This window comes from Ferrovibrio sp. (assembly GCF_041906005.1).
Classification (GTDB): Bacteria; Pseudomonadota; Alphaproteobacteria; order Ferrovibrionales; family Ferrovibrionaceae; genus Ferrovibrio.
Window position 1 is genome coordinate 897,517 of sequence record NZ_JAYRJY010000001.1, and the last position, 55,749, is coordinate 953,265.

The 55,749-nt window shown below is 65.3% G+C and carries 52 protein-coding genes, 2 tRNA genes and 1 riboswitch (2 of these 55 cut by a window edge); of the genes, 29 read left to right on the plus strand and 25 right to left on the minus strand.

What is annotated here, in order from left to right; all coding sequences use genetic code 11:
* Nucleotides 1-697 carry the 3' portion of an inositol monophosphatase gene (locus tag ACE3OO_RS04405; protein WP_374300128.1) on the plus strand. 140 nt of this gene lie to the left of the window's left edge, so the window shows 697 of its 837 coding nt (coding positions 141-837); its start codon lies beyond the left edge, outside the window; its stop codon occupies nt 695-697.
* Here ACE3OO_RS04405 and ACE3OO_RS04410 read toward each other — a convergent pair.
* From ACE3OO_RS04410 to ACE3OO_RS04420, 3 genes are read right to left on the minus strand one after another with little or no spacing between them, the layout of a single operon-like run.
* Nucleotides 667-1,509: a carbon-nitrogen hydrolase family protein gene (locus ACE3OO_RS04410; RefSeq protein ID WP_374300130.1), complete on the minus strand. Its 843-nt coding sequence runs from the start codon at nt 1,507-1,509 to the stop codon at nt 667-669. The genes ACE3OO_RS04405 and ACE3OO_RS04410 overlap by 31 nt on opposite strands.
* Nucleotides 1,510-1,520: 11 nt before the next feature.
* The gene (grxC, locus tag ACE3OO_RS04415) at nt 1,521-1,781 is read right to left on the minus strand and encodes a glutaredoxin 3 (RefSeq protein ID WP_374300132.1); all 261 of its coding nucleotides are present in this window, start codon (nt 1,779-1,781) and stop codon (nt 1,521-1,523) included.
* Nucleotides 1,782-1,820: 39 nt separating this feature from the next.
* Nucleotides 1,821-2,606 (minus strand): double zinc ribbon domain-containing protein, encoded by a 786-nt coding sequence (locus ACE3OO_RS04420; protein ID WP_374300134.1) that lies wholly within the window; start codon nt 2,604-2,606, stop codon nt 1,821-1,823.
* A gap of 108 nt (nt 2,607-2,714) precedes the next feature.
* Here ACE3OO_RS04420 and ACE3OO_RS04425 point away from each other — a divergent pair, with 108 nt between their 5' ends.
* The 5 genes from ACE3OO_RS04425 to ACE3OO_RS04445 all read left to right on the plus strand — a co-directional run bounded on the left by ACE3OO_RS04425 (nt 2,715) and on the right by ACE3OO_RS04445 (nt 8,124).
* Entirely contained in the window at nt 2,715-4,514 is a 1,800-nt protein-coding gene (locus tag ACE3OO_RS04425; RefSeq protein ID WP_374300137.1) for an acyclic terpene utilization AtuA family protein, read from the plus strand.
* Between the two features lie 52 nt (nt 4,515-4,566).
* The gene (gene ada / locus ACE3OO_RS04430; protein WP_374300139.1) at nt 4,567-5,673 is read left to right on the plus strand and encodes a bifunctional DNA-binding transcriptional regulator/O6-methylguanine-DNA methyltransferase Ada; all 1,107 of its coding nucleotides are present in this window, start codon (nt 4,567-4,569) and stop codon (nt 5,671-5,673) included.
* Nucleotides 5,674-5,878: 205 nt separating this feature from the next.
* Nucleotides 5,879-6,352, plus strand: coding sequence for a Dps family protein (locus tag ACE3OO_RS04435; protein WP_374304658.1), 474 nt, complete (start codon nt 5,879-5,881; stop codon nt 6,350-6,352).
* Between the two features lie 143 nt (nt 6,353-6,495).
* Nucleotides 6,496-7,452, plus strand: a complete 957-nt coding sequence (gene msrP, locus ACE3OO_RS04440) for a protein-methionine-sulfoxide reductase catalytic subunit MsrP (RefSeq protein ID WP_374300141.1) — start codon at nt 6,496-6,498, stop codon at nt 7,450-7,452.
* Between the two features lie 24 nt (nt 7,453-7,476).
* Complete coding sequence (locus ACE3OO_RS04445) at nt 7,477-8,124, plus strand: HAD family hydrolase (protein WP_374300143.1); 648 nt, start codon at nt 7,477-7,479, stop codon at nt 8,122-8,124.
* Nucleotides 8,125-8,388: 264 nt separating this feature from the next.
* Here the strand turns inward: ACE3OO_RS04445 and ACE3OO_RS04450 are convergent, their stop codons facing one another.
* The 4 genes from ACE3OO_RS04450 to ACE3OO_RS04465 form a co-directional block, all read right to left on the minus strand.
* Nucleotides 8,389-10,608 (minus strand): PAS domain-containing sensor histidine kinase, encoded by a 2,220-nt coding sequence (locus ACE3OO_RS04450; RefSeq protein ID WP_374300145.1) that lies wholly within the window; start codon nt 10,606-10,608, stop codon nt 8,389-8,391.
* Complete coding sequence (locus ACE3OO_RS04455) at nt 10,608-11,504, minus strand: LysR family transcriptional regulator (protein WP_374300147.1); 897 nt, start codon at nt 11,502-11,504, stop codon at nt 10,608-10,610. The genes ACE3OO_RS04450 and ACE3OO_RS04455 overlap by 1 nt, the downstream gene beginning before the upstream one ends.
* A 24-nt stretch (nt 11,505-11,528) precedes the next feature.
* Nucleotides 11,529-12,494 carry a thioredoxin-disulfide reductase gene (gene trxB, locus ACE3OO_RS04460; RefSeq protein WP_374300149.1) on the minus strand — a complete coding sequence of 322 codons (966 nt, stop codon included), beginning with the start codon at nt 12,492-12,494 and terminating at the stop codon, nt 11,529-11,531.
* 198 nt (nt 12,495-12,692) lie between these two features.
* Nucleotides 12,693-14,678 (minus strand): hypothetical protein, encoded by a 1,986-nt coding sequence (locus ACE3OO_RS04465; protein WP_374300151.1) that lies wholly within the window; start codon nt 14,676-14,678, stop codon nt 12,693-12,695.
* A 309-nt stretch (nt 14,679-14,987) separates the two neighbouring features.
* Here ACE3OO_RS04465 and ACE3OO_RS04470 point away from each other — a divergent pair, with 309 nt between their 5' ends.
* Entirely contained in the window at nt 14,988-15,485 is a 498-nt protein-coding gene (locus tag ACE3OO_RS04470) for an Lrp/AsnC family transcriptional regulator (RefSeq protein WP_374300153.1), read from the plus strand.
* 330 nt (nt 15,486-15,815) lie between these two features.
* Here ACE3OO_RS04470 and ACE3OO_RS04475 read toward each other — a convergent pair whose 3' ends face one another.
* Nucleotides 15,816-17,195 (minus strand): reverse transcriptase domain-containing protein, encoded by a 1,380-nt coding sequence (locus ACE3OO_RS04475; RefSeq protein ID WP_374300156.1) that lies wholly within the window; start codon nt 17,193-17,195, stop codon nt 15,816-15,818.
* 277 nt (nt 17,196-17,472) lie between these two features.
* A tRNA-Glu gene (locus ACE3OO_RS04480) sits at nt 17,473-17,548 on the minus strand.
* Between the two features lie 325 nt (nt 17,549-17,873).
* Here ACE3OO_RS04480 and ACE3OO_RS04485 point away from each other — a divergent pair.
* From ACE3OO_RS04485 to ACE3OO_RS04510, 6 genes are all read left to right on the plus strand, one after another.
* Nucleotides 17,874-17,948 (plus strand) — tRNA-Gly (locus ACE3OO_RS04485).
* 42 nt (nt 17,949-17,990) lie between these two features.
* Complete coding sequence (locus ACE3OO_RS04490) at nt 17,991-18,629, plus strand: VOC family protein (protein WP_374300158.1); 639 nt, start codon at nt 17,991-17,993, stop codon at nt 18,627-18,629.
* Between the two features lie 138 nt (nt 18,630-18,767).
* Nucleotides 18,768-19,286: a TspO/MBR family protein gene (locus ACE3OO_RS04495; protein ID WP_374300161.1), complete on the plus strand. Its 519-nt coding sequence runs from the start codon at nt 18,768-18,770 to the stop codon at nt 19,284-19,286.
* Nucleotides 19,287-19,374: 88 nt separating this feature from the next.
* A complete protein-coding gene (hrcA, locus tag ACE3OO_RS04500; RefSeq protein WP_374300163.1) occupies nt 19,375-20,409 on the plus strand; it encodes a heat-inducible transcriptional repressor HrcA in 1,035 nt (344 codons plus the stop codon).
* A gap of 121 nt (nt 20,410-20,530) precedes the next feature.
* Nucleotides 20,531-21,106, plus strand: a complete 576-nt coding sequence (grpE, locus tag ACE3OO_RS04505; protein ID WP_374300165.1) for a nucleotide exchange factor GrpE — start codon at nt 20,531-20,533, stop codon at nt 21,104-21,106.
* 147 nt (nt 21,107-21,253) lie between these two features.
* Entirely contained in the window at nt 21,254-22,474 is a 1,221-nt protein-coding gene (locus ACE3OO_RS04510; RefSeq protein WP_374304659.1) for a sensor histidine kinase, read from the plus strand.
* On the opposite strand, the gene ACE3OO_RS04515 is transcribed toward ACE3OO_RS04510, so the two are convergent.
* The gene (locus ACE3OO_RS04515) at nt 22,440-23,060 is read right to left on the minus strand and encodes an alpha-ketoglutarate-dependent dioxygenase AlkB (RefSeq protein WP_374300167.1); all 621 of its coding nucleotides are present in this window, start codon (nt 23,058-23,060) and stop codon (nt 22,440-22,442) included. The genes ACE3OO_RS04510 and ACE3OO_RS04515 overlap by 35 nt on opposite strands.
* Nucleotides 23,061-23,158: 98 nt before the next feature.
* The gene (gene pncA / locus ACE3OO_RS04520; protein ID WP_374300169.1) at nt 23,159-23,881 is read right to left on the minus strand and encodes a bifunctional nicotinamidase/pyrazinamidase; all 723 of its coding nucleotides are present in this window, start codon (nt 23,879-23,881) and stop codon (nt 23,159-23,161) included.
* Nucleotides 23,882-24,286: 405 nt separating this feature from the next.
* Between pncA and dnaK the strand changes: the two genes are divergently transcribed.
* From dnaK to ACE3OO_RS04540, 4 genes are all read left to right on the plus strand, one after another.
* On the plus strand, nt 24,287-26,224 hold the full coding sequence (gene dnaK, locus ACE3OO_RS04525) for a molecular chaperone DnaK (protein WP_374300172.1): 1,938 nt from the start codon (nt 24,287-24,289) through the stop codon (nt 26,222-26,224).
* Nucleotides 26,225-26,319: 95 nt separating this feature from the next.
* Entirely contained in the window at nt 26,320-27,477 is a 1,158-nt protein-coding gene (gene dnaJ, locus ACE3OO_RS04530; RefSeq protein ID WP_374300174.1) for a molecular chaperone DnaJ, read from the plus strand.
* 99 nt (nt 27,478-27,576) lie between these two features.
* On the plus strand, nt 27,577-28,380 hold the full coding sequence (dapB, locus tag ACE3OO_RS04535) for a 4-hydroxy-tetrahydrodipicolinate reductase (RefSeq protein ID WP_374304660.1): 804 nt from the start codon (nt 27,577-27,579) through the stop codon (nt 28,378-28,380).
* A 108-nt stretch (nt 28,381-28,488) separates the two neighbouring features.
* The gene (locus ACE3OO_RS04540) at nt 28,489-28,833 is read left to right on the plus strand and encodes an antibiotic biosynthesis monooxygenase (protein WP_374300177.1); all 345 of its coding nucleotides are present in this window, start codon (nt 28,489-28,491) and stop codon (nt 28,831-28,833) included.
* Nucleotides 28,834-28,840: 7 nt separating this feature from the next.
* On the opposite strand, the gene ACE3OO_RS04545 is transcribed toward ACE3OO_RS04540, so the two are convergent.
* Complete coding sequence (locus ACE3OO_RS04545; protein ID WP_374300179.1) at nt 28,841-29,350, minus strand: DUF2244 domain-containing protein; 510 nt, start codon at nt 29,348-29,350, stop codon at nt 28,841-28,843.
* A gap of 117 nt (nt 29,351-29,467) precedes the next feature.
* Here ACE3OO_RS04545 and ACE3OO_RS04550 point away from each other — a divergent pair, with 117 nt between their 5' ends.
* The 4 genes from ACE3OO_RS04550 to ACE3OO_RS04565 all read left to right on the plus strand — a co-directional run bounded on the left by ACE3OO_RS04550 (nt 29,468) and on the right by ACE3OO_RS04565 (nt 33,166).
* Nucleotides 29,468-30,694 carry a threonine ammonia-lyase gene (locus ACE3OO_RS04550; RefSeq protein ID WP_374300181.1) on the plus strand — a complete coding sequence of 409 codons (1,227 nt, stop codon included), beginning with the start codon at nt 29,468-29,470 and terminating at the stop codon, nt 30,692-30,694.
* 79 nt (nt 30,695-30,773) lie between these two features.
* Nucleotides 30,774-31,535 carry an SDR family oxidoreductase gene (locus ACE3OO_RS04555; protein ID WP_374300184.1) on the plus strand — a complete coding sequence of 254 codons (762 nt, stop codon included), beginning with the start codon at nt 30,774-30,776 and terminating at the stop codon, nt 31,533-31,535.
* Between the two features lie 22 nt (nt 31,536-31,557).
* A complete protein-coding gene (locus ACE3OO_RS04560) occupies nt 31,558-32,379 on the plus strand; it encodes an alpha/beta fold hydrolase (protein ID WP_374300186.1) in 822 nt (273 codons plus the stop codon).
* A gap of 58 nt (nt 32,380-32,437) precedes the next feature.
* Nucleotides 32,438-33,166: a GMP synthase gene (locus tag ACE3OO_RS04565; RefSeq protein ID WP_374300188.1), complete on the plus strand. Its 729-nt coding sequence runs from the start codon at nt 32,438-32,440 to the stop codon at nt 33,164-33,166.
* Here the strand turns inward: ACE3OO_RS04565 and ACE3OO_RS04570 are convergent.
* Nucleotides 33,098-34,363, minus strand: coding sequence for an RsmB/NOP family class I SAM-dependent RNA methyltransferase (locus tag ACE3OO_RS04570; protein WP_374300190.1), 1,266 nt, complete (start codon nt 34,361-34,363; stop codon nt 33,098-33,100). The two genes, ACE3OO_RS04565 and ACE3OO_RS04570, sit on opposite strands and share 69 nt — an antisense overlap.
* A gap of 543 nt (nt 34,364-34,906) precedes the next feature.
* Here ACE3OO_RS04570 and ACE3OO_RS04575 point away from each other — a divergent pair.
* Nucleotides 34,907-35,662: a creatininase family protein gene (locus ACE3OO_RS04575; protein ID WP_374300193.1), complete on the plus strand. Its 756-nt coding sequence runs from the start codon at nt 34,907-34,909 to the stop codon at nt 35,660-35,662.
* A 7-nt stretch (nt 35,663-35,669) separates the two neighbouring features.
* Here ACE3OO_RS04575 and ACE3OO_RS04580 read toward each other — a convergent pair whose 3' ends face one another.
* The 3 genes from ACE3OO_RS04580 to ACE3OO_RS04590 form a co-directional block, all read right to left on the minus strand.
* The gene (locus ACE3OO_RS04580) at nt 35,670-36,014 is read right to left on the minus strand and encodes a hypothetical protein (protein ID WP_374300195.1); all 345 of its coding nucleotides are present in this window, start codon (nt 36,012-36,014) and stop codon (nt 35,670-35,672) included.
* A 101-nt stretch (nt 36,015-36,115) separates the two neighbouring features.
* Nucleotides 36,116-37,366 carry an imidazolonepropionase gene (gene hutI / locus ACE3OO_RS04585; RefSeq protein ID WP_374300198.1) on the minus strand — a complete coding sequence of 417 codons (1,251 nt, stop codon included), beginning with the start codon at nt 37,364-37,366 and terminating at the stop codon, nt 36,116-36,118.
* Between the two features lies 1 nt (nt 37,367).
* Nucleotides 37,368-38,651, minus strand: coding sequence for an NAD(P)/FAD-dependent oxidoreductase (locus tag ACE3OO_RS04590; protein WP_374300200.1), 1,284 nt, complete (start codon nt 38,649-38,651; stop codon nt 37,368-37,370).
* Nucleotides 38,652-38,767: 116 nt separating this feature from the next.
* Between ACE3OO_RS04590 and ACE3OO_RS04595 the strand changes: the two genes are divergently transcribed.
* Complete coding sequence (locus tag ACE3OO_RS04595) at nt 38,768-40,147, plus strand: formimidoylglutamate deiminase (RefSeq protein WP_374300202.1); 1,380 nt, start codon at nt 38,768-38,770, stop codon at nt 40,145-40,147.
* Here ACE3OO_RS04595 and argE read toward each other — a convergent pair.
* The 7 genes from argE to ACE3OO_RS04630 all read right to left on the minus strand — a co-directional run bounded on the left by argE (nt 40,124) and on the right by ACE3OO_RS04630 (nt 47,998).
* On the minus strand, nt 40,124-41,350 hold the full coding sequence (argE, locus tag ACE3OO_RS04600; RefSeq protein WP_374300204.1) for an acetylornithine deacetylase: 1,227 nt from the start codon (nt 41,348-41,350) through the stop codon (nt 40,124-40,126). The genes ACE3OO_RS04595 and argE overlap by 24 nt on opposite strands.
* A gap of 43 nt (nt 41,351-41,393) precedes the next feature.
* Nucleotides 41,394-42,047, minus strand: a complete 654-nt coding sequence (gene folE, locus ACE3OO_RS04605; protein ID WP_374304661.1) for a GTP cyclohydrolase I FolE — start codon at nt 42,045-42,047, stop codon at nt 41,394-41,396.
* 91 nt (nt 42,048-42,138) lie between these two features.
* Nucleotides 42,139-42,531, minus strand: a complete 393-nt coding sequence (gene apaG / locus ACE3OO_RS04610; RefSeq protein ID WP_374300206.1) for a Co2+/Mg2+ efflux protein ApaG — start codon at nt 42,529-42,531, stop codon at nt 42,139-42,141.
* Nucleotides 42,532-42,785: 254 nt separating this feature from the next.
* Entirely contained in the window at nt 42,786-43,844 is a 1,059-nt protein-coding gene (locus tag ACE3OO_RS04615; RefSeq protein ID WP_374300208.1) for an OmpA family protein, read from the minus strand.
* A 150-nt stretch (nt 43,845-43,994) separates the two neighbouring features.
* Nucleotides 43,995-45,212 (minus strand): O-succinylhomoserine sulfhydrylase, encoded by a 1,218-nt coding sequence (gene metZ / locus ACE3OO_RS04620; RefSeq protein ID WP_374300210.1) that lies wholly within the window; start codon nt 45,210-45,212, stop codon nt 43,995-43,997.
* Between the two features lie 81 nt (nt 45,213-45,293).
* Nucleotides 45,294-45,373: riboswitch (SAM riboswitch) on the minus strand.
* Between the two features lie 62 nt (nt 45,374-45,435).
* The gene (locus ACE3OO_RS04625; RefSeq protein ID WP_374300212.1) at nt 45,436-46,836 is read right to left on the minus strand and encodes a flavin monoamine oxidase family protein; all 1,401 of its coding nucleotides are present in this window, start codon (nt 46,834-46,836) and stop codon (nt 45,436-45,438) included.
* Between the two features lie 115 nt (nt 46,837-46,951).
* Nucleotides 46,952-47,998, minus strand: coding sequence for an alpha/beta hydrolase fold domain-containing protein (locus ACE3OO_RS04630; protein ID WP_374300215.1), 1,047 nt, complete (start codon nt 47,996-47,998; stop codon nt 46,952-46,954).
* Nucleotides 47,999-48,187: 189 nt separating this feature from the next.
* Between ACE3OO_RS04630 and ACE3OO_RS04635 the strand changes: the two genes are divergently transcribed.
* Nucleotides 48,188-48,652 carry a MarR family winged helix-turn-helix transcriptional regulator gene (locus tag ACE3OO_RS04635; RefSeq protein WP_374300217.1) on the plus strand — a complete coding sequence of 155 codons (465 nt, stop codon included), beginning with the start codon at nt 48,188-48,190 and terminating at the stop codon, nt 48,650-48,652.
* A gap of 24 nt (nt 48,653-48,676) precedes the next feature.
* Here ACE3OO_RS04635 and ACE3OO_RS04640 read toward each other — a convergent pair whose 3' ends face one another.
* Both ACE3OO_RS04640 and ACE3OO_RS04645 read right to left on the minus strand, forming a co-directional pair.
* Entirely contained in the window at nt 48,677-49,546 is an 870-nt protein-coding gene (locus tag ACE3OO_RS04640) for a prephenate dehydratase (protein ID WP_374300219.1), read from the minus strand.
* A 51-nt stretch (nt 49,547-49,597) separates the two neighbouring features.
* On the minus strand, nt 49,598-50,374 hold the full coding sequence (locus ACE3OO_RS04645) for a 3-deoxy-manno-octulosonate cytidylyltransferase (protein WP_374300222.1): 777 nt from the start codon (nt 50,372-50,374) through the stop codon (nt 49,598-49,600).
* A 214-nt stretch (nt 50,375-50,588) separates the two neighbouring features.
* Here ACE3OO_RS04645 and ACE3OO_RS04650 point away from each other — a divergent pair, with 214 nt between their 5' ends.
* The 5 genes in view from ACE3OO_RS04650 to ACE3OO_RS04670 are tightly spaced (at most 40 nt apart) and all read left to right on the plus strand, a layout consistent with a single transcriptional unit that may run on beyond the window.
* Complete coding sequence (locus ACE3OO_RS04650) at nt 50,589-51,134, plus strand: cytochrome c family protein (RefSeq protein ID WP_374300224.1); 546 nt, start codon at nt 50,589-50,591, stop codon at nt 51,132-51,134.
* Nucleotides 51,135-51,174: 40 nt separating this feature from the next.
* Nucleotides 51,175-51,972, plus strand: coding sequence for a histidinol-phosphatase (gene hisN, locus ACE3OO_RS04655; protein ID WP_374300226.1), 798 nt, complete (start codon nt 51,175-51,177; stop codon nt 51,970-51,972).
* Between the two features lie 20 nt (nt 51,973-51,992).
* Nucleotides 51,993-53,825, plus strand: coding sequence for an extracellular solute-binding protein (locus tag ACE3OO_RS04660; RefSeq protein ID WP_374300229.1), 1,833 nt, complete (start codon nt 51,993-51,995; stop codon nt 53,823-53,825).
* Nucleotide 53,826: 1 nt separating this feature from the next.
* Nucleotides 53,827-54,435: a GNAT family N-acetyltransferase gene (locus ACE3OO_RS04665; protein WP_374300231.1), complete on the plus strand. Its 609-nt coding sequence runs from the start codon at nt 53,827-53,829 to the stop codon at nt 54,433-54,435.
* Nucleotides 54,432-55,749 carry the 5' portion of an extracellular solute-binding protein gene (locus ACE3OO_RS04670; protein WP_374300233.1) on the plus strand. Its footprint extends 500 nt past the window's final position, so the window shows 1,318 of its 1,818 coding nt (coding positions 1-1,318); the start codon lies at nt 54,432-54,434; its stop codon lies off the right edge, out of view. Before ACE3OO_RS04665 ends, ACE3OO_RS04670 begins: the two co-directional genes overlap by 4 nt.

Genomic DNA, 55,749 nt, shown 5'->3' on the forward strand with positions numbered 1-55,749 from the left:
TTCCGAAACCGAGGACCTGATCGCCTCGCGCCTTCTATCCGCTTTCCCGCATGACGGCATCCTGGGCGAGGAACGCGGCCGACGCGGCGGTGAGACCGATGCCCTGTGGGTGATCGACCCCATCGACGGCACGGCCAATTTCGTGCGCGGCCTGCCCTACTGGTGCACAGCCATCGCATTGGTGGTGAAAGACACATTGGAACTGGGCCTGATCTACGATGCGATGGCCGACCGGCTCTATACCGCGCGGCGGGGCCATGGCGCCTTTTGCAATGGCAAGCCGATCGGCGTCAGCGACACGCGGCAATTCGACCGCGCCTGCATCGGCATCGGCTATGGCCACGGCGAAGCGGCCGGACCGCATGCCGCGCTGGTCGAACAGCTCCTGTCGGCCCATTGCCAGTATCGCCGGCTGGGCAGCGGTCTGCTGCTGCTGGCCCTGGCCGCCGAAGGGGCCACGGACGGATTCTATGAACACCGCATGAAGGCCTGGGATGCCCTGGCCGGCCTACTGCTGGTGCGCGAGGCCGGCGGCGTCACCTGCGACTATGAAGGTCTGGGCGGATTGCTGCGGGCCGAGCCGGTGCTGGCATTGACGCCGGCGCTGTGGCCGGCCTTCACCAGGGCGACCGGGATCGCCCTGCCGCAATTCAGCGACACGAACGGCTATTCGGCGGCGCGCGCCGGCAGGGTATAAGCCGGATCGTGGCGCCAGGCGGGAATCTGCGCCCGCGCCTTGGCCACCTGCGCCAGATCGATCTCGGCGGTCACCACGCCCACGCCGTCGCCGGCATCGGCCAGCACCCGGCCCCAGGGATCGATCACCAGTGAATGGCCATAGGTCTGCCGGTTGCCCGGATGGTCACCCCACATGGCCGGCGCGATCACGAAGGCGCCGGTCTCAATCGCCCGGGCGCGCAGCAGCACATGCCAGTGCGCCTGCCCCGTGGTGCGGGTGAAAGCGGCCGGGATCGAGATGATGTCGGCACCGGCCTGGGCCAGCCCGCGATACAGGCCCGGGAACCGCAGGTCGTAGCAGATTGACATGCCCAGCGTGGCATAGGGCAGCTGCGCCAGCAAGCCCTCGGCACCTGGCGCGATGGAGTTGGACTCGCGATAGGTTTCGCCGGAGGGCAGGTCGACGTCGAAGAGATGGATCTTGTCGTAACGCGCGGCGATGCCGCCATCGGGCGCCAGCAGATACGAGCGGTTGAAGTTGCGGTTGGCGCCTTCGGGCTTGATCGCCAGCGAGCCGACCAGCAGCCAGGTATTCAGCTCTTTCGACAGCGCGCGGAAGGCCTGCAAAGCCGGATGGCTTTCCTCGGGCCGGCCGGCCGCCACGCTGGCGGCTGCATTGGCACCCATGAAGCCGGAATTCTCCGGCGTGGCGATCAGGTCGGCACCGGCCTCTTTGGCCTTGCGCACCAATGCGGAGACATGGGCGATATTGGCATCCATGTCATCCCAGATATTGGGCTGGACCAGGCCGACCTTGAAGCGCTGCGCCATGCGATTGCCCCTTACGCCGCGGCCAGCAGCGGATCGAGTTTACCCTCGCGATCCAGCGCGTAGAGATCGTCGCAGCCGCCAACATGGGTGCCGTTGATCCAGATCTGCGGCACGGTGCGGCGACCGCCGGCTTTCTGGGTCATCTCCTCGCGTTTGGCGGCGTCGTAAGAGACATCGATCTCGTTATAGCTCTGGCCCTTCTTTTCCAGCAGCGCCTTGGCGCGCGCGCAGTAAGGGCACATGAAAGTGGTATAGATTTCGATCTGGGCCATGAGGTCCTCGGGAGAAAAGCCCCTCGCTTTTCGAAACCATTATATGGCGCCCTGCTCGGCCCGAACAACCCGGGCCAGCGTGAGCACCGTCACCGCCGCCGCGCCATTCCGCCGCAGGACCCGGCTGCAGGCCCCCACCGTGGCGCCGGTGGTGAGCACATCATCCACCAGCAGCAGGCGTTTGCCCGCCACGTCCTCTTGCCACCGTTCCGAGATCCGGATCGCACCGGCCAGCACGCGGCGGCGTTCGACCCGGCCGAGCCGGCCCAGGCTGCGGGTCGGCTTGGGCCGCTCCAGCAGGTCGAGCCAGACCGGCTTGCCGCTCAGCCGCCCCAGTTCGCGGGCCAGCAGGGCCGACTGGTTGAAGCGGCGGCGCCACAACCGCCAGCGATGCAGCGGCACCGGCACGATGGCATCGCAGTCCCGCACCAGCTCGGCCCCGGCCGTCAGCAGCATCGCGGCCAGGCCCGGCGCCAGATCGGTGCGGTCGGCACGTTTGAATCGCAAGACCAGGTCGCGGCCGCCGCCGGCATATGTGAAGACGGCCCGGGCCCGATCAAACGGCGGCGTTTCCTTCAGGCAGGCACCGCAGACCAGACCCGTCGGTACCGGCACGGCGTAAGGCGTGCCGCAGGTCGGGCAGCAGGGTTCGGCGATGAACCCCACCTCCGGCCAGCATGCGGGGCAGAGCCGGCCGGGTTCGTCCACCGTCGCCGTGCAGAGCATGCATTGCGGCGGCAGCAGCGAGTCGACCACGCCACGCCAGGCCCGCCGGGCGGCACGCAGCGGAAACAGCGACCAGTCGTGCGATGAGGCATTCAGCATGCGTGATTAAGCGACAATTGACGCGACGGCAGGCGCATACCGGGACATGACGCGCTGCCCGCCGGCCGGTATGGTGGCATAAAAACACGCCGGAGAGGAAACGGAACCATGAGCGGCAGCAGCGATAAAATCATCCGCATCGGCGGCGCCTCGGCCTTCTGGGGCGATTCCATGGTGGCCGCGCCGCAGCTTCTGATGCAGGGCGAGGTCGATTACCTGATCTTCGACTACCTGGCCGAGATCACCATGTCGATCATGGCCCGCATGCGCGCGAAAGATCCGGCCCAGGGTTACGCCACCGACTTCGTCGCGGTGACGATGAAACGCCTGCTGCCCGAACTGGCGCGGCGCAAGGTGAAAGTGGTGGCCAATGCCGGCGGCGTGAACCCGGCGGCCTGCGCGGCTGCGATCCGCGCGTTGATCAGCGAAGCCGGCCTGTCACTGAAAGTGGGCGTGGTGCTGGGCGATGACCTGCTGCCGCAGATCGACGCGCTGAAACCGAAGCTGGAGCCAATGCAGCATGGCGCCGCCGTCCCGGAGCGTTTCATGTCGGCCAACGCCTATCTGGGCGCGGCGCCGATTGCCGCCGCATTGAAGGCCGGCGCCGATATCGTGGTGACCGGACGCTGCGTGGATTCCGCGCTGTGTCTGGGGCCCCTGCTGCATGAATTCGGCTGGAGCCTGCAGGACTTCGACCGCCTCGCCGCCGGCAGTCTGGCCGGCCACATCATCGAATGCGGCGCCCAGGCATCGGGCGGCCTGTTCACCGATTGGCGCGAGGTACCGGACTGGGACAATATCGGCTATCCCATCGCCGAGGTCAGCGCCGATGGCAGCTTTGTCGTCACCAAGCCGAAAGGCACCGGTGGCCTGGTCAGCGTCGGCACCGTTTCCGAACAGCTGGTCTACGAGATCGGCGATCCGGCCAGCTATCACCTGCCCGATGTGACCTGTGATTTTACCGCCGTGACAATCGAACAGACCGGCGAGAACCGCGTGCGTGTATCGGGTGCGAAGGGTCGGCCGCCGACCGATCGCTACAAGGTTTCGGCCACCTATCTGGATGGCTTCCGCGCGGTGGCGCATCTGACCATCGGCGGCATCGAGGCGCGCGCCAAGGCCGAACGTACGGCGGAAGCAATCCTCAAGCGCACGCGTCGGCTGTTCACCATGCTCAATCTCGGCGATTATCGCGCCACCTCGATAGAGGTGCTGGGCACGGAAGCGATGTACGGCCCGCATGCGCAGCCCGGCGCGCTGGCAAGCCGCGAGGTGGTGCTGAAACTGAGCGTCAGCCACGCGGAAAAAACCGCCCTCGACATTTTCGCCCGCGAGATCGCGCCGGCCGGCACGTCCTTCTCCGCCGGCACCACCGGTTTCTTCGGCGGGCGGCCGACCCCGCAGCCGGTGGTGAAGCTGTTTTCCTGCTTCATCCCGAAGGCTGCCATTCCCGTTAGTTTGGACATCGCCGGCAATCCGGAGCCCTTCGATCTGCCCCTGATCAGCGGCGACACCAGCGGCGAGCCGGCGGGGCAACCCGATCTGCGGCCGATGCCTGATGGCCCGCGCCGCGCCGTGCCCCTGGTGCGACTGGCCTGGGCGCGTTCGGGCGACAAGGGCGACGACAGCAACATCGGCGTCATCGCGCGCAAGCCGGAATACCTGCCGGCAATCCGCGCCGCCCTGACCGAAGACGCCGTGCAGCGCTATTTCAGCCATCTGGTCGAAGGCCCTGTCGAGCGCTTCGAATGGCCCGGCATCCTCGGCCTGAACTTCCTGCTGCGCCATGCCCTGGGCGGCGGCGGCATCGCCAGCCTGCGCAACGATCCGCAGGGCAAGGCCTATGCCCAGATGCTGCTGGATTACCCTGTTCCGGTGCCGGTGGCCTGGGGACTTTCGGATCAATAGCACCGCAAAAGCCGGATAGCGGGCTGGCGCGGGCGGGATTACCTTCAGTCCCATGAAACACACACCCCGCTCTTCCATTGGCCGCTTTTCCATTGGCCGCCAGCCAACCGACGCCGAATTCGCCGCCATCAAGGGCAACGATCCGGAAGCCGACGGCCGGTTCCTGTATGGCGTCGCCACCACGAAAATCTTCTGCCGGCCCTCCTGCGTCAGCCGCGCGCCGAAGCGGGAGAATGTGCGCATTTTCGCCGATGCCGATGCCGCGCAGGCCGCCGGCTTCCGCCCCTGCAAACGCTGTCGCCCCGATCAGATGCCGGCCGCCGATGCGCGACTGGAGCGCGCCCGCAAACTGATCGATCAACGACTGGCCGCCGGCGAGAATGCCCCGACGCTGGCCCAGCTCGCCCGCGTCGCCCATATGGGCGCAACCCATCTGCAGCGCCGGTTCGCGGCCACCTACGGTCTGAGCCCGCGCGCCTATGCCGAGGCGCAGCGTATCGCTGCCCTGAAACAACACCTGAAGAAAGGAAACGGCGTGTCGGATGCGATCTATGGCGCCGGGTTCGGCGCAGCCAGCCGGGTTTATGAAAAAGCCGACCGCTGGCTTGGCATGACGCCCGCCGCCTATCGCCGCGGCGGCGAGGGCCTGACATTGACGGTGGCGATCCGCCGCACTGCGATGGGGCTGACACTGGTGGCCGAAAGCCCGCGCGGCATCGCCGCCCTGCTGTTCGGCAACAACGAAAACACCATGCTGGCCGAACTGCGCGATGAATTCCCCGCGGCCCGCATCGACCGTGACGACAAGGCCGGTTCATCTGCCTTTGCCGCGCTGGACGCGATGCTGGCGGGCAAGACGCCGCCGAAAGGCCTGCGGCTGGACCTGCGCGGCACGCCATTCCAGATCCGGGTCTGGACCGCGCTGCAGGCCATCCCGGCCGGCGAGACGCGCAGCTATAGCGAAATCGCCACCAGCCTTGGCCACCCCAAAGCCTCGCGCGCGGTCGGTTCGGCCTGCGCCAACAACATCATCGGCGTATTGGTGCCCTGCCATCGCGCCTTGCGCAGCGATGGCGGCCTGGGCGGCTATCGCTGGGGGCTGGAGCGCAAGGAAAAGCTGCTGACCGGCGAAGGCGTGGAACTGGAACCCGCCGAATAGATTTTGCCGAATAGATTTTTTACAGGGCCGATTTGCGGCAGATCATTGCCGCATCCCTGCCATATTGGGTTTTTATTGCCTTGAACATATCGCTGCAGGATTGGCGCGAACGGCATGCTAGCGTGACACCGCTCTGCCCTTGCAGTTTTTTATAATAGTTCTAAATTTATCGACAGAACCAAGGAAAAGGAGTGGTCCCATGGCTGTGGCTATCGATATCGGCATCCCCGACAAGGAACGCAAGAAAATCGCCGATGGGTTGTCGCGCCTTCTGGCCGATACCTACACGCTTTATCTCAAGACCCACAATTACCACTGGAATGTCGAAGGCCCGATGTTCCAGACCCTGCACACCATGTTCGAGCTGCAATACAACGAACTGGCGCTGGCCGTTGACCTGATCGCCGAACGCATCCGCGCCCTGGGCCATTATGCGCCGGGCTCCTATGCGCAGTATGCCAAGCTGTCCTCGATCAGCGAGGAAACCGGCGTGCCGGCTGCGCAGGACATGATCAAGAACTTGGTGAAGGGTAACGAAGCGGTGAGCAAGACCGCCCGCGCCTTGTTCCCCGTGGTGGAGAAGTCTGCCGATGAACCGACGGCCGACCTGCTGACCCAGCGCATGCAGATCCATGAGAAGACCGCCTGGATGCTGCGCAGCCTGCTGGAAAAGAAGTAACGGCAGAAATCGTCCCGACCGGCCGTAACGTTTCCCCCCGTTTCACCGAAGCTTGATTAGAACCCGGCCCATGACCCGCTAGGTTAATCCCTGACGGATTGCGGGCCGGATTCTCGGGCCCTGTTCTGAACGGAGTGGATATCATGCTGATCAAGCGACGGCGCGGCTGGGAATTGCCGGAGAGTCAGGCAACCCCTGAAGCCATATTCCTGAATCGACGCCAGATCATTGCCGGGCTGGGCATGACAGGCCTGATGGTCGCAGCCGCCCCGCAGGTCCGCGCGCAGGTCAGCGGCATAGCCGCCGAGATTTATCCCGCCAAGCGCAACCCGGCCCATATGCTGGACCGCGAGCTGACCGAGGAAAAGGTCGCCACCAGCTACAACAATTTCTACGAATTCGGCACCAGCAAAAACATCGTGCGGCCGGCCCAGGCCCTGACCATCAAGCCGTGGCAAGTGAAGATCGATGGCATGGTGGAAAAGGAAATCACCGTCGATGCCGAAGACCTGATCCGCAAAATGCCCGTGGACGAACGCCTGTATCGCCATCGCTGCGTCGAAGCCTGGTCGATGGCCGTGCCCTGGACCGGTTTTCCGCTCAAGGCCCTGGTCGATTTCGCCAAGCCGCTGTCAGGCGCGAAATACCTGCGCATGGAAACGTTCAAGCGGCCCGAGGAAGCCAGCGGCCAGAAGCAGTTCTGGTATCCCTGGCCCTATGTGGAAGGCCTGAGCATGGCCGAGGCGCAGAACGACCTGGCCTATATCGTCACCGGTGTCTACGGCAAACCGCTGCCCAAGCAGATGGGAGCGCCGCTGCGTCTGGCCGTGCCGTGGAAATACGGCTTCAAGTCGATCAAGTCGATCACGCGCTTTACGTTCACCGACCAGAAGCCCAAAAGTTTCTGGGAAGCCATGGCGGCCGATGAATACGGTTTCTGGGCCAACGTGAACCCGGCCGTGGCGCATCCGCGCTGGAGCCAGGCCACCGAAGAGGTGATCGGCACCGGCAAACGCGTGCCGACGCTGATCTACAATGGTTATGGCGAACAGGTGGCCGATCTTTACAAGGACATGACAGGCCAGAAGCTGTTCATGTGAACCGCCTTGGGCTATCCATTCCGGATGGCCCATGACCTGATCATCTTCGACCTCGACGGTACGCTGGTTGATTCCGAAACCCTGGCGAACCGCGTCTTCTATGAAAAGCTGGTGACGCTTGGTCTCGATCCGGCTTTTGACTTGATGCGGGTGACGCGCGACTTCACCGGCCTGACGGTGGCCAAATGCCTGACGCTGGCCAGGGATGCCTATGGCCTGTCCGACATACCCAATGGATTTGAGGCAGAGCTGAAGGAAGCTACCTATGCCAGCTATCGTGCGGCGCTGGCACCGATCCCGGGCGTACCGGCCATGTTGGAACAGTTGCGGCAGCTAAAATGCGTCGCCTCGTCCTCGGCACCGGAGAAGATTGCCTTCAGCCTGGAGCTGACCGGTCTGTCCGTGCATTTCGGAGACAACCTGTTCAGCGTGCACCACGTGGCCGAAGCAAAGCCGGCGCCCGATGTCTTCCTTTATGCCGCCGAGAAGATGGGTGGCTTTCCGCCGGCCGCCTGCGCCGTGGTGGAAGACAGCCTGCCCGGCGCCACCGCAGGCATCCGCGCCGGCATGACGGTCTTCGCCTATCGCCCTGACGGCGACGGCGACGCCTTCGCGGCCATGGGTTGCCATGTGTTCCACGACATGGGCGACCTGCCCGCTCTGCTGGGGTGACGGCAAAAAAAAGCCGGCCTGAGATCAGGCCGGCTAAGTCTTAACAGGGAGGCTCCGCGCGAGACGCGCGGAAGGCCGAAACAGCGGGGGAGCTGTCGCGGCCGAGTTTCTGGCCGGAGCCAAAAACCGAGAAGATGCTGCGACGCAACATCTGACAGGCACAGATGTAAGGTGTATCGCCAGGTTTGAGTATCCATCGAATTGTCAAGCCAGCTATGCGAGCAGCGCATGACTCTGGATTCCGGAGAATCCCCGGAATTCCAATCAGCTAGGAAGCTTCGCCAGGCTGGGCGGCGGGGGGAAATACAGCCGGACTGTCGTGCCCTGACCGGGTTCGCTGCGGATTTCCAGACGGCCGCCATGCAGTTCGATCAGAGCCTTCACCAGCGGCAGGCCCAGGCCTGTGCCCCGCATCTGCGAAACCAGGGCAGAATCGATCCGGCCGAACGGCTCCAGCGCCTTCTCGATATCGGCCGGCGCCATGCCCACCCCGGTATCCGATACTTCCACCACCGAGCCGCCATCAGGGGCCTGCAGCAGGCGGAATTCGGCGCGCCCCCCTGAGGGCGTGTATTTCACGGCATTGGAGAGCAGGTTGACCAGAATCTGCTTGGCCAGCCGTTCGTCGGCATAAAGCGTGGCGCCTTCGGGAGCGGACTCCGCCTGCAGAATCACCATGCGATCCGCCGCCAGCGGCCGCAGCAGCGTCAGGCAGTCCTGCGCCAGCTTGGCCCAGGGCACATGCTCGGCCACCAGTTTCATCTTGCCCGCCTCGACCTTGGACAGGTCGAGGATATCGTCGATCACCGCCAGCAGATGGCGGCCGGCCGACAGAATATCCTGCGCATAGCGATCGTATTGCGGCACGCCGGAGGCGCCGAGCAGTTGCAGCGACATGATCTCGGAAAAACCGATGATGGCATTCAGCGGCGTGCGCAACTCGTGGCTCATATGGGCGAGGAACTGCGACTTGGCCCGGTTGGCGTATTCCGCGTCCTGGTGCGCCTTCAGTGCGGTCTGGCGGGCGGCTTCCAGGGTTTCCGTGCGGGCGGCCAGCATTTCCGCCTGGCTGGCCAGGCTTTCGTTGGCCTCGCGCAATTCGCGTTCGCTGCGCTTGAGCTGGGTGATATCGGTGATCATCGACGCCGTGCCACCCGAGGTGATGCGGAAATCACGGATCTGCAGCCAGCGCTGGTCGCGGGTATCGTAGAAGATATGCGCCTCGCCGCGACCGTCGTTGAATATGCGCTGCCGGGTGGCGACCCATTCGTTGTAATCCGTGCGCACGCCGGCAAGCGCCGGCTCGGGACGGCTGCGTACCGACGCCCGGCAAATCTCGTCATGCATCATGCCGACAATACGCGACATGGGAACACCCACAATATTGGCATAAGACTGATTGCAGATCACCAGCCGCGCCTCGGGATCGAACAGGGCAATCCCATCGGGCGCCACCGCCAGCGCGTCACTCAGATGCTGCTCGGCCGCCCGCAACTTTTCCTCCGAGGCCTTGCGGTCGGTGATGTCGTTCACCACCACCAGGGCGGCATCCTGATCGGCATATTGCATCGGCACGGCGGCAACCGTGGCCCAGATCGCCCGGCCCTGTGCCGTGGCGATCTGCAGCTCCTCGTCCGGCCGCATCGGCTGTATGCCGAAAATGCGTTCGCGATGGGCCGGATCGAGCACATAACGCGGCGCCTTGGCACTGAAACCGCCATCCTCGATGCCGAACAATTCCGCCGCGCGGCGATTGCTGTAGAGGAATGCGCCGTCGCTGCGGCGGCTCACCACGATGGGAAACGGCGCCGCATCCAGGATCGAACGCAGGCGGTTCTGCGCCGCTTCGGCATCCGCGCTGACGCGAGTGCGGTCCTGCAGCATGCCGCGCAGGCGTTCGACCATCTCGCTGCTGCGCCGGTAATAGCGGTTCAGCCGATACGCGAAGCTGAGCAGCAGCAGAATGACGACTGCGCCAGCCGCACCCAGCAGGCGGCCGGTGGGTTCCTGGTCCAACAAGAGCAGGATCATCGTCGGCACGATCGCCAGCAGAACGACAGCGGCCGAGGCGGTGAATTGCACCGCCACCGTCAGGCTGACCGACGCGATCATGCCGGCGATGCACATCAGCGCCAGCAGCGGCGCGGGCTCGCGCGGCAACATCGTTATCGCCGCCGCCATGACCCCGAACAAGGCGCCGTTCAGGGCATAACCAACGATCAGGCGCCAGCGCCAGGCCAGGACATGGTGCCGCCGCTCGCGGCTGGCCAGGAAGGCGCGGTGCGTGAAATACTGCAGCCCCACGACCAGCAGCGTTCCGGCCACATAGGCCGCGCGCCAGGCCAGATCGACATAGCCATCCAGCAGGAAAGCGACGAACACGGCCACGACGGCCTGCGCCGCCATGTCATACGGACGGCGAACCCTGACGAGCAACTCGTTGCGACGCGCAATGCCGCTCAGACTATCGGGCTGCCACTTCATCAGTATTGCCAGTCGGCCACCTTCCGCAGCAGGAAATCGCGGAATACGGCAAGCCGCTTGGTGTTGCGCAGCTCTTCCGGATAGACCAGATAGGTGTCGAAACTGGGACCATCCACATTGGGCAACACGCGCACGATGCGCGGATTGCTTTCCACCATGTAATCAGGCAGCGCGGCGATCCCCAGGCCGCTGGCCATCGACTGCTTCACGCCATACACATTGTTGATCGTCAGGATCGGCTCGCGCGGCGCGAGCGGATCGCCTGCCTTGAGCAGCCAGTTGATGTTGTTGAAATGCGCCGGTGCCTCTTCGCCGTAAACGATCAGGTGATGCCGATCCAGCTCTTCGATCGTCTGCGGCGCGCCATAGCGGGCGACATAATCGACCGAGGCATAGACGTGGTTATGCACGGTGAGCAGTTTGCGATAGACCAGATCGGCCTGGGTCGGCTTCCACATGCGGACCGCCACATCGGCTTCGCGCATCGAAAGATCCAGTTCGCGGTCGTCGACCACCATCTCGATGCGGATATCGGGATAGAGGTCCATGAATTCCTTCAGCCGCGGCGCCAGCCAGATCGTGCCGAAGGCGACCGTGGTGGTGACGCGCAATTCGCCCGACGGTTTGTCCTTGGCGTCGGCGATCATCGCCTCGGTCACGGCCAGACGGGCGAAAATCTCGCGCGCCGTGCGATACAGCAGTTCGCCCTGCTCGGTCAGGATCAGGCCGCGGGCATGGCGGTGGAACAGCGTGGCATTGAGCTGGGTTTCCAGCGCGCCGATCTGGCGGCTGACCGCCGACTGGCTCAGGCCCAGCGACTCGCCGGCATGGGTGAGGCTGCCGGCCTCGGCCACGGCGTGAAAAATGCGCAGCTTGTCCCAGTCAAGCGCAGACATAGACCCCCCAGAATGTCGCGCGCGTCAGTCAGCGGCTTCAGCCGATGGCTGCGCGTGATGCGCAATGAACTTTTCCGCTTCCAGCGCCGCCATGCAGCCGGTGCCGGCCGCCGTGACGGCCTGGCGGTAAATCTTGTCCTGCACGTCGCCGGCGGCGAACACGCCGGCCACGGTTGTCTGGGTCGTGCCCGGCTTGGTGACCAGGTAGCCTTCCCCATCCAGCGGCAACTGCCCCTTGAACAGCTCGGTATTCGGCGTGTGGCCGATGGCGATGAACACGCCGTCGGTTGTGACCTCCTGGGTCGCGCCGGTCTGCGCGTGCTTCAGCCGCACGCCCGTCACGCCCTGGCCCTCGGCGCCGAGGATTTCATCCACCACATGGTCCCAGATCACGGTGATCTTGGGATGGGCGAACAGGCGGTCCTGCAGGATCTTTTCGGCGCGCAGGCTGTTGCGGCGATGCACCAGCACCACCTCGCTGGCGTGATTGGTCAGATACAGCGCCTCTTCCACCGCCGTGTTGCCGCCACCGACCACCACCACCTTCTTGCCGCGATAGAAGAAGCCGTCGCAGGTGGCGCAGGCCGAAACGCCGAAACCCTGGAAGCTCTGCTCGCTGGGCAGGCCGAGCCAGCGCGCCTGGGCGCCGGTGGCGATGATCAGCGTGTCGCCGATATAGGTGTCGCCGGAATCGCCCTTGGCCACGAAGGGACGTTTCGAGAGATCGACCGACACGATGTAGTCGTTGATGATGGTGGTGCCGACATGCTTGGCCTGCGCCTCCATCTGCTCCATCAGCCAGGGGCCCTGGATGACGGAGGCGAAGCCCGGGTAATTCTCCACATCGGTGGTGATGGTGAGCTGGCCGCCCGGCTGCAGGCCATGCACCATGATCGGCTGCAGCGAGGCGCGGGCGGCATAGATCGCCGCCGTGCAGCCGGCCGGGCCGGAGCCGAGGATGAGAACCTTGGTGCGATGGGTGGTGGCCATGATGCGGACTCCGGACGCGGGCGTAAGACGCTGAAATTCGGCAGTTTGGGATTATGACAGCGCCCGCCCGCCCCGCCAAGGGAAAGGCCACGGAGACGCGGCAGATATGGCTTTTCCGGGCGGCGGATATGACGCCCGGATGACAGCCGGCCAGCGACTCGCGACGGATATAAGGCGGCGGCAGCCGCGCGGCAGCCCTCAGAAGCCGAACATGTGATCGATGCAGAAGCTGCTCTGGCCGTTTTGCAGGCCGTGGAAGCCGAACAGGCGGCAGCTGGTGTCGCGCACCTGCACCCAGGCATCCGCGCCGGCCCGGTCCAGATCGGCGGCGGCAAAGACTTCCGACACCCGGAAGAAGCGCGAGCCGCCATAGGGGATCGGCAACGGCGTTTCCGCCACCTTCTCGGCCCGCGCGTTGAACAGGACCAGCATGGTCTGCGAGGCATCCTGGCCGTAAGCCTCTTTCGGCAGCGAGGCGGGATAGACCAGATGGCAGATGGTATCGACGGGCCGCGCCCCCATGCGCAGGAACAGCCGCGTGGTGAGCCCCGGCGGCCGGTGCGTGTAGCTTTGCGGCTCGTCGCGATAGGTGATCGGCATGTTGTAGATATGCGCGCCGAAAATCGTTTCGGCGGCATGGCCGGATGCGCGCTGCTCATACAGGCCCAGCGCATGCAGCCAGCCATCGGCGTCGCCGCCATCGCGGAAGTCGTAGAGATACTCGACATGGCCGTAGCCGGATTTCAGCGCCGCTTTGGCGTCATTCAGCCAGGCATCGATATCGGCGGGGCGGGATTCGCGGCGCGACAGGCGGCCGAGATACTGTTCCAGCACAACCGAGCCATCGGCATCGACCAGCACGGCGCGGATCGGCAGTTCCTGCTGCGCCGTCGACATCGGCGTGGGCAGCGTGACGGATTTCCACTCTTTCAGCGGCAGCACCGGCAGCGGCATGATGTAGCCCTTGCCGATCAGCGCCGCGAGTTCCGGCAGCCTTGGATCAGGCTTGAGATCGGTGCGCTCGACATTGGCATGGGCGATGCGGCGTTTGGCATTGTCGGCGCGCACGATCTCGTAGCGCGGCCGCACGAAATAGCGCCCGGCCTGGATCTCGATCTGGTCGGGGAAGCGCGCCTGGGGCAGCAATTTGCCCAGATCGACCGGCGTGGTGCCGAAGGGCGGCACTTCACCGTCCCACCAGGCGATATCCTGCGCGCCCATGATGTTGATGCCGATGGCGCCCGCGGGAATCGCCACCGGATGGCTGTTCTGCACCCACAGCAGCAGGCTTTCGCCCTGCTTGGGCGCCGGCACGCCGGCATAGAGATCGGCGGGCCAGGCATTGGCATCGTGGGTGCAGCTCAGTTGCCGCCCGGATTCCGAGAAGCTGTCGAGCGCGTATTTCACCACGTCATGGCCCTTGATGCGGATGGCGTGGATGAACAGCGAGCCGGCGAAGTCGCCAAGCCCGAAACGGCTTCGCACCGCGCGGCTGTCGATCGACACGGCCTGGAAGGCGCCGGGCAGGGTTTCGGTCCATTCCGCCAGCACGCTTCCGTCGGCGCCGAACAGGCAGAGCCACAGCGCGGGATCCTTGGCGCCGTAGCCCGACCAGTAATCGGCCGTCACCACCTTGGTATGCAGGCCCTCGCCCGTACCGGCATCAGCCGTATCGCGCAGGAAGGCGAAGTTGGTGGCGAAGTTGATCGGGTCGAGATAACGCCCCGGATTCGACAGCCACTCCTGCGGCAGGCGCATGGCATCCAGCGTGAAGACCGCACAGCCCTTGGGCAGCAGGCGGGCGATCTGCGCCTTGTGGATCTCGGCATCGAAGGCCGTGATCAGCACGGCATCGGGTTGCAGCGCGGCGATCGCGGTGACCGGCTGGGTGGGCAGGCCGAGCCGCGTCTGGCCCAGGTCTTCCACGCGCTGCACGAACAGGCCGGCCAGATGCTGGCGCGGGATCGGATAGAAGGCATCCAGCGGCTCGGCGGCCGCCAGCGGATCGGGGTCGTAGACGGCGAGGCGCTTGAAGCCGGCCAGCCCCTGCACGAGCGCGCGCGCCTGGGCGGCGATACGCGGATGGCCCAGCGCCTTGAACAGGCAATGGCCGCCGAAATTGTTGCCCGGCCGCCAGCCGTTGCGGCTGTCGGGATTGGAAAAGGTGTCGATCTTCAGCGCCATGAAACCGCGGGCCTGCCGCCCGTTAATCTTGCCGGGTCGCCCCGGAAATCCCCCACCGCACACCCCCTGGCGCCGGCTTGTGGCCGCAGATGTAGCACCAAGCCGGGCGGGGGGAAATTGATTCGCCGCAAAGCTTTTTACCGGCAGCGTCTTACACGGGACTTACCCCCGCGTTGCGCGCGCCGGGCGCGCACCCCCCTCCGGCCCGCTCCGTATACGCGCAATTTTCTTAGCCGCTAAGGCTTGGATTCTTGCCCGTATTTATAATATTGTTGCGCAACCTCCAGTTCAGACAATGAGATTATTTCCATGCAGCGCGTGAAGCTCGACCTCATCGACCGCAAGATCCTGGCCGACCTGCAGGCCGACGGCCGGATGACCAACGTGGAGCTGGCGCAGCGCGTGGGCATCTCGGCGCCGCCCTGCCTGCGGCGGGTGCGCGCCCTGGAAGAGGCCGGCTTCATCAAGGGCTATCACGCCGACCTCAACCCGCAGCAGCTGGGCTATGGCGTGACGGTGTTTGCCATGGTGGGCCTGAACAGCCAGGCCGAGCATGACCTTGTGGCCTTCGAGCAGACCGTGGCCGGCTGGGCCCAGGTGCGCGAATGCTACATGCTGGCCGGCGAGAACGACTTCATCCTGAAGATCGTCGCCCGCGACTGGGACGCCTACCAGACCTTCCTGACGCGGGAACTGACCGCGTTGCAGAACGTGGCCCATGTGAAAACCGCGCTGACCATCCGCTGCTCCAAGAGCGAGCCGGGCGTGCCGGTGGACATGCCGGCCGAAGACGAGGCGGCGGAGTAAGCTGGGCGGCGGAGTAAGGCCCCGCCAACCACGCGGCCCGGGCCTTCCGCCCGAAAGGTTAAAAACTGATATCAGTGATATCACTGGTATAAATCCGGCGTTTTGAATCGGTTTTGCGCCTGTTTGCGACACGGGCGACGGGTTCCGACGGTTTGCGGCGCCGGGCCGCGGTTTTTCATCGTTTTGCGCTCCTTTTCAGACAGTTTGGACGATTTTGCAGCCCGGCGGCCTGGGGCGGAAAACCCGCGTCTGACCATGGCCCGGACAAACAGAACAATATGGGAACGAATAAGAAGAGATCAAGGCCGAGGGCGATGCGCCAGCAAGGGCCTAACTGCCGCTCTTTTTTGATCTCGACGTTCTCCGTTGTCGTTGCGGCAGAACCTTCTTCTTTCTTGCTCTGCTGCGCGCTTCTTCGGGAGAAGGCAGGACTTTGCGCTCAATGTCCGTGAGCAGCGTGATACCAGCGGCGCGCCTGACTGCCGCGTCGTCATGATTACGCATCATATCTCGCACGCGACCATCGAAACCCTTCATCAACTCGGTGATCTGTCGATCAAGTTCCATTATGGGCCTGCGATCATTACAAAACGCGAAGGATTCTCCCCACCCCTTCACTATTCGGTCAACGCGGCCGTGCGACTGCGCTAAACGCTGCGTGGGCCTACCACGATCTTCGCCGGCCAGTGCTTTCGCTACAGCTTTGATACCATCGTCGTATGCCTCAGCGACCTTCTTTAATAGTGCCGTACGCGCTTTCTTTCCTGGAACAATATGGAAGCCCTTTATCGAGCATCCGAGAAAATCGAAGCCGGCGTCACAGGGGCCAAGGTGCGCCTTATCGGAGCGCTGCTGCGGATCGTAGGCTTCCAGGTTATGCTGCGCGAGCAGGCGCGTGGCAGCGTTGAAAGCACGCACAACCTTTTCTTTTGATGACCCTATTAATAGGAAATCGTCGATATAGCGGATGCAGGTAATTCCATCGCCATTAAGTTCCTTATCAAAATCGCGCAATAGAATGTTGCCGATCAGCGGACTTAGCGCCGAGCCTTGCGCCACCCCAATGAGGCCTGTGGGGAAATAGTCATACAGGTCTTGCTTCTTGAGAATGGCTTCATTCTCCAACTCCACAGCCATTGCTTGATCGAATAAATCGACGAACTTAGCTTCGCCTGTAGCCGTGAGCAGGAATTCCAGAATTGCGGGTTTGGGAATTTGAGTGAAGAAGTCCGGAATGTCGGATCGTACGTACCATGCACCCTGCTTTGTTGAGTGTTGCAGGGCTAAAGCGATTGCAGCGTCCGCGCCAGTGATACCGCCGAAACTGGTCGGGATATTCAAAACATCTGAGATGAGCGGTACTGTTTCGCTCACCATCAGAATGGCTCGCTGAACGATCCTGTTCGGTATCGGCGATATAACTATGGGTCTGACCTTTTTGCCGACCCGTTTCTTGCCTACGCCTTTTTGCCGCTGGAACACAAATGTCCCGTGCCGCAACTGCTCATGCATAAGTCGCAAGCTACTAATGGCATTCTCGTCGAAGGATTCAGTTTCTTTGCGGATATCATCGTTGGTGGAAGCTCTGCCACTTGAGCGGACGTGTCGCCACGCCGCTTCTAGAGTTCCTACCTTTCGGACCTTGAGGCAAAGGTCCACTTTCTTTTCGCTTTCGGGGCCCACCGGTTCACCATTCCCGACTGCTGACAACGGCCCTGCTCCGTGGGTGTGCTGTACGGCATGATCGCCGTATCAACGATGACCCGCGCAGCGCCTGATACTCCGGCACTGCGACCGCCTCTCACATCCCCGGCACCATCATCTGGCCCAGTCAGGAAAGGCTGCGGAACAATTGACGAATAATACCCGCTGCTCTCCGAGTCGCTCAAGACGATTGTTTAGGTGGCCGCAGCATACTCTTAAGAACGACGCATACTTTCGCGTCAGCCAACACGGCCTTAAAGTATCAAATTGTCCGAAAAGAAGTTGGCGTCCCCACGGGGATTCGAACCCCGGTTTGCGCCGTGAGAGGGCGCCGTCCTGGGCCTCTAGACGATGGGGACCCATAAGCCACGGCGAACCGAGCGCCGCGCGAGGCGCACCAGATACAGGAGCCCGCCTTCCGGTGCAAGGGCCTTGGCCCCGGCGCGGCCGAAGCCGGCCATCCGGCCCGGCCATCCGGCGCCCGGAATTTGCCCTGCCGGCACAGGGATTTGGCCCCGTCGGGAGCGCCGGCGGAAGCCGGGCTTTTTGTTTTACGAGACGCTTGCATCGGATTCATGGCTGGGTATAGTGCGCGCCTGCAACCGGCACCCCGCCGGTTGATCGACGGGCTTCCCGCCCGCCGATGCCGGGTTTCCCCGGCCTTTCCGGTCTCACCGGCGCCGAGCGGGCGTAGCTCAGGGGTAGAGCACAACCTTGCCAAGGTTGGGGTCGAGGGTTCGAATCCCTTCGCCCGCTCCATCTTTCCTCCTCCTTCCCGGCCTTATAGTCGCGGCTCTGTATATGCTCAGGCTCGACCATCTCACCGTCATCGCCCCCACGCTGGCCGAAGGCATGGCGCATCTGCGCGCCTGCCTCGACCTCGATCTGCCCTTCGGCCAGCGCCACGAATACATGGGCACGCATAACCACCTGCTGCGGTTGGGCGGCAGCATGTATCTGGAGGTGGTGGCGATTGATCCCGATGGCGCAAAGCCGCCTTGCCCGCGCTGGTTCGGCCTGGACGACCAGGCATCCGTGCGCGCCGCGTGGGACTCCGGCCGCCGCCTGCGCGGCTGGGTGGCGCGCAGCGACGACATTCATGCCGCGCTGGCCGGCCGCGCGCATATCTTCGGCCGGGCCGTTTCGCTGCCCTGGGCCGAACCGGCGTTTGAGTTCAGCCTGCGCGAAGACGGCGGACTGCCGCTGGATGGTGCGGCGCCCAGCCTGATCGACCGGCGCGGCAAGCCGCGCAACATGGCGACGATTCCCGATCTGGGGGCGCGGCTGGACTCGTTCGCGCTTGAACATCCCGATCCCGCCGCCATCGCCGCATTGTATGAAAGCCTGCAGATCGACCGGCCACCCACCATCATGCAGGGCGACATCGTGCGCTATCGCGCGCGCATCGCAACGCCGGGTGGGGTGAAGGAGCTGTTCTGAGGCGGGGCTCTGACGGCCTTAAAAAAACGTGGATGCCCGGGTCAAGCCCGGGCATGACGAGGGGTGGTGGGTCTTTGGTCGGCAGTTCCATGACGGAAAAACGGTGAACCGATGCCCCGGCCGGATCGTATATACGGCATGACCCGCCCTTCCTCGCCGCCGCCCGTTTTCTCCATGCCCAGCCTGTTTGTGCTGCTGCTGTCGTTCGCGTTGTGCTTCGGCGTTTCGGGCCTGGGCAGCGCGGTGACGGTCGGCCCGGTGAAAAGCTGGTATCCCACGCTGGCCAAGCCGGCGCTGACGCCGCCCGATATCGCCTTTCCCATCGTGTGGACGATCCTGTTCGCGCTGATGGCGGTATCGGTCTGGCTGGTCTGGCGGCAGGCGATCCGCAGCCCGGCCGGCTGGCGCGCCGCCCTGCCGGCCTTCGTGCTGTTCGGCCTGCAGCTGGCGCTGAATTTCGGCTGGTCGCTGCTGTTCTTCGGGCTGCGGATGATCGGCCCGGCCCTGATCGAGATGATCGCGCTGCTGGCCGTGCTGGCGGCCACGATCCTGGCCTTCGCGCGCCATTCGCGGCTGGCCGCCCTGCTGCTGGTGCCCTACTGGGCCTGGGGCGCCTTCGCCACCTGGCTGACGTTTGAAATCTGGCGGCTGAATTAGCCGCCGGGTGAGATCTGGCGGCTGAACTGAGCCGAATGCGGGATTGACGGGAACCGCGCCGGTTCTTAATTCTGGAGCCATGGGCGCGATGATCCAGGAGATGAGCCAGCGCAGCCGCGAAATCCTGCGGCTGGTGGTGGAGACGTATATGACCACCGGCGAGCCGGTGGGCTCGCGCTTCATCTCCAAGAAGCTGGAACACCGGCTGTCGCCCGCCAGCATCCGCAACACCATGGCCGACCTGGAAGAGGCCGGCCTGCTCTATGCCCCGCACACCTCGGCCGGCCGCCTGCCGACCGAAAGCGGCCTGCGGCTGTTCGTCGACGGCCTGTTGCAGGTGGGCGACCTGACCCAGGACGAGCGCAGCTCGATCGAGGGCCGCTGCGCCGGTTCGGGCCGCGGCTTCCAGGAAATGCTGACCGAGGCGACCAGCGTGCTGTCGGGCCTGTCGGGCCATGCCGGCCTGGTGGTGGCGCCGAAGGTGGACGCGCCGCTGCGCCATGTGGAATTCGTGCCGCTGGGGCCGGGCAAGGCCCTGGTGGTGATGGTGTCCGAGTCCGGCCAGGTGGAAAACCGCATGCTGGACATGCCGCTCGGTCTGACGCCGGCGGCCCTGGCCGAGGCGGGCGAGTTCCTGTCGCGCCGGCTGAAGGGCCGCACCATGGGCGAGGCGCGCAGCGAGATCCTGGGCGAGCTGGCCGTGCGCCGCGCCGAGCTGGACCAGCTGGCCGCCCGCGTGGTGGAAGCGGGCCTTGCGGTGTGGAGCGGCGAGGCCGAACGCGGCACGCTGATCGTGCGCGGCAGCGCCAACCTGCTGGACGACGTGGCCGCCATCGCGGATCTGGAGCGCATCCGCAATCTGATGGAAGAGCTGGAGAATACCGAGGAGATGCTGCGCCTGATCGAACTGGCGCAGGGCGGCGAAGGCGTGCGCATCTTCATCGGCTCGGAAAACACCCTGTTCCGCCGCGCCGGCTGTTCGCTGATCGTGGCGCCGCTGCAGAACCAGCAGCAGCGCATCGTCGGCGCCATCGGCGTGATCGGCCCGACCCGGATGAACTACGCCCGCGTGGTGCCGATGGTGGATTTCACCGCCCAGGTGGTGGGCCGCCTGCTCGGCTGACCCGGCCCGGAAACCGGCCCCCGGCCCCGATCCGGCTGCGGCGAAAAGCCCCGTTTTCCGCCTCCCCCCTTTCAATTCCAGCCTTTGATCCGTATATGCAGGGCCTCGACGAGGATTATCGATGACCCAGACCGACGACCAGACCCCCGATCAGACCGCTCCGCAGACCGAGACCGCCGGCGAAACCGACGCCCTTGCGAAGGCGCAGGCCGAGATCGCCGAGCTGAAGGACCGCCTGCTGCGCAATGCCGCCGAGGGCGAGAACCTGCGCAAGCGGCTGGAGCGCGAGAAGGAAGACGCGGCCAAATACGCCGCCGGCAAATTCGCCAAAGACATCCTCAGCGTGGCCGACAACCTGCGCCGCGCGCTGGATACCGCGCCCAAGGATGCTGGCGAAGCCGATCCGGTGCATGGCCTGATCGCCGGCGTGGAGGCTACCGAGCGCGAATTGCTGAGCGTGTTCGAACGCCACGGCATCCAGCGCATCGACCCCAAGGGCCAGCGCTTCGATCCCAACCTGCACCAGGCGATGTTCGAGGTGGAGGATCCCAGCCAGGCCAGCGGCACCGTGATCCAGGTGGTGGCCGCCGGCTACATGCAGCATGGCCGCCTGCTGCGCGCCGCCATGGTGGGCGTGTCGAAGGGCGGGCCGCAGCCGGAAATCCAGCCGGGCAACACGGTCAACACGCAGGCCTGACGGAACGGGGCCTGATTCTCCCCAAGGGAGAATTGTGAGCGGTATCACTCGCCTCGACAATTTGGCGAAACATCCGCCTTTGTCAAAAATCGGCAACACCCGCCGCCGATAGTCGGCCTCGCCAAAAAGCGGGGAAGACCGGTGGACATGATCAGTGGCGAGGCGCTCGAGACCATCGGCACCATGGCGGTGCCGCTGCCGCCGGTGCCGGTGACCATGCGCTGCGAGGAGGTCGACCTGAAATTCCAGGCCGATCCCGATCTCGGCGCGCTGGCCGTGGTGGATGGCGACCGGCCGGTGGGCCTGATCAACCGCTACGACCTGATCACCCAGCTGTCGCGCGATTACGGCCGCGCGCTGTGGGCGAGAAAGCCGGTCGGCAGCCTGATGGACGACGCGCCGCTGATCGTGGATGCCAGCATCGGCGTCGACACCCTGGAAAGCCTGATCGCCGACGAACACCAGAGCGCGCTGCTGCGCGGCTTCATCGTCACCCGCAACGACCGCTATTACGGCGTCGGCACCGCGCTGGCGCTGCTGCAGCTGGGCATGGCGCGCAGCGAACGGCGAAACCGCGCGCTGGAACGCGCCCGCCAGCAGGCCGAGGAAGCCAGCCTCAGCAAGTCGCGGTTCCTCGCCAACATGAGCCACGAGCTGCGCACGCCGCTGAACGCCATCATCGGCTTCGCCGAGATCATCCAGAAGGAGATGATGGGCCCGCTGGGCAATCCGCGTTACGGCGAATACGTCACCGACATCCTCTCGAGCGGCCAGCACCTGCTCAGCCTGATCAACAACATCCTCGACATGTCGAAGATCGAGAGCGGGTCCTGGCGCATCCAGCCCGAGATGACCGATCCGGTCGAGATCATGGAAGCCAGCATCCGCACCTTCCGCGAACGCGCCGAGGGCCGCGGCGTGTTCATGAGCATGGCGGTGGATGCGCGGCTGTTCGAGGGCTATGTCGACCGCCAGGCCCTGCGGCAGATCCTGCTCAACCTGATTTCCAACGCGGTGAAATTCACCCCGCCCGGCGGCCGCATCGAGGTGGGCGTGCGGCCGATGGAGGATGGCGGCTTCCGCATCTGGGTCAGCGATACCGGCATCGGCATCGCGCCCGAGCATATCCCGCTGGTGCTGGCGCCGTTCGGCCAGGTGGAGAACGACCTGACCCGGCAATACGAAGGCACCGGCCTGGGCCTGCCGCTGGTGAAATCCCTGGTCGAGATGCATGGCGGCAGCTTCGAGATCAGCAGCATGCCCGGCGAAGGCACCACGATGACCGCCAGCTTTCCGCCGCCTCCGAACGGCATCACGGCCGGCAGCGCCACCGTCAGGGTCGCGTCACCCGCCGCAATGTCAGATTGATCCGGCCGCCGCCGGGGACCAGCCGGCTGGTGCCGGGCAGAACCCGGTCGATGCCGTGAAAGGCCAGCCGCGCCGCGCCGCCCAGCACCAGCACGTCGCCCGAGGCCAGTTTGAACGACCGCGTCGGATCGCGCCGCGTGGTGCCCCCTAAGCGGAACAGCGCCTCGTCGCCCAGCGAGATCGAGACGACAGGCGCCGCGAAATCGGCCTCGTCGCGATCCTGGTGCAGGCCCATTTTCGCCGTGTCGCGATACAGGTTGATCAGGCAGCATTCGGGCGCGGGATCATAGCCCGCCACGTCGCGCCACACATCCAGCACCGCCTCGGGGATCGCCGGCCAGGGCCGCCCGGTGAAGGGATGCCGCTCGATATAGCGATAGCCCTGCTCGCGGTCGGAATACCAGCCGAAGCGGCCGGCATTGCTCATCGCCACGCTCATTGCCTTGCCGGTTTTCGGCATGGTGGCGTGATAGAGCGGCGCGTCGTCGAGCAGGGCCAGGATATCGGCGGCCATGCGGCGCTGGGCCGCCGCATCGAGCAGGCCGGGCAGCAGCCGGAAACCGTCAGGCGGTGAAAACGGGTCCATGCCCGCAAGATCGGGGCGCGGACCCGCCTTGTCCAGTCTCGCCCCGGCCTCGCTCTGGCCTCGCTCTGGCCTCGCCCCGGCCGCGCGCAGAATCAGGATCAGGCGAGATCGGCCGACTGGATGCGCTTGACGCCGGCGGCCTTCATCGCGGCCCAGGATTTCGCCAGCGAGCCCTGCGCGTCGATGCCGCGGCAGGCATCCTCGATCACGTAGGTCTCGAAACCCTGCTTGCGGGCGTCCATCGCCGTCCAGGCGACGCAGAAATCGGTGGCGAGGCCCACCACGAACACGCGCTTGATGCCACGCTGCTTGAGATAGCCGCCCAGCCCCGTGGTGGTCTTGCCGTCGGCCTCGGTGAAGGCGGAGTAGCTGTCGACATTCTTGTGGAAACCCTTGCGGATGACGAGCTGCGCATGCGGGATGCTCAGATCCTTCACAAGCTGCGCGCCCTCGGTGCCCTGCACGCAATGGTCGGGCCACAGCACCTGGTTGCCGTAGGGCAGCTTCACGGCCTCGAACGGCTTCTTGCCGGCATGCTGCGAGGCGAAGGAGACGTGATCGGCGGTATGCCAATCCTGGGTCATCACCACATTCTCGAAGCCCTTGGCGATCTTGTTGATCAGCGGCACGATCTGGTCGCCTTCCTTCACCGCCAGGCTGCCGCCCGGCACGAAGCAGTTCTGCACATCGACCACGATCAGCACGCTTTTGCCGCCGGCCGAAACCTTGGCCGCGGCCTGCGCGATCCCCGCCCTGCCGAGCAGCGCCGCCGATACCGCGACCCCGCCCAGCCCCATCATCACCTGACGCCTGTCCACCATGACCCTGCTCCCGGAAAATTGCGGTTTGCCGGATGAGCAAACTCCCATTGCCGGCAGGCGTCCAACAGTATTTCCGCCGCCCGTTTTTACAGCGGCGCGCCCTTAAAAACGCCGGCCGGATGGCTATTTAGGGAGCGCCGGCCGGGGCCGCACCGCCCGGCCCGGCGCCGGACGTTACGGAAAGCCCGCCTCCGGGCCGGCAAACGGCGACTCGGGCGCTGTGGCCGACGCCAGCCCGACAGCCCTTCCGGTGTGGTCTTTTGGCCGATCCCGGACATTTTTTCGCCACACCCGTTGCGGGACCGGGGGCGCCCTCTTACATACCCCGCGAGACCTCAAACCAAGGGATCCGCCCCGGCGCTTCACCGCGAGGCCGCAGCGGATCGCCGCCAAAAGGAGTGAACCATGGCCAAAGTCATTGGCATCGACCTGGGTACCACGAATTCCTGCATCGCCATCATGGATGGCAAGACCCCGAAGGTGGTGGAGAACGCCGAAGGCGCGCGGACCACGCCCTCGATGGTTGCCTTCACCAAGGATGGCGAACGCCTGATCGGCCAGCCGGCCAAGCGCCAGGCGGTCACCAACCCGGAAAACACGCTCTTCGCCGTCAAGCGCCTGATCGGCCGCCAGTACAGCGACGATGCGACCCGCCGCTTCACCGAGATGGTCCCCTACAAGGTGGCCAAGGGCGACAACGGCGATGCCTGGGTGGAAGTCCAGGATCACAAATACAGCCCGAGCCAGGTTTCCGCCTTCATCCTGCAGAAGATGAAGGAAACCGCCGAGAGCTTCCTCGGCGAGAAGGTGACGCAGGCCGTCATCACCGTTCCGGCTTACTTCAACGACGCCCAGCGCCAGGCCACCAAGGATGCCGGGCGTATCGCCGGCCTTGAAGTGCTGCGCATCATCAACGAGCCGACCGCCGCCGCGCTGGCCTATGGCCTCGACAAGCAGAGCGACGGCAAGAAGATCGCCGTCTATGACCTTGGCGGCGGCACCTTCGACGTCTCGATCCTCGAGATCGGCGACGGCGTGTTCGAAGTGCGCTCGACCAACGGCGACACCTTCCTGGGCGGCGAGGATTTCGACCTGCGTCTGGTCGATTACTTCGCCACCGAGTTCAAGAAGGAGCAGGGCATCGACCTGCGCAACGACCGCCTGGCGCTGCAGCGCCTGAAGGAAGCGGCCGAAAAGGCCAAGATCGAGCTGTCGTCCTCGACGCAGACCGAAGTGAACCTGCCCTTCATCACCGCCGATGCCTCGGGGCCGAAGCATCTGGTGATGAAGCTGACCCGCGCCAAGCTGGAAGCCCTGGTCGACGACCTCGTGCAGCGCACGATCGAACCGTGCAAGAAGGCGCTCAAGGATGCGGACCTGTCCGCCGGCGACATCGACGAGGTGGTGCTGGTGGGTGGCATGACCCGCATGCCGAAGGTGATCGAGACGGTGAAGACCCTGTTCGGCCGCGAGCCGCACAAGGGCGTGAACCCGGACGAGGTGGTCGCCATCGGCGCCGCCATCCAGGCCGGCGTGCTGCAGGGCGACGTGAAGGACGTGCTGCTGCTCGACGTGACCCCGCTGAGCCTCGGCATCGAGACGCTGGGCGGAGTGTTCACCAAGCTGATCGAGCGCAACACCACCATCCCGACCAAAAAGAGCCAGGTCTTCTCCACCGCCGAGGATAACCAGGGCGCGGTGACGATCCGGGTCTTCCAGGGCGAGCGCGAGATGGCGGCCGACAACAAGCTGCTGGGCCAGTTTGACCTGGTCGGCATTCCGGCCGCGCCGCGCGGTGTGCCGCAGATCGAGGTGACCTTCGATATCGACGCCAACGGCATCGTGCATGTCTCGGCCAAGGACAAGGGCACCGGCAAGGAACAGCAGATCCGCATCCAGGCGTCTGGTGGCCTGTCGGAAGACGACATCAAGAAGATGGTCAAGGATGCCGAGGAGCATGCCGCCGAGGACAAGAAGCGCCGCGAGGCTGCCGAGGCCAAGAACCAGGCCGAAGCCCTGATCCACGCCACCGAGAAGACCATCGCCGACCTGGGCGACAAGGCTCCGGCGGCCGAAAAGGGCGAAGCCGAGGCGGCGATCGCCGACCTGAAGAAGGCGATCGAGGCCAACGAGCCCGAGGCGATCAAGGCCAAGGCGCAGTCCTTGAGCCAGATCGCCATGAAGCTGGGCGAGGCGCTGTACAAGGCGCAGGGCGAAGCGGCTGGTGCCGAGCAGCCCGGTGCCGAGGCTGCGGCCGGCGGTGCCCAGGCTGGCGGCAAGCCCGATGACGGCATCGTCGATGCCGACTTCGAGGAAGTCAAAGACGACAAGAAGAAGAAGTAAGTCGGAAAAGCCGACGAACCGGGCGCCTACGGCGCCCGGTTTCGTGTCTGCCCGGCATTTGCGGGGCGGATGCTGGAGACCAGAAAGCTTTTGCGATGGCAACCAAACGCGACTTTTACGAAATTCTGGGCGTCTCGCGCAGCGCCACGCCGGATGAGCTGAAAAAGGCCTTCCGCAAGCTGGCGATGCAGCATCATCCGGACCGCAACCCGGATGACAAGGATGCCGAGCAGAAGTTCAAGGAAATCAACGAGGCCTATGACGTCCTGAAGGACGACCAGAAGCGCGCGGCCTACGACCAGTATGGCCATGCCGCCTTCGAGGGCGGCATGGGTGGTCGCGGCGGCCCCGGCGGCCAGGGTTTCGACTTCACGTCCTTCTCCGACATCTTCGACGATCTGTTCGGCGAGTTCATGGGCGGCGGCGGCCGTGGCGGCGCGCGCGGCAGCGCCAATCGCGGCTCGGACCTGCGTTACAATCTCGAGATCACGCTGGAAGACTGCTATCGCGGCAAGACGGCCACGATCCGCGTGCCGACATCGGTGGCCTGCGAAGCCTGCGACGGATCGGGCGCCGAAGCCGGCGCGCAGCCGATCGCCTGCCCCACCTGCAAGGGCCACGGCAAGGTGCGTGCGCAACAGGGCTTTTTCACCATCGAACGCACCTGCCCCACCTGCGGCGGCGCCGGCAAGGTGATCGAGAAACCCTGCAAGGTCTGTGGCGGCGCCGGTCGCGTGCACAAGGAAAAGACGCTCAGCGTCGATATCCCGCCCGGCGTGGATGAGGGCAACCGCATCCGCCTGTCGGGTGAAGGCGAAGCCGGCATCCGCGGTGGCGGCGCCGGCGACCTCTATGTATTTCTGAGCGTGCAGCCGCACCGGCTGTTCCGTCGCGAGGGCCAGAATCTGCATTGCCGCGTGCCGGTCTCGATGACCACGGCGGCGCTCGGCGGCGCGGTGGAAGTGCCCACGCTGGATGGCGGCAAGGCGCGCATCACGATTCCGGAAGGCACCCAGACCGGCAAGCAGTTCCGCCTGCGCGGCAAGGGCATGCCCTCGCTGCAGCAATCGGGCTTCGGCTCGGGCCATGGCGATCTCTATATCCAGGTGATGGTCGAGACGCCGGTGAAGCTGAGCAAGCGCCAGCGCGAGCTGCTGGAGGAATTCGCCGAACTGGGTGGCGAGGAAACCAGCCCCGAAAGCTCGGGCTTCTTCGCCAAGGTGAAGGAAATGCTCGGCGGCAAGGCCGAGTAGTCGTCTCCTCTCGCTGTTGCCGCGTGGCGCGGCTGCGTCCTGCCTGCTAGACTGCCGGCTGGTTTCGATCAGCAGTCCACGAGGGAAGACATGTCTGCCATCCGCATCGGTATCGTCGGCATCGCCGGCCGCATGGGCCAGACGCTGGTGCGCGAGGTGGCGCAGACCAAGGGCTGCGTCCTGGCCGGCGGCACCGAGCTGGCGGGCTCGCCCGCCCTGGGCAGGGATCCCGGCGAACTGGCCGGCATCGGGGCGACCGGCGTGACGATCATCGACGATGCCGCGCAGATGTTCGGCAATGTGGACGTGGTGCTGGATTTCACCGTGCCCGCCGCCCTGCCCCGCCATGCGGCGCTGGCCGCCCAGGGCAAGACCGCCTATGTGGTGGGCACCACCGGGCTGGAGCCGCAGCATTTCGAGGCGCTGGAGAAGGCCGCGCACCACTGCGCCATCGTGCAGGGCTACAACATGAGCCTGGGCGTGAATCTGCTGGCTGGCCTGACCCGGCAACTCGCGGCATCTTTGGGCGATGACTGGGACATCGAGATCGTGGAGATGCATCACCGCATGAAGGTGGACGCGCCGAGCGGCACCGCCATCCTGCTGGGCGAGATGGCGGCTCTGGGCCGTGGCATTCCGCTGGACAAGAATGCCGAACGGGGCCGCGACGGGATCACCGGCGCGCGCAAGAAGGGCGCGATCGGCTTCGCGGCTTTGCGCGGCGGCAACGTGGCTGGCGAGCATACCGTGATCTTCGCCGCCGATAACGAGCGCATCGAACTGAGCCACAAGGCCACCGATCGTGGTATTTTCACCCGTGGCGCGCTGCGCGCCGCCCTGTGGGTGCATGGCAAACCGGCCGGCCTGTATCGCATGGCCGATGTGCTGGGCATGGCCGGCTGATCGGGGCTGGCTGATCGGGGCTGGCTCAAACAGTTCGGTCGTTGGCGAAGCATTTCTGCAAGACATTCAGCCCACGGCGCGGCATCTTCCGCAGGAGAGGAGTTGCCCATGATCGCTGTGATTTTCGAAGTCTGGCCCGATGGCGAAGACGGCCGGACGGAATACCTGGATATCGCCGCCGGCCTGCGGCCGGAACTGGCCAAGGTGGATGGCTTCATCAGCGTGGAACGGTTCAGTTCGCTGACCGAGCCGGGCAAGATGCTCTCCCTGTCGTTCTGGCGCGACGAGGAGGCCGTGAAGACCTGGCGCGGTCAGGACAATCATCGCATGGCGCAGGTCAAAGGGCGCGGCGGCGTGTTTCGCAACTATCGCCTGCGCGTGGCGCATGTGCTGCGCGATTACGGCCTCGACGAACGCCGCGAACAGGCGCCGGAGGAATTCCGCAACCGGTAAATAAAGATCAGATGCTGTCGAGCGGGCGCAGGCCGGCACCCGGTGGGATGCGCCAACGCACCAGCGCCTCGCGCAGGGCATCGGCCAGCACGCGACGCTCATCAGGACTTAAGAAAGCGCCCAGCGTCAGCGAACGACCGTGGCTCCAAAGCCGCAGCGGCGCGGAATCGTCCTCGGCATCGCATTCCACCCGCAGCCAGTAGGGTTGCAGCCGCCAGGCCTTTTCGTTGCCCCTGGCATCGATGCGGCGCACTTCCAGCGCGTCCTGGTCCAGCCGGATGATCTCGCGCGCCCGGGCCTGGGCATAGCTGTAGCGGAAGGCCAGCCAGAGCAGCAGCACATCAAGGCCGCAGAAACCGAAGACCGGCCAGGCGCCGATGGCCCAGAAGGCGATGCCGGCGGCAAAATTCACCAGCCCGAAGAACACCATCAGGATGATAAAGCCGCGCGGGCCCAGCGAGCGGTAGGGCTTCAGCTCGATTTCGAAAACCGGCGCGATCCGGGCGGTATCGGTCATGGCCTTTAAGCTAGACCGGACGATCCACGTCGCCAAGCCCGGAGCACGCCGGCCCGTGACCCCGGCGGCGGGCTCGATTATAGTCCTGTTATCAATCTGTTGTGCCGGATGGAGCCTATGACCTCGCTTGCCCCGATGATCGGCCTGGCCGATGTGCGCGCCGCCGCCGACCGCATTCGCGGCGCTGTGGCCGAGACGCCCTGCCTGCATTCGCGCACGCTGTCCAGCCTGACCGGCGCCGAGGTCTGGCTGAAATTCGAGAACCACCAGTTCACCGCCAGCTTCAAGGAGCGCGGCGCACTCAACAAGCTGCTGCAGCTTTCGGACGCCGAACGCAAGCGTGGCGTGATCGCCATGTCGGCCGGCAACCATGCCCAGGGTGTGGCCTACCATGCCGGGCGATTGGGGATTCCCGCCACCATCGTGATGCCGACCATCACGCCATTCGTGAAGGTGCGCCATGTACGCGCCTTCGGCGCCCGCGTGGTGATCGAGGGCGACACGCTGGTGGAGGCCGCCGCCAAGGCCCGCGCGCTGGCCGAAGCCGAGGGCCTGGTCTTCGTGCATCCCTATGACGATCCCGCCATCATGGCCGGCCAGGGCACGCTGGCGCTGGAGATGCTGGCGCAGGCGCCGGCTTTGCAGGACCTGCTCGTGCCGGTGGGCGGCGGCGGCCTGATCGCCGGCATGGCGGTGGCGGCCAAGGCGCTGAAACCCGATCTGCGTGTCTTCGGCGTGGAATCGGAGCTTTACACGGCTATGTATCAGGAGATGCACGGCCTGCCGGTGAGCGTGGGCGGCGTGTCGATCGCCGAAGGCATTTCCGTGCGCGATATCGGCCGCGCCCCCATTGCGGTGGCGCGCCAGCATGTGGAAGACGTGCTGATCGCCCGCGAGGCCGATATCGAGCGCGCCATCGTGGCGCTGGTGGAAATCGAGAAGACCGTCACCGAAGGCGCCGGCGCGGCGGGACTGGCCGCCCTGCTCGCCCATCCGGAACGCTTCAAGGGCCGCCATGTGGGCATCGTGCTCTCGGGTGGCAATATCGACACCCGCCTGCTCGCCTCCGTGCTGATGCGCGGGCTGGTGCGCGACGGCCGGCTGGCCCGCATCATCGTGATGAGCGACGACGCGCCGGGCCGGCTGGCCAAGGCGGCCGGCGTGATCGGCGCGGCCGGCGTGAACATCGTGGAAGTGGCGCACCAGCGCCTCTTCACGCTGGCCTCAGCCAAGGCCACCGAGATCGAATTCGTGGTGGAGGCGCGCGACCGCGCCCATCTGGAAGACCTGCTGCAGGCTTTGGCCGCCGCCGGCCTGCCGGCCAAGATCGAAGAACCGGATTAACGTAGCGTCATGGCAGCGTCATGTTTGCCGCGCCCCTGAAAAGCCGGCTATCCTCCGGACCATACAACAGGAGGAAACCATGGGCCGCGTTGCCAACAAAGTCGCGCTGATCACCGGCGGAGCCTCGGGGCTGGGCCGCGCCACCGCCATCATGATGGCGAAGGAAGGCGCGAAGGTCGCCATCGCCGACCGCAACCTGGACGGGGCACGGGCCGTGGCCGACGAGATCGGCAAGGCAGCCATCGCCATCAATCTGGATGTGACCAGCGAACAGCAGTGGATTTCAGCGCTGGACGTGGTGGATGCCGCCTTCGGCAGGCTGAACGTGATGGTGCATTCGGCCGGCGTGGGCGTGATGAAAAGCGTGGAGGATATCAGCGTCGAGGAATGGCATTTCGTGCATAACGTGAACCTGCACGGCCCCTTCCTGGGCATCAAGCACGGCCTGCCGCGCATGAAGGCGCATGCGCCCGGCTCGATCGTGATCATCTCCTCGGTTTCGGGCATCATCGCCGGGCATAACATGTCGGCCTACAACACCTCGAAAGCCGGGGCGCGCATGCTGGCCAAGACCACGGCCCTGCACTGCGCCAAACGCAAATACGACATCCGCTGCAACTCGGTGCACCCGACTTTCATCGACACGCCGATGGTGCAGAGCATGATCTATGGCGGCGGCGATCCCGCCATGGTGCGCCAGAAGCTGGAATCGCAGGTGCCGCTGGGCAAGCTGGGCGAACCCGACGACGTGGCGAATTGCATCCTCTATCTCGCCTCGGATGAATCCAAATTCGTCACCGGCGCCGAATTCGTGATCGACGGCGGCATCACCGCCCAATAGGCAATCCAGCAGGGAGCAGGCCATGCCCGAGATCGAGGTCAACGGCACGCGGCTGTATTACGAGGATACCGGCCAGGACGGCACTGGCGGGGGCTCGACCGGCCAGACCATCGTGTTCAGCCACGGCCTGCTGTGGGATGCGGAATTGTTCGCGCCGCAGCTGGCGCATCTGAAAAGCCGCTATCGCGTCATCGCCTACGATCATCGCGGACAGGGCCGCAGCGCCGATGACACGGCCAGCAGCATCAGCATGGAAACCGTATATCAGGATGCCGTGGCGCTGATCGAGAAGCTGGGCATCGGCCCGGTGCATTTCGCCGGGCTTTCCATGGGCGGTTTCGTCGCCATGCGACTGGGCGCAAGACGGCCTGATCTGGTGCGCTCGCTGATCCTGATGGAGACCTCGGCCGACCCAGAGCCGCCTGAGAATGTGCCGAAATACCGCAAGCTCAACGTCGTTGCGCGCTGGCTGGGCCTAAGCCTGGTGGCTGGCAAGGTGATGCCGATCATGTTCTCCGAAGATTTCCTGACCGACCCGGCGCGGGCCGCCGAACGTGCGCATTGGCGCGGCAAGCTGGTGGGCAACCGGCGCAGCATCTGGCGCGCGGTGAACGGCGTGATCGACCGCGCCGGGGTTTACGACGAACTGGGCCGCATCCGCTGTCCCGTGCTGGTGGTGGTGGGCGAGCAGGATGTCGCCACCGTGCCGGCCAAGGCCGAGCGCATCCATGCCGCCATCCCGCATTCCCGGCTGGTCAGGATCGCCAAAGCCGGGCATAGTTCCTCGGTCGAACAGCCAGCCGCGGTGAATGCCGCGCTGGACGGTTTCCTGAAGGATCTCTGAAACGACGATGCACCACGGACCACGACAGGACGACGGGACTCCCCAGCCCGCGATCCTGATGATCGTCCACCAGGAAAGCTCCGATCCGGGCCGGATCGGCGCCATGCTGCGCGAGCGCGGCTATCACCTGGATATCCGCCGCCCCTGCCTGGGGCAGGAACTGCCCGCGACGATGGATCATCACGTCGGCTGCGTGGTGTTTGGCGGGCCGATGAGCGCCAATGACGATCACCTCGATTTCATCCGTCGCGAACTGGATTTCATCCCGCGGGCCGTCGCCAGCGGCAAACCCTACCTGGGTGTCTGCCTGGGCGCGCAGCTGCTGGCGCGGGCCGGCGGCGCGAAAGTCGCGCCGCACGCGGAAGGCTGGCACGAGATCGGCTATTACGCGGTGAAGGCCACGCCGCGCGGCCGCGCCTTTTTCCCCGAACAGCTGCACATGTTCCAGTGGCATGGCGAAGGCTTTGATCTGCCGCGCGGCGCCGTGCGGCTGGCCGCCACCAACTGGTTTCCCAACCAGGCCATGAAAATCGGCGCCAACGCCTTCGGCCTGCAGTTCCACCCGGAAGTGACCGAAGCGATGATGCAGCGCTGGACGCAGTTCGCCGGCCACCGGCTGGTTCTGCCCGGCGCGCAGGCGCGCGATCTGCAACGTGCCTATTGCCAGCGTTTCGATGCCGGCATCGCCGCCTGGCTCGGTGGCTTCCTCGACCGCTGGCTAGGCGTTGCGGACCAGGATCGCGGCGAAGAAGCCATCCGTGCCGTGGCGGGCGGGCGTCAGGTTTAGATACGGCCCCGGCACCGGACAGGCGCCGCCCACCGTCTTCTCCCACACATCCGTCACCGGCAGGACGCGGAAATCCGGATGGCGCTTGAGGAAAGCGGCCACCTGATCCTCGTTTTCCTCTTTCAGCACCGAGCAGGTGACATAGACCAGCCGGCCGCCCTTGCGCAGCAGTTTCGCCGCGCGGTCGAGAATCTCGGCCTGGCGCTGGGTGAGTTCGGCGATGTCCTGCGGGGTGAGACGCCATTTGGCATCGGGTTTGCGCCGCCAGGTACCGCTGCCGCTGCAGGGCGCGTCGACCAGCACGCGGTCGGCTTTCTCGCCATGGCGCTTGAGCCACTTGGCTTCCAGCGGCCGGCATTCGGCGTTGTGTACGCCGGCGCGGCGCAGCCGCAGCTTGGCCTGGGTCAGCCGCCCCTCGCTGACATCCATCGCAACCAGGCGGCCGGCATTGCGCATCGCCGTGCCCAGCACCAGGGTCTTGCCGCCGGCACCGGCACAGAAATCGGCGACGAACTTGCAGCCCGCCGCATCCACCAGCAGGGCGGCGATCTGCGAGCCTTCATCCTGCGGTTCGAGCAGGCCATCGGCAAAAGCCTGTGTGTTGTTCACATAGGCCGACGGCGACAGCCGCAGCCCGATGGGCGAGAGCGGCGTGAACTGGCACCGCAGGTCTTCCGCCGCCAATGCCGCCATGGCGGCATCGCGCGTGGTCTTCAGCGTGTTGACGCGCACATCCAGCGGCGCCGGGCGCAGCATGGCGGCCAGCTCCATGTCGAAATCGCCGCCGAAACGTTTCTTCAGGGCCGGCAGCAGCCATTCCGGCACGCTGTGGCGCGCGGCGGCCGGCATGTCTGGGTGATCCAGCGTATGGCCTTCCAGCCGGCGCAGCAGTACTTCCACCGCCTTGTCGCCACCAAACAGCGGCAGCAGACCGCTGGCCTTGGCGCCGCCATTCAGAATCCGATACGCGGCGACGCGCAGCCGGTTATCCGGCGGCAATCCGGCCTGTCCCTCCGAAATCCACCAGTCGAGCCGGCCGCGCAGACGCATCACGTCGTCGCTGATCTGGATGATCGCCTCGCGTTCGGCCGCATCGAACTGGCGGTGATGCTGTTTCATCCAGGCATGACGGACACGGTCGGCGGTGTCGCGGCTGGGGAACATGGCATCCAGCAGGGCAACGGCGGCCTCGGCCACCTTGCGGCTGCCGGCCGGACGCAGGCCTCCCTGCTTCTGGCCCGGCTTCTGACCCGGCCTGTGCTCTGGCCTGCGCTCCGTCTGCTCGCGAGCGGATTGCTGGTCGCGATCCTGCCGGGCGTGGCGGGCCCGCTGCTCGGGCCGGGGCCGTCGCGTCTGTTTCCAGTCCTGGGTCTGCTCGTCGCGCCGGCTGCGGCCGGCGGCCGGCTTCTTGCCGCCCGCAGCTTTTCCGCCAGCCGCCTTGCCGGGATGGCGCGACGCGGAAACACCGGAGCCGGGGCGGTCTGTCGTTCGCTCACTCCGGGGGCGCTCACTCCGGGGGCGCTCACTCCGGGGGCGATCGTTCCGGGGACGGTCGTTCCGGGAACTGTCAGTCCGGGGGCGACCAGAGGACGGGCGGCCAGAGGGCGGCCGACGGCCGGATGGGGGTTTGGGCACGGGAAAACCGATCTGCGGGGTTGCGGAATTGGCCCACTCATAGGCCGCATGGGCCGACGCCACAAGCATCTGCCGCCCCTGAAGGCCCCATGCTAAGCTGTGCCGGTGACGACTCCCGCCCGGCCGCGCAGCGGCTTCCGACTGGCCGACCTGACCTGGATCGAGGCCGCCGACCTGATCGGCGACGGCCTGCCGGTGGCGCTGCCCATCGGGGCAGCCGCCCGTGCCCATGGCCCGCATCTGCCGCTGGGCACCGACCGGCTGGTGGTGGAGGCCGTGGCCGAACGCCTGCTGGCCCGGATGCCCCTGCTGGTCGCCCCCAGCATCGGCCTCGGCTACCACCCGGCCTTCATGGATTATCCCGGCAGCCAGCATCTGGAGGCCACCACCTTCGAGGCGCTGGTGGTGGAACTGATCGAAGGCTATCTGCGCCACGGCGCCGAGCGCATCCTGCTGCTCAACAACGGCATCTCGACCGAGGCACCGTTGCGGCTGGCGGCGCAGACCATCCTGCAGCGCCACGGTATCCGCATCGCCAGCGCCGACCTGCCGCGCCTGCATGACGATGCCGCGTCCGACGACGAGCGCGACACCTCGCTGCTGCTGGCCATCGCACCGGCCCTGGTGCGGATGGACCGGCTGGGTGAGACCGGCGATCTTGCAACGGATGACGAGCCGGCCCTGCGCGTCCTGCGCCAGCCCCTGCGCCTGACACCGGAGGAACGGCCGGGCGGATTGCTGAACCGCAGCGGCGCCATGGCCGATGCATCGGCCGCCACGGCCGAAAAAGGCGAACGCCTGCTGGCCGACATGGTTGAGGCCATCGCCGCCGACCTGCGGCAACTCTGGCCCGATCTTTAAAGGAAAGTCAGACGATGCGCAGGTTGCGCGGATTGCTGCGCAGCTTGATATCGGCGACCGAGACTTCCAGCACGTTGATGGCGCGCTTGGTCTCGTCGAGCTGCTGCTTGAGTTCGGCGAGTTCGTTCTTGAGATCGGTCAGCTCGCCATAGGTGAGCTGCGCGGCGCGTTCGTTCTCGGCGAAGAATTTGTTATAGGCGGCGAACTGCCTTTCGATGCCGCCCATGCGCGTTTCCAGCGTGATGCGTATCTGGCTGATGCGCTGCTCGAAATTGCCCAGATGCAACAGCAGCCAGGCGCCCAGCCACAGCAGGACGATGGCACCACCCATCACATACAGCCAGTCGCTCATCGCTCACCCAGGGTCAGGAGCCGCGCCGGAACGCGACTCGCGCATCTGCGTATGCAGCAGGATATAGCGCCCTGCCGCACCTGTGCAATCGCGGCCTGTGGTTAACGCATCCGGGTTTGGCTTGGCAGCGGACGCCCGGAAAACACCACCTGGCGGATGGGATTTAACCCCACCTGATAGGCCAGAGCCGCTGGCCGGTCGATATCCCAGACCACGAAATCGGCGGTTTTCCCGGCTTCCAGCGTGCCGATCTCGGCCTGCAATCCCAGGGCGCGGGCGGCCTGGCGGGTGACGCCGGCCAGCGCCTCGGCCGGGGTGAGGCGGAACAGGGTGCAGCCCATGTTCAGCATCAGCAGCAGGGAGGTGACCGGCGAGGTGCCAGGATTGCAGTCGGTGGAAATCGCCATCGCCACGCCATGACGACGCAGCAGATCGATGGGCGGCAACCTGGTTTCGCGCAGGATGTAAAACGCGCCGGGCAGCAGCACCGCCACGGTGCCGGCTTTTGCCATCGCCATCACGCCGGCCTCATCCAGGTATTCCAGATGATCGGCCGAGAGCGCGCCGAATTCGGCCGCCAGCGCCGCGCCGCCCAGATTGCTGAGCTGTTCGGCATGCAGCTTGACCGGCAGGCCATGCTTGCGCGCCGCCTCGAACACGCGGCGCGTCTGCGCCGGGGTGAAACCGATGCCCTCGCAGAAAGCGTCCACCGCGTCGGCCAGCCCCGCCCGCGCCGCAGCCGGAATGATGCGGTCGCAGACCAGATCGATATAGCCATCCGCATCGTTGGCGTATTCCGGCGGCAGGGCATGCGCGGCCAGCAGCGTGGCGCGGATACGCACGGGGTATGTTTCACCCAGCCGGCGCGCCACGCGCAGGCATTTCAGTTCATTCTCCAGATCCAGGCCGTAACCCGACTTGATCTCCAGCGTGGTGATGCCTTCGGCGAGCAGCGCCTGCAATCGCTTTTCGCTCAGGCGCAGCAATTCCACCTCGCTCGCGCCACGCGTGGCCGTCACGGTGGAACGGATGCCGCCACCGGCGCGGGCGATCTCCTCGTAGCTGGCGCCGTTCAGCCGCAGCTCGAATTCATGGGCGCGGCTGCCGCCATAGACCAGATGGGTATGGCAGTCGATCAGGCCCGGCGTGATCCAGCCGCCATCCAGATCATGCACGGCGGTATGCGGCCCGATGCCGTCCTTCGGCAGGCTGGCGGCGGGACCGATCCAGGCGACGCGACCGTTTTTGATGGCGATGGCGCCATCGTGGATGGCACCGAAACCATCGTCGCCGCTATTCGCCATGGTGGCGATATCGGCATGACGCCATACACTGTCCCAGCTATCGCTCATCTCAGACCCTGTCCGCCACCAGATGCGCGGCCTGCGCGCCGACTTCATAGAGTATCTGCCTGGGCAACCGGAAGGCAGCCGCCTCGACCGGCGTGACGGGCAGCGGCAGATCGGCATCGCCGATCTCGCCCCGCACATAGGAGGCCAGCACGCGGCCAAACACGGTGCCCGGCGCAATGCCGCGCCCGTTATAACCGCTGAAGCCGATCATGCGCGGCCCGTAATTGTGGAAGCGCGGCAGGTTGTCGGCCGTCATGCCGATGGTGCCATACCATTCGGCCTCGAACTCCACGTCGCCCAGACCGGGGAACAGTTTGCGCAGCGCGCGTTTTGCCCAGGCGCGATGCACGGCGACACCCGTGCCACGCAGGGCACCGATACTGCCGAAGACCAGGCGGCCGGCCTGGTCCATGCGGAAGGAATTCATCACCATCTGCGTATCCCAGGCGCCCTGCCCCTCGGGCAGGATCATGGCCCGCATCTCCGCCGACAAAGGCCGCGTGGCGAAATTGAAATACGGCAGCGGCACCTGCTCCCGCCGTGCCGCATCGCCCGGGCCTGAGCCATAGGCATCGGTCGACAGAATCACCCAGTCCGCGCTCACCCGGCCATGTGCCGTGCGGATCAGCCACTGATCGCCCTTGCGTTCGATTGCGATGACAGGCGACTGCGTGAACAGCTTGGCGCCGGCGTTCTGCGCCGCCATCGCCAGCCCACGCACATAGGCCAGCGGCTGGATCGTGCCCGCGCGACGATCCAAGAGTGCGCCGGCGTATTTGCGGGTGCCGAGCAGTCTGGCGGCCCTGGCGGCATCCAGCAATTCGACGTCGGCACCGCGCGCCTGCCATTGCCGCGCGCGCGCCGTGATCTCGTCGAACCCTGACTGGCCATGGGCGCAATGCAGCGTGCCGGCGTGCATGGCCTCACAAAGGAGGCCATGGTCCCGCACGATGTCGAAGACCAGCTTCGGGCCATCGCCCAGCAGATCGAGCAGGCGGTTGCCATAAGGATCGGGCAGTGTCTTGAGCAGGACCTCCGGCATCACCCACATGCCGGCATTGACCAGACCGACATTGCGGCCGGCACCGCCGAAGCCGATCTCGACCGCTTCGACGACCGCAACCTGCATGCCGGCCTGCGCCAGATGCAGGGCGGCGGAGATGCCGGTGAAACCGCCGCCGATCACCGCGATCGCGACGCTGTGATCCCCTGACAGTTTCTCAGTTGCCGGCGCGGCCGGCGCGGTCTGTTCCCAAAGCCCGTGGGAGCGGGGATCGTTCAGCATCGTCGTGTCTCTTCGGCCTGATGAATCGCAGATCGACCGTGATGAATTTGAATGGCCGGCCTTTCGGAACACGGCCGTTTCTGCCAACTTATATATACAAGTTGGGAGACCCCGTCATGCCTCGCTTCCTGCTGCGCCATGCCCTGCTGCCAGACGGCTGGCGCGACGACGTGCTGGTGACGACCGATACGGCTGGCCAGATCGCCGCCGTGTCGCCGGAACAGAATGCCGGCGATGCCGTGCTGCTGGACGGCCCGGTGCTGCCGGGCCTCGCCAACCTGCACAGCCACGCCTTCCAGCGCGCCATGGCCGGGCTGGCGGAACGTTCGGGGCCGACAGCGGACAGTTTCTGGACCTGGCGCGAGACGATGTATCGCTTTGCGGCCAAGCTGACGCCGGCCGATATCGAGGCCATCGCCAGCCAGCTTTATGCCGAGATGCTGGAAGCCGGTTTCACCGCCGTGGCTGAATTCCATTACGTGCATCACCAGGCCGATGGCACTCCGTATGACGACCCGGCCGAACTGAGCTGGCGCATCCTGGCCGCCGCAGAGGCCAGCGGCATCGGCCTGACCCATCTGCCGGTGCTGTATCGCCATGGCGGTTTCGGCCAGCGCGAACCGCAGCCGCGCCAGCGCCGCTTCCTGCATGACAGCGACGCCTATGCCGCGCTGCTGCAGAAACTGGCTCCGGCCTTTGGCGGGCGCGGCGACCGCCGGCTGGGCATCGCGCCGCACAGCTTGCGCGCCGTGTCGCCCGCGATGCTGCAGGCCGCCATCGCCGCGTTGGACGAGATCGATGCAACGGCACCCATCCATATCCATATCGCCGAGCAGATCGCCGAAGTGGATGAATGCCTGGGCTGGAGCGGCCGGCGGCCGGTGGACTGGCTGCTGGACCAGGGGGCGGTGAACGAGCGCTGGTGCCTGGTGCACGCCACACATCTCACCGCGGGCGAAACGTTGCGGCTGGCGCGGAGCGGCGCGGTAGCGGGCCTGTGCCCCACCACGGAAGCCAATCTGGGCGACGGCCTGTTCCCCGCCGTGGACTACATGGCAGCCGGCGGCCGGATCGGCATCGGTTCGGACAGCCATGTCAGCGTGGATGCGGCCGAAGACCTGCGTCTGCTGGAATACGGCCAGCGCCTGATCCGGCGCAGCCGCAACCTGCTGGCCGGCGGGCCGGAGTGTTCCACCGGGCGGCGGCTGTTCGAAGCCACCGCAGCCGGTGGCGCGCAGGCGGTGGGCCAGCCGATGGGGGCGATTGAAGCCGGGCGGCGCGCCGATTTCCTGCTGCTGGATGGTGAGGCGCCGACACTGGCGGCGCGGCGTGGCGATACCGTGCTGGATAGCTGGATCTTCCCGGGCCAGCGGCGGCCGATGATCCGCGAGGTCTGGGTCGGCGGCCGGCGCGTGGTGGAACAGGGCCGGCATGTGCGCGCCGGCGAATTCGCCGCGCGTTATCGCCAGACCTTACGCCGCCTGATCGAGGAATGAACGGCTGCCGCCATCGCGGCAGAAGGCGATCAGCCGGTGCAGGAACGCCTCGCCCTCGGCCACCTGGCTGAGTTCGATATATTCGTCGGGCTTGTGCGCCTCGCGGATATTGCCCGGGCCGCAGACCACGGCGGGAATGCCGCCCACATGGAAGATGCCGGCTTCGGTGCCATAGGCCACCGCCTGGGTGCGGTTCTGCCCCGCCAGCTTCAGGGCCAGCGTCTCGGCCGGATTATCGCCGATGGGCAGGAAGGCCGGCACATGGGCCACCACCTGCGTATCCACGCCCGTCTGCCCATGGATGCGCTTCATGCCGGGTTCTAGCTGTTCGGCGGCGTAGCGCTTCACGGCTTCGACAATAGCATGATCGTGCTCAGGTTTCACCGCGCGGATGTCCCACACAAGCTTGCATTCGCGGGCCAGGATGTTGCGCGCCGTGCCGCCATGGATCTCGCCCACCGTGATGGTCGTGTAGGGCGGCTCGAAACGCGGATCGCAATATTCGGGCTTCTGGTATTCGCGCTGGATGCGGTTCATCTCGGCGATCAGCTCGCCGGCCACCTGGATGGCATTGACGCCCTGATGCGTGGCAGACGAATGCGCCTCGAAGCCGTGTACGGTGGTATTGCAGGCGCAAACGCTTTTATGTGCGTTCACCACCTGCATCTCGGTCGGCTCGCCGATGATCGCCAGCTTGGGCGCCGGGCCGCCCTGCTTGACGAAATCGATGATGCCATGCACGCCGAGACAGCCGACTTCCTCGTCATAGGAAAAGGCGAAATGCAACGGCACGCTGAGCGGCTGCTTGAGCATTTCGGGCAGCAGCGCCAGGCAGAGCGCGATGAAGGTTTTCATATCCGACGTGCCACGGCCATAAAGCCGGCCGTCGCGCCGCACCACCTTGAACGGATCGCTGGTCCAGGGCTGGCCGTCCACCGGCACCACGTCGGTATGCCCTGACAGCACGATGCCGCCCACGTCGCGCGGACCGATGGTGGCGTAGAGATTGGCCTTCTTGCCCGTTGGATCATAGATCTTGTCGCTGGCGACACCGTGCTGCGCCAGATAGGCGGCGATGTCGTCGATCAGCGCGAGATTGGACAGGCGGCTGGTGGTGTCGAAAGCGATCAGGCGCTCGATCCAGTCGAGGGCGGCCTGGCTGGGATTTTTCGCCTGGGGGGCTTTGGTCTGAATATCCGTCATCCAGCCGGTTTAGGGCCGGATGACGGCGCGGTCAATGGCGCGGTCAGTCGTCCCGGCCGCCGTGGCGCTGGCCGGCACCGCCGATCATGGCGAGGAATTCGGCCCGGGTGCGCGGATCGTCGCGGAAGGCGCCCAGCATGCGGCTGGTGACCATGGTGACCCCCGGCTTGCGGATGCCACGCGTGGTCATGCATTGGTGCGCGGCCTCGATCACCACCGCCACGCCGCGCGGCTGCAGCACGGTCTGCAGCGTGTTGGCGACCTGGGCGGTGAGCTTTTCCTGGATCTGCAGGCGTTTGGCGTAGACCTCGATCACGCGGGCGAGCTTGGAGATGCCGACCACGCGCTTGCCCGGCAGATAGGCGACATGGGCCTTGCCGATGATCGGCACCATATGATGCTCGCAATGGCTTTCCAGCCGGATATCGCGCAACACGACCATCTCGTCATAGCCGTCGGTTTCCTCAAACGTCCGCTCCAGCATGCCGACCGGATCCTCGTCATAGCCGGCGAAGAATTCCTCGTAGGAGCGCACCACGCGGTCCGGCGTGCCGACCAGGCCCTCGCGCTCCGGGTCGTCGCCAGCCCAGCGGATCAGCGTGCGCACGGCAGCCTCGGCCTCTTCGCGGCTGGGTCGCTGGGTCTTGATCTCGTCATTCGCCTTCACGAAGGACGGCAGGCTTCCGGTCTTGGCCACACTGCTCACGGCGATGCTCCTGTTTGTGTCGTCTGCCGTCTTCTACGCATATCGAAGCGCCCCGGACCAATCCGTGGCGCAGAATTTATTGTCAGTTCACCCGCCGCGCCTCGTGGGGGCTGTCCAGCGAGAAGGCCGGAATGGCGACATCGAACTGTTCGCCGGACTCGCTGACCATCTGGTAGGTGCCAACCATGAAACCGGACGGCGTGGGCAGCGGCGTGCCGCTGGTGTATTCGAAACTGTCGCCCGGCCCCAGCACCGGCTGCTCGCCCACCACACCTGGTCCACGCACTTCCTGCACCCGGCCGCGGGCATCGGTGATCTTCCAATAGCGGCTGCGCAACTGCACGGTATCGCGGCCGCTATTCTCGATCTTCACGTTGTAAGCCCAGACGAAATAATTCTCGTCGGGCGAGGATTGCTCGTCGAGATAGATCGGCTGCACCGAGACCGAAATGTTATGCGTGGTCTTGTGATACATGGCTGAACTCCGAGCCCGGCCGGCGCAAAGGCCGGCATGGCTACTTGCTAAAATATTAGGAGCGATGGCCGGAATGTCCAGCCAAGCCAGCCGCCAGGGCCGGAAAACCGCCGGATCGGCCCAGATCGCCGCCCTCAGACGCCGACCCCGGGCGCCGACCCCAGGCGCCGGTCGAGGGGGCGGACAAGCTTGCAGAAACGGCAACGGCCGCCCCTTTCGGGGCGGCCGCGCCATAAGAGCGGTAACCGCGGGGATTACTTGCGCAGGAAAATCTGCGCGTTGCGGTTCTCGTCGTTGCGGACGCCATCGGCGGTCGGCACGCGCGGCTTGTTCTCGCCGTTTGCCACCGTCTGGATCGAGCCCTGCGCGATACCCTTCTGGCGCAGATAGCTGGCCACGGCATCGGCGCGACGCTGCGACAGACGCTGGTTGTAGGCGTCGGTGCCCGAGCGGTCGGCGTTGCCTTCGATCCGCACGTTGGTCATGCCGGTCGCGCGGTAGTCGGCGATGGCGCGGTCAAGCACCTGGGTCGCCACCGGGCTGAGGTCCGACTTGTCGAACGCGAAGAACACGATGTAGGTCTCCGGCAGACGCGGGGCCGGAGCCGGGGCCGCAGCAGGCGCCGGGGCCGGCGGCGGCGGCGGCGGAGCGGCAACGACCGGCTGCGCCTTCGGAGCCGGAGCGCCGAAGCGATAGGTCACGCCCAGCATGACCGCATGGTTGGCCCAGTCGGCATCCACAGAGGTGCCCGTGGTGGTGTTCAGGCTGAGATCACCAAAGCTGGCGGTGTAGCGGTAATCGGCGGTCAGCAGCCAGTTCTCGGTCATCGCGTAGGACGCGCCGACGATGCCCTGATAGGCAAAGACGGTGTCGCTGTCGTCGAGGACGCGAGTGGCGTTCACGCGGGCATTGTCCACGCTGACGCGGGCACCGCCGAGGCCGATACCGATGAAGGGATTGAACCGCTCCTTCGGCATGAAGTCGTAATAGACGTTGGCGAACAGCGTCCAGGCATTCACATCACCGGAGGCCGTGACGCCGGTGGCGTTCGTGCTGTCCACGTCGTTGCTGCGATAGCCCAGTTCCAGTTCGGAACGGAAATTGTTCAGGAAGCTGAAGCCAGCCTTGCCGAGCACGCCGTAACCGAGGTCGAAATCGACATCGTTGCTCGTGCCACCGCCGGACACCGAGCTTTCGGTCAACCAATTCGGGCCCGCCGACAGACCGAGATACCAGTTCTCCTGCGCGGATGCCGGAGCCGACGCCATGGCCGCCAGAGCGGCACCCGCCAGCAGAGCGACACGAATCTTCATGAGAATCTCCTCAAAATTTGGATCGGGCCGCATCCGCAGCCCCACACGTCTCAACCCCACGGCGACTATAACAACACCAGCCGGGATTCGCCTAACCCAAGGCCGCGAGTCGGCCGGAATAATAGCCTGCTGTGGCAGATCGGCAACAGATCAGGCCGCTTTTTCAAGGGCCTGACTGAGATCATCCTGCAGGTCGCGCCAGTCTTCCAGCCCCACCGACAGGCGCAGCAGATCCTCGCCGATCCCCAGCCGGGCACGTTCTTCGAGGCTCAACCTCTGGTGTGTGGTGGTGGCAGGATGGGTGATCAGGCTTTTGGAGTCGCCCAGATTATTCGAGATATCCACCAATTCCAGGGCATTCAGCATACGGAATGCCCCCGCCTTGCCGCCTCTGGGACGCAGGGCCAGCATGTTGCCACCGGCACTCATCTGGCGCATGGCCAGGGCATGTTGCGGGTGGTCGGCCCGGCCGGGGTACAACAGGGCCGGCACATTCGTCGGGGCCGCCAGGCCGGGATGGCCGGCCAGGGCATCGGCCAACCGGGCGGCGCTTTCCACCTGACGCGATACCCGTAGTTCGAGAGTTTCCAGCCCCTTGAGCATGACCCAGGCATTGAAAGGGCTGAGCGCGGGGCCGGTATGCCGCAGATAGGGGGTCAGTTCATTGGTGACGAAATCCTGCGACCCGAGCACCACGCCGCCCAGGCAACGGCCCTGGCCGTCGATATGCTTGGTGGCGGAATAGACGACGATATCGGCACCAAGCTGCAGCGGTTTTTGCAGCATAGGCGTGGCAAAGACGTTATCGACAACCACACGGGCGCCAACTTTGTGCGCCAGCGCGGCCACGGCCGGCAGGTCGATCACTTCCAGCGTGGGATTGGACGGCGTTTCCAGGAAAACGGCGCGGGTGCGCGGATTGATCGCCCGCTCCCAGGCCGACAGGTCGGTCCCGTCGATCAGATGCGTGCGAATGCCGAAGCGCGGCAGCAATTCCTCGACGATATAGCGGCAGGATCCGAACACCGCGCGGGCCGAAACCACTTCATCGCCGGCCTTCAGCTGGCACATCAGCGCCGCATTCACCGCCGCCATGCCGCTGGCCGTGGCACGCGCAGCCTCAGCATCTTCCAGCAGGGCCATGCGACGCTCGAACATTTCCACCGTGGGGTTGCCGAAACGGCTGTAGACGAAACCGGGCTGCTCATTCTTGAAGCGGGCTTCGGCAGCTTCGGCGCTGTCGTAGCAGAAACCCGAAGTCATGAAGATCGCTTCCGAGGTTTCGCCAAAACCGCTGCGCATGGTGCCGCCGCGCACCAGCTGGGTTGCCGGCCGCCAGGTGCGGGAAGATTTCTTGCTGTTGCTCATCGCGTGTCGTCCTCTGGTCCGATATCAACGAAACCGGGGCCAAAAAACAAAAAACCCCGGCGCCGCAGGCCCGGGGTTTTGGGATAAAACCGCCCGACCTTTTAGCGGTTTGTTTTACGTGGTCCGCAAGCCGGTCGGCTCAAATCACCACGAATGGTCCAGCGTGATACGGCGCGACGGCGATGCCGTCAAGCCTGATTCGCCGCCGCCCGCGTCCGGGCCCTCATCCCAAGGCCCGCAATGCCTCGATGGCCGCCATGCGGCCCGAGAGCCAGGCCCCGGCCGCCGATCCCACCCAGTCGGGGGGAGCAAAGGCCTCGCCGGCAAACAGCACCCTGCCCCGCCCGGCGGCCGAGGTCAGCGGCCGGCCGGCGTTGCGGCGCGCCACGGCAAAGCCTGGCCGAGCGGCGGCGATGGCGCCACGGCTGAAAGGATCCTGCCCCCAACCGGAGGCCATGCCCCGCACGAAACGGCCATCCGCCGCATCGCCAAAGAGGCGTTTGAGCTGGGCCCGCGCGGCCGCCACCATCGCCGCCTCGCCCTGCCCTTCCAGCGCACGGGCGAAATCGCCGCCGACGGTGGCCGTCACCACCGGCGTATCATGCACATTGAGACGAAAACTGAAGACGCGGTTACCGCCGCCATTGGCCAGCACCTGTGTATTGGCCGGTGCATTGAAACTGCCGGGTTCGTAGAGCAGCGCGATGCGATTGATCAATCCCATAGTCATCCGTCCCAGCGCTTCGCGCTGGGCGGCCGGCAGGGCTGGCTGAAACAGGATGCCGTCACGTGCCGCCAGCACGCCGAGCGGCACCGTGACGATGCCAACCCCGGCGCGCACCTCGCCTTCGGCAGTGGCGAGCGTGATGCCGTCATTGGCCCAGTCGATGCGCACAACAGGCTTGTCGAGCCAGACCGGCAGGCCGGCAGCATAATCAGCCGTCCACGCACCGAAGCCGCCGGACAGCCAGCCATCGTTGCCAGTGCCCGACAGGCGCGGCGCATCCAGCGCGGAAACCTGAGGATATTCGATGCCGACATGCAGCGGGCCGGCCATGGCACGGGCCAGGTCGAGCCAGCGCTGCGCGCCATTCACATCCAGTCTCGCCCGGCTGGCCAATGCAACATCGGTGCTCAGGGTCTTGGCATCGAGCAAAGCATCGTCGAGGCGATCGTAGAGCAGGCCGAGCAGATCGTAATCCTCGGTGGCGGCATCGCGCAGATTGCCGTCGCGACCCTGATCAAACAGCCAGAAGTCGCCCTCATCGGTTTGCAGGCGGGCTTCACGTCGGCGCATTTCGCCGGCCAGCGGATTGATGTCGGCCGATTTCAGGAAAGCGGCACCCAGATCGGTGGGGTGCCCCAGCCGTGTCGTATCGGTGTAAGCGCGGCCGCCGATGCGATTGCGCGCCTCGAGCACGGCGACATTACGCCCGCGTTCCTGCAACAGCCGCGCCGCGGCAAGGCCGGCAATTCCGGCACCGACAATGGCGACATCGACTTCGCCAGGAAGTTTGCCTGGCAACGCGGTTTGCGCGGGCACAGCAGCCGGCATGCCCAGCAGCGGCAAGGCCGCCGCGGTTGCCGCGCCCTGGATCGCTTCTCGACGGGTGACGCGCTTCATTGCCCCATTATGCCGCGAGACAGGAGGAAAGATCAAAATAAAGCCGGGCCGCAAAGCGGCCCGGCTTGGTCGTGTCCTTCAGGTGTCAGCGCCGAAGGCGTATGCGATGCGGTAATTATTTCACCAGCAGCGCCCGACGCAGCGCCGCGTTCGCCTGGGCAACGGCGGCAACCGTGGCCGGGCTGTCGGCCAGGCCATTCAGCATGACGAAGTCATGGATCGCACCGTTGTAGCGCGTCGAGGTGACACTGACGCCGGCCGCGATCAGCTTGCGGGCATAGGCTTCGCCCTCATCCCGCAGCAGATCATTCTCGGCGACGATCACCGTTGCCTCCGGCAACCCGCGCAACTGATCGACCGAAGCCTTCAACGGAAAGGCCAGAACGTCGCCACGCACATTGGCCGGCAGATAGGCATCGAGGAAGAAATGCATCGCATTGGTGGTCAGCCAGGGGCCATTGCCGAAGGCGGCATAGGTAGCGTTCTGCGACACATCATCGGTCACCGGGTAGAACAGCACCTGATGACTGATCTTCGGGCCGCCGCGTTCCTTGGCCAGCAGCGTTACCGCCGCCGCCATGTTGCCGCCCGCCGAGTCACCGGCCACGGCCAGGCGGCTGCCATCGACATTAAGTGCCTTGGCATTCTCGACGACATACTTCGTCGCGGCATAGGCCTCTTCGTTCGGCACCGGATACTTCACATCCGGCGTATTGCGGTAGTCGACGAAGACCACGGCGACACGGGCGCCGACGGCGATCTCGCGGATCAGGCGGTCATGGGTATCCTTGCCGCCGAGCATCCAGCCGCCGCCGTGGAAATACATCACCACCGGCAAGGCCCCGGTGACGCCATCGGGCCGCACGATGCGCACATTGACACTGCCCAGCGGGCCGGTGGGCAGGCTCAGGTCCTGGATGCTGGCCGGCAGCTTGGCAACCGGGCCGGCCTGGGCGCCGGACAGCACCTGGCGGGCAGCCTGGGGCGACAGGGTATAAATCGGGGGACCGCCGGCCGCGTTCACAGCATTGATAAAATTCTGCGTGACGGCGTCCAGATTGGCCCCCTGGGCCTGGGCGGGGGCCGAAACGGCGGCAGCCAGCAGACCGGCGGCCAGCGCGGTGGAAGCCAGGATGCGGCGGGTATTATGCAACAGCGACATGGGGTTAGCTCCTTATTGGGGTGGCTGGTCCGTCAGTGGCGGGCCCAGATCCGTGCTCCGGATGGCTATTACTTATCGCGATAAATAATCGTTTGATAATTGATTTTCCAGCATGCCACCCTTGCATATATCGCATACGATAAATTATCGTACGATTTATAATTGCAGCCAGATTTCTGGAGATTGCCGATGCCCCACGCCCCCGCCACAACCAGCGACCTGCTGGCGCTGGATAACCAGCTCTGCTTCGCGATCTATTCCACCGGTCTGGCTTTCAACCGCCTGTACAAGCCCCTGCTGGACGCGATGGGCCTGACCTATCCGCAATATCTGGTCATGCTGGCGCTATGGGAGAACGACGGCCTGATGGTGGGTGAACTGGGCAGCCGATTGTTTCTGGAATCCAGCACGCTGACGCCGCTGCTCAAACGACTGGAGGCGGCCGGCTACATCACGCGCCGCCGCAATCCCGAGGATGAACGCCAGGTGCGGATTCACCTGACCGGAACCGGACGCGCATTGCAGCAGCAGGCCATGGCCTGCCCGGCCACGATCCTGAAGGCTTCCGGCCAGAGCATGGAGCAATTGATGGAAATGAAGGATGCAGCGGTAAAGCTGCGCGATGCCTTCAACGCCTTCAACGCGGCGCGCTGAGGGCTGAACCGGTCTTACCGTGGTTTAGCGGGCCGAGCGGAAAGGATGCGCGGTGAAGACGCCGATCACCTTCAGGGAACGGCTGAAATATTCCAGTTCCTGCAGCGCGAGATCGACATTGCGCTGGGCCGGATGGCCTTCGATTTCGGCATAGAACTCGGCGACCTGGAAGCCTTCCGATAAATAGCTTTCCAGCTTCACCACGTTGACGCCATTGGTGGCGAAACCGCCCAGCGCCTTGTACAGCGCGGCCGGCACGCTGCGCACGCGGAACATGATCGCGGTGAGGCTGTTGCCCTGCTGCGGATCGGGGTCGCGACGCTGGCGCTCCAGCTTGATGAAGCGGGTGGTGTTGGTGTGGTTGTCCTCGATATCCCCGCGCAGAACCTGCAAACCGTAAAGCTCACCGGCGATGGATGAGGCAATCGCGGCTTCTTCCGGGTTGTTGCGTTCGGCCACATCCTTGGCCGAACCGGCGGTATCGGTGGAAACGACCGGCTCAATGCCGAGATCCTTGATGACGCGCCGGCATTGCGACAGCGCCTGCACGTGACTGTAGACGCGCTTGATGCTTTTCAGGCTGGCCGCTTTCGGCGCCAGCAACTGGTGCCGCACGCGCAGGAAATGCTCGGCCGTGATATAAAGGCCGCCTTCGGGCAGCAGTTGATGGATGTCGGCGACGCGACCCGCGGTGGAATTCTCGATCGGGATCAGGCCGCAGGCGGCACGGCCCTCACGCACGGCGGCAAAGGCATCTTCGAAGGTGGCGCAGGGCAGCGGCACCATGTCGGGCAGGGCCTCGCGGCAGGCCAGATGCGAGTAAGCGCCCGGCGCGCCCTGGAAGGCGACGATGCGCGCAGGATCGGTGGCGGCAGTGGCGATCTGGGCGGGCATGAAACTCTCTTCGGCTGGCGAGCGTATGTAATGAGTGTGGGGCGAGCGGGATTATCGTTGCGCAGCCATCACCTGGCGGATGCGCTCAAGGTCGGCCGGAGTATCGACACCGAGCGGCAGGGTGTCAACGACGGCAGCCGCGATGCGCATGCCGTTCTCCAGCGCACGCAATTGTTCGAGCTTTTCGCGCTGTTCCAGCGGCGATGGCGGCAGCGCGACGAAGCGCTGCAGGGCCGCGCGGCGATAGGCATAGATGCCGATATGATGCCATAGCGGCCCGTCGCCGCCCGGCACCGGACGGCGGCTGAAATACAAGGCCGGCCCGATGCTCTCGCCCGGCCGCAGGCTGAGCACCGCCTTCACAACGTTGGGATCGTCGATCTCGTGCCGGTCCACGATGGGTGTCGCCAGTGTGGCAATATCGATGCGTGGATCGGCAAGCGGCTTCAACGCCGCAGCGACGACCGCGGGATCGATGGCGGGCAGATCGCCCTGCAGGTTGATCACCGCATCATGCCGGCCCTCGGGGTCGAGTTTGACCAGCGCCTCGTGGATGCGGTCGGAGCCCGAAGGATGATTGGGATCGGTCATCACCGCCTCGCCACCGGCGGCCCGCACCGCACCGGCTATCGCCTCGTCGCCGCAAGCCACCGCCACACGGTTAAAACCAGCCTCCTGGGCGCGACGCAGGCAATGCACGATCATCGGCTGGCCGTGGATATCGGCCAGCGGCTTGTCGGGCAGCCGGGTCGAGGCCAGTCGCGAGGGAATCAGCACGATGGGGTTGCTGGGCAGACTGGATCGGCTAAGTGTCTGGTCGGCAGTCATTTGCGGTCCTGATCGCGAGGCGGGCAAGGTGCGGCAATCCGCCGCAGCCCGGGCGGGCGGATGCCCTGTCCCGCGGGATATATACGGGTTGCGAACGGACCGGGGAAGCCGCTAATGTCACGGCGATTTTTGGGCCGTTTCGGCCCGTTTTAGACCGGTTTCGCTGCCCCGTCCCCAACTACCGGCGCAGCGTCGATGGCAGGAGTGTCGCGAGATGGATAGTTTCGAACTGAACAAGATGATCGGCGCCGTGCTGTTCTGCCTGCTGATCATCATGGGCGTGAATCAGTTCGGCAATATCCTGGTTTCGCCGAAGAAGCTGGCCGAGCCGGCCTATAAGATCGAAGTGGCCGAGGAAGCCCCGAAGGGTGCCGCCGGCGCCGCCGCCAAGCAGGAAGAAGCCGATCCGCCGATCGCCACCCTGCTCGCTTCCGCCAGCGTCGATGCCGGCAAGAAGGCTTTCAGCAAGTGCGCCGCCTGCCATACCCCGGAAAAGGGCGGCGCCGCCAAGGTTGGCCCGAACCTCTATGACGTCGTTGGCGGTCCGAAGGGTCACATGGCCGGCTTCGCCTATTCCGACGGCCTGAAGAAGACCGGCGGCGAGTGGAGCTATGACAGCCTCTATGCCTTCCTGAAGAACCCGAAGGCCTATGCCCCGGGCACCAAGATGGCCTATGCCGGCTCGAAGAGCGCCAAGGAGCGCGCCGACCTGATCGCCTATCTGCGGTCGCTGTCGGACAATCCGAAGCCGCTGCCCTAATAACAGCCGCGTTTCCAGATCAGGGCCGGGATCCGTCGACATGCGCGACATCCCGGCCTTTTCTGTTTCCGCCGACGAGCTGATCGGTTTTGCCAACCATCTGGCCGATCTGGCCGGCGCGGCGATCCGCCCGCATTTCCGCCAGCGCATCGATATTGAGGCGAAGGGCGACGACTCGCCGGTGACCATCGCCGACCGCGCCGCCGAAGCCGCCATGCGGCAGGCCATCGAGGCGAAATATCCGGCCCATGGCATCTATGGCGAGGAATACGGCCATGCCCGGCCGGACGCGCCGTGGCAGTGGATCCTCGATCCGATCGACGGCACCAAGAGCTTTGTCACCGGGCTGCCGATCTTTGGCACCCTGATCGCACTGACCTTCGAAGGCCAGCCGGTGCTGGGCGTGATCGACCAGCCGAATATGCGCGACCGCTGGGTTGGCGCATCGGGCCGCGCCACCATATTCAATGGCATGGCGACCCGCGCAAATCCCCGCAGCGATCTGGCGAAGGCGGCCGTGGCCACCACCTCGGTCGGCCTGTTCAACACGGCTGAAGCCATGGCCTTCGAGACGTTGCGCAAGGCCTGCTGGCTGAACCGCCTGAGCGGCGACTGCATCGTCTTTGGCCTGATCGCCTCGGGTTTCGTCGATGTGGTCGTCGAGAGCCGGGTGCAGCCTTATGATTACGCGGCCCTGATCCCCGTGGTGGAAGGCGCCGGCGGCGTGATCACCGACTGGGAAGGCCGTCCGCTCGATACCCGCAATCCCGCCCGCGTGCTGGCCGCCGCCAATCCGGCTTTGCATGCGGCCGCGCAGACCTACCTGTCCGGAGCGTGACTTTATTCTGGAGCGACCCCATGCGAACCGTGCTGCTGTCCGCCCTTCTTGCGTTTTCGATCAGCACGCCGGTTATCGCCCAGTCGCCTGAGGGCAAAACCAGCCATGCCCTGTCGCTGATCGGCACGCCGAAGTACGCCGCCGACTTCAAACATCTCGATTACGTCAATCCGAATGCGCCGAAGGGCGGCGAGGTGAAGCTGTACGGCGTGGGCGGCTTCGACAGCCTCAATCCCTTCATCCCCAAGGGTGACGAGGCACCAGGCCTGGGCCTGGTCTATGAAACCCTGATGACATCCCCGATGGATGACGACACCAGCGAATATGGCCTGATCGCCGAAAGCGTGGAGGCCCCCGAGGATTTGAGCTGGGTGGCGTTCAGTCTGCGCGCGGAAGCGAAATGGGCCGACGGCAAGCCGATCACGGCCGAGGACGTGGCCTGGAGCTTCGAGCAAATCCAGAAACATGGCGAGCCGCAAATGCAGCTCTACTACGCCAATGTTCAAAAGGCGGAAATTCTCTCGCCCCGAAAGGTGAAGTTCCATTTCAGCGGCCCCAGGAACCGCGAACTGCCGCAGATCATGGGTCAGCTCCCCGTGGTGCAGAAGGCACAATGGGAAAAACGCGGCTTCGACAAGACCACGCTGGATCCCTGGACCGGCTCGGGGCCCTACAGGATCGCCGGTCTGGAGGCGAACCGCTTCATCGTCTATGAGCGCCGCGCTGACTGGTGGGCGAAGGATCTGCCGATCAACAAGGGGCGCTATAATTTCGACCGCATCCGCTACGACCTCTATCGCGACACCACCGTGACGCTGGAGGCTTTCAAGTCGGGGCAATACGATTTCCGGCGCGAGAATATCGCCCGCGTCTGGGCCACCGGCTACGATTTTCCGGCCGTTCAGCAGGGCCTGGTGAAAAAGGTGGAACTGCCGCATGAGCGCCCGTCGGGCCTGAGCGGTTTCGTGTTCAACATCCGTCGCGCCAAGTTCCAGGACGTGCGCGTGCGCCGCGCGCTGACACTGGCCTTCGACTACGAATGGACCAACAAGACCTTTTTCTATGGCGGCTACAGCCGATCCAGCAGCTATTTCGAGAATTCCGATTTCGCCGCCCGTGGCGAACCCTCGGCGGCCGAGCTGAAACTGCTGGAACCCTTCCGCGACAAGCTGCCCAAAGAAGTCTTCGGTCCGGCCTACCAGGCACCGGCCTCGGATGGTTCGGGGCAGGATCGCCGCAACCTGCGCGAAGCGGCTCGACTGCTGAAAGAGGCCGGCTGGGACGTGAAGGACGGCAAACTGCGCAATGCCAAAGGTGATGCGCTGGATATCGAATTCCTGCTCTCCGATCCCACCTACGAGCGCATCGTGGCGCCCTGGGCGCAGAACCTGCAGCGCCTGGGCATCGCGGTGACCATGCGCACGGTGGATTCGGCGCAGTATGTCGCCCGCATCCGCGGCTTTGATTACGACATGATCTTCTCGGGCTGGGGCCAGTCCAACTCGCCGGGCAATGAACAGCGCAGCTTCTTTTCCTCGGCGGCAGCCGACAACACCTCGAGCAGCAACTGGATCGGCCTGAAAGACCCGGTCGTCGACAAGCTGATCGATGCGGTGATCTACGCCCCCGACCGCGACAGCCTGATCACTGCCACCCGCGCGCTGGACCGTGTGCTGACCTGGGGCCAGTATCTGATTCCGGGCTGGAGCCTGCGCGCCGACCGCATCGCCTATTGGGACAAGTTCGGCCTGCCGCCCAAGACGCCGAAGAACGGCACCGACTTCATGGCCTGGTGGATCGATCCGGCCAAGGCGGCGAAGCTGGCCGGCGCCAAGCAACAGGAAAAGAGATAGCATGACCTGGCTGAAACCCGTCACCCTGCAGGACAGCGCCGTCGCCCTGGCGCCGTTGAGCCACACGCATCGCGATGCGCTGGTGGACGCCGTGCGGGACGGTGAATTGTGGAAGCTCTGGTACACCGCCATACCGACGCCGGACGGCATGGCCGCCGAGATCGACCGTCGCCTTGGCTTGGCCGAGAAGGGCACGATGCTGCCCTTCACCGTGATCGACAAGGCCAATGGCGACAGGCCGGTGGGCATGACCACCTATATGAATGTCGATGCCGCCAACAAGCGCGTCGAGATCGGCTCGACCTGGTATCGCAAGAGCGTGCAGCGCTCGGCGCTGAACACCCGCGCCAAGCTGATGCTGCTGGCCCATGCCTTCGAGGAGCTGGGCTGCATCGCCGTCGAGTTCCGCACGCATTTCTTCAACCACCAGAGCCGCAAGGCGATCGAGCGGCTGGGCGCCAAGCAGGACGGCATCCTGCGCAATCACCAGGTGGCACCCAACGGCACGCTGCGCGACACCGTGGTCTACAGCATCCTGCCGGCCGAATGGCCGACAGTGAAGGCACATCTGCGCCATCGCCTGAACCTGTCCGGAGACCAGCCGGCGTGAGGCGGCGTGCGCTGGCCGGCCTGCTGCTTCTGCTGGCGACCGACATCGCCCAGGCCGAACCGCGCCACGGCCTGTCGGCCTTTGGCGACCTGAAATACCCGGCCAGTTTCCGGCATTTCGATTATGTGAATCCGGACGCGCCCAAGGGCGGCGAACTGCGCGGCTGGCAGCTCGACAGTTTCGACAATCTCAACCCCCTCATCCTCAAGGGTGTGAGCGCGCAGAATCTGGGCCTCAGCTTCCAGAGCCTGATGGTGCGCGCCATGGACGAGCCGGATGCCGTCTATGCCGATCTGGCCAGAAGCGCCGATCTGGCGCCGGATCGCTCTTCCGTCACCTTCCAGATCGACGAGCGCGCCCGCTGGCATGATGGCAGCCCGGTGATGGCGGAAGATGTGGTCTTTACCGTAGAGGCCACCAAGAAGGACGGCCATCCGCTCTATCAGCTCATCCTGCGCGATGTGGAAAGCGTGACCGCCGATAACCGGCGCAGCGTGACCTTCCGTTTCGCCGAGACGGAAAGCCGTCGCGACCTGCCGCTGATCGTCGCCACCCTGCCAATCCTGCCGAAAGCCTGGTTCAAGAGCCGCGAATTCGCGGCGCCCACCATCGAGCCGATCACGGGGTCGGGCCCCTACCGCATTTCCCGCGTGGATGCCGGCCGCAGCATCGTGTTCCAGCGGGTGGAGAACTGGTGGGCGAAAGACCTGCCGGTGCATCGCGGCCGCTACAACTTCGCCCATATCCGCGAGGATTATTACCGCGACCGCGATATCGCGGCGGAAGCCTTCTTCGCCGGCGAATACGATTACCGCGAGGAGGTGATCGCCCGCGTCTGGGCCACCGGATACCAGGGCAAGCCGCCCTTCGATCAGGGCCGCATCAAACGCGAGGTTCTGAAGGACGAAACGCCATCGGGCGTGCAGGCCTGGTTCCTCAACAGCCGCAAACCACACCTGAGCGATCCGCGCGTGCGTCAGGCACTGAACCTGGCCTACGACTATGAATGGGCCAACAAGACGCTGTTCTACAGCCTGTATAAACGCACGCGCTCGATGTTCGAGAATTCCGACCTGGCGGCCAGCGGCCTGCCCTCGGAGGCCGAACTCAAGCTGCTGGAGCCATACCGCGCCCAGGTGCCGCCGCAGGTCTTCACGGAAGAATTCCAGCCGCCGCGCACCGATGGCTCGGGCAACAACCGCGCCAACCTGAAACAGGCGCAGGAGCTGCTGCTGCAGGCCGGCTGGCGCATCGAGAACGGCAAGCTGGTGGATGCCCAAGGCAAGCCCTTCACCCTGGAATTCATGCTGTTCG

What these genes read in the sequence shown, in the direction of transcription:
- ACE3OO_RS04410 (WP_374300130.1), bottom strand. Translation starts at nt 1,509, where the DNA reads ATGGCGCAGCGCTTCAAGGTCGGCCTGGTCCAGCCCAATATCTGGGAT.
- grxC (WP_374300132.1), bottom strand. Translation starts at nt 1,781, where the DNA reads ATGGCCCAGATCGAAATCTATACCACTTTCATGTGCCCTTACTGCGCG.
- ACE3OO_RS04420 (WP_374300134.1), bottom strand. Translation starts at nt 2,606, where the DNA reads ATGCTGAATGCCTCATCGCACGACTGGTCGCTGTTTCCGCTGCGTGCC.
- ACE3OO_RS04425 (WP_374300137.1), top strand. Translation starts at nt 2,715, where the DNA reads ATGAGCGGCAGCAGCGATAAAATCATCCGCATCGGCGGCGCCTCGGCC.
- ada (WP_374300139.1), top strand. Translation starts at nt 4,567, where the DNA reads ATGAAACACACACCCCGCTCTTCCATTGGCCGCTTTTCCATTGGCCGC.
- msrP (WP_374300141.1), top strand. Translation starts at nt 6,496, where the DNA reads ATGCTGATCAAGCGACGGCGCGGCTGGGAATTGCCGGAGAGTCAGGCA.
- ACE3OO_RS04445 (WP_374300143.1), top strand. Translation starts at nt 7,477, where the DNA reads ATGGCCCATGACCTGATCATCTTCGACCTCGACGGTACGCTGGTTGAT.
- ACE3OO_RS04450 (WP_374300145.1), bottom strand. Translation starts at nt 10,608, where the DNA reads ATGAAGTGGCAGCCCGATAGTCTGAGCGGCATTGCGCGTCGCAACGAG.
- ACE3OO_RS04455 (WP_374300147.1), bottom strand. Translation starts at nt 11,504, where the DNA reads ATGTCTGCGCTTGACTGGGACAAGCTGCGCATTTTTCACGCCGTGGCC.
- trxB (WP_374300149.1), bottom strand. Translation starts at nt 12,494, where the DNA reads ATGGCCACCACCCATCGCACCAAGGTTCTCATCCTCGGCTCCGGCCCG.
- ACE3OO_RS04465 (WP_374300151.1), bottom strand. Translation starts at nt 14,678, where the DNA reads ATGGCGCTGAAGATCGACACCTTTTCCAATCCCGACAGCCGCAACGGC.
- ACE3OO_RS04470 (WP_374300153.1), top strand. Translation starts at nt 14,988, where the DNA reads ATGCAGCGCGTGAAGCTCGACCTCATCGACCGCAAGATCCTGGCCGAC.
- ACE3OO_RS04490 (WP_374300158.1), top strand. Translation starts at nt 17,991, where the DNA reads ATGCTCAGGCTCGACCATCTCACCGTCATCGCCCCCACGCTGGCCGAA.
- ACE3OO_RS04495 (WP_374300161.1), top strand. Translation starts at nt 18,768, where the DNA reads ATGACCCGCCCTTCCTCGCCGCCGCCCGTTTTCTCCATGCCCAGCCTG.
- hrcA (WP_374300163.1), top strand. Translation starts at nt 19,375, where the DNA reads ATGATCCAGGAGATGAGCCAGCGCAGCCGCGAAATCCTGCGGCTGGTG.
- grpE (WP_374300165.1), top strand. Translation starts at nt 20,531, where the DNA reads ATGACCCAGACCGACGACCAGACCCCCGATCAGACCGCTCCGCAGACC.
- ACE3OO_RS04510 (WP_374304659.1), top strand. Translation starts at nt 21,254, where the DNA reads ATGATCAGTGGCGAGGCGCTCGAGACCATCGGCACCATGGCGGTGCCG.
- ACE3OO_RS04515 (WP_374300167.1), bottom strand. Translation starts at nt 23,060, where the DNA reads ATGGACCCGTTTTCACCGCCTGACGGTTTCCGGCTGCTGCCCGGCCTG.
- pncA (WP_374300169.1), bottom strand. Translation starts at nt 23,881, where the DNA reads ATGGTGGACAGGCGTCAGGTGATGATGGGGCTGGGCGGGGTCGCGGTA.
- dnaK (WP_374300172.1), top strand. Translation starts at nt 24,287, where the DNA reads ATGGCCAAAGTCATTGGCATCGACCTGGGTACCACGAATTCCTGCATC.
- dnaJ (WP_374300174.1), top strand. Translation starts at nt 26,320, where the DNA reads ATGGCAACCAAACGCGACTTTTACGAAATTCTGGGCGTCTCGCGCAGC.
- ACE3OO_RS04540 (WP_374300177.1), top strand. Translation starts at nt 28,489, where the DNA reads ATGATCGCTGTGATTTTCGAAGTCTGGCCCGATGGCGAAGACGGCCGG.
- ACE3OO_RS04545 (WP_374300179.1), bottom strand. Translation starts at nt 29,350, where the DNA reads ATGACCGATACCGCCCGGATCGCGCCGGTTTTCGAAATCGAGCTGAAG.
- ACE3OO_RS04550 (WP_374300181.1), top strand. Translation starts at nt 29,468, where the DNA reads ATGACCTCGCTTGCCCCGATGATCGGCCTGGCCGATGTGCGCGCCGCC.
- ACE3OO_RS04555 (WP_374300184.1), top strand. Translation starts at nt 30,774, where the DNA reads ATGGGCCGCGTTGCCAACAAAGTCGCGCTGATCACCGGCGGAGCCTCG.
- ACE3OO_RS04560 (WP_374300186.1), top strand. Translation starts at nt 31,558, where the DNA reads ATGCCCGAGATCGAGGTCAACGGCACGCGGCTGTATTACGAGGATACC.
- ACE3OO_RS04565 (WP_374300188.1), top strand. Translation starts at nt 32,438, where the DNA reads ATGATCGTCCACCAGGAAAGCTCCGATCCGGGCCGGATCGGCGCCATG.
- ACE3OO_RS04580 (WP_374300195.1), bottom strand. Translation starts at nt 36,014, where the DNA reads ATGAGCGACTGGCTGTATGTGATGGGTGGTGCCATCGTCCTGCTGTGG.
- hutI (WP_374300198.1), bottom strand. Translation starts at nt 37,366, where the DNA reads ATGAGCGATAGCTGGGACAGTGTATGGCGTCATGCCGATATCGCCACC.
- ACE3OO_RS04590 (WP_374300200.1), bottom strand. Translation starts at nt 38,651, where the DNA reads ATGCTGAACGATCCCCGCTCCCACGGGCTTTGGGAACAGACCGCGCCG.
- ACE3OO_RS04595 (WP_374300202.1), top strand. Translation starts at nt 38,768, where the DNA reads ATGCCTCGCTTCCTGCTGCGCCATGCCCTGCTGCCAGACGGCTGGCGC.
- argE (WP_374300204.1), bottom strand. Translation starts at nt 41,350, where the DNA reads ATGACGGATATTCAGACCAAAGCCCCCCAGGCGAAAAATCCCAGCCAG.
- apaG (WP_374300206.1), bottom strand. Translation starts at nt 42,531, where the DNA reads ATGTATCACAAGACCACGCATAACATTTCGGTCTCGGTGCAGCCGATC.
- ACE3OO_RS04615 (WP_374300208.1), bottom strand. Translation starts at nt 43,844, where the DNA reads ATGAAGATTCGTGTCGCTCTGCTGGCGGGTGCCGCTCTGGCGGCCATG.
- metZ (WP_374300210.1), bottom strand. Translation starts at nt 45,212, where the DNA reads ATGAGCAACAGCAAGAAATCTTCCCGCACCTGGCGGCCGGCAACCCAG.
- ACE3OO_RS04625 (WP_374300212.1), bottom strand. Translation starts at nt 46,836, where the DNA reads ATGAAGCGCGTCACCCGTCGAGAAGCGATCCAGGGCGCGGCAACCGCG.
- ACE3OO_RS04630 (WP_374300215.1), bottom strand. Translation starts at nt 47,998, where the DNA reads ATGTCGCTGTTGCATAATACCCGCCGCATCCTGGCTTCCACCGCGCTG.
- ACE3OO_RS04635 (WP_374300217.1), top strand. Translation starts at nt 48,188, where the DNA reads ATGCCCCACGCCCCCGCCACAACCAGCGACCTGCTGGCGCTGGATAAC.
- ACE3OO_RS04640 (WP_374300219.1), bottom strand. Translation starts at nt 49,546, where the DNA reads ATGCCCGCCCAGATCGCCACTGCCGCCACCGATCCTGCGCGCATCGTC.
- ACE3OO_RS04645 (WP_374300222.1), bottom strand. Translation starts at nt 50,374, where the DNA reads ATGACTGCCGACCAGACACTTAGCCGATCCAGTCTGCCCAGCAACCCC.
- ACE3OO_RS04650 (WP_374300224.1), top strand. Translation starts at nt 50,589, where the DNA reads ATGGATAGTTTCGAACTGAACAAGATGATCGGCGCCGTGCTGTTCTGC.
- hisN (WP_374300226.1), top strand. Translation starts at nt 51,175, where the DNA reads ATGCGCGACATCCCGGCCTTTTCTGTTTCCGCCGACGAGCTGATCGGT.
- ACE3OO_RS04660 (WP_374300229.1), top strand. Translation starts at nt 51,993, where the DNA reads ATGCGAACCGTGCTGCTGTCCGCCCTTCTTGCGTTTTCGATCAGCACG.
- ACE3OO_RS04665 (WP_374300231.1), top strand. Translation starts at nt 53,827, where the DNA reads ATGACCTGGCTGAAACCCGTCACCCTGCAGGACAGCGCCGTCGCCCTG.